General features: G+C 45.8%; 44 protein-coding genes and 1 other RNA gene. 30 read left to right on the forward strand and 15 right to left on the reverse strand.

Annotated elements, in window-relative coordinates; all coding sequences use genetic code 11:
* Positions 1–5: 5 nt before the first annotated feature.
* Together H6F98_RS29955 and H6F98_RS29960 are read left to right on the forward strand one after the other, a co-directional pair.
* Positions 6–920, forward strand: a complete 915-nt coding sequence (locus tag H6F98_RS29955; protein WP_192222388.1) for an SUMF1/EgtB/PvdO family nonheme iron enzyme — start codon at positions 6–8, stop codon at positions 918–920.
* A 96-nt stretch (positions 921–1,016) separates the two neighbouring features.
* Positions 1,017–1,826, forward strand: a complete 810-nt coding sequence (locus H6F98_RS29960) for a tetratricopeptide repeat protein (protein WP_192222389.1) — start codon at positions 1,017–1,019, stop codon at positions 1,824–1,826.
* Between the two features lie 176 nt (positions 1,827–2,002).
* On the opposite strand, the gene selD is transcribed toward H6F98_RS29960, so the two are convergent.
* Entirely contained in the window at positions 2,003–4,288 is a 2,286-nt protein-coding gene (gene selD / locus H6F98_RS29965; RefSeq protein ID WP_192222390.1) for a selenide, water dikinase SelD, read from the reverse strand.
* 222 nt (positions 4,289–4,510) lie between these two features.
* Here selD and H6F98_RS29970 point away from each other — a divergent pair, with 222 nt between their 5' ends.
* From H6F98_RS29970 to H6F98_RS29990, 5 genes are all read left to right on the forward strand, one after another.
* A complete protein-coding gene (locus H6F98_RS29970) occupies positions 4,511–5,116 on the forward strand; it encodes a glutathione binding-like protein (RefSeq protein WP_192222391.1) in 606 nt (201 codons plus the stop codon).
* Positions 5,117–5,313: 197 nt separating this feature from the next.
* Positions 5,314–7,896, forward strand: coding sequence for a CHAT domain-containing protein (locus H6F98_RS29975; protein WP_192222392.1), 2,583 nt, complete (start codon positions 5,314–5,316; stop codon positions 7,894–7,896).
* Between the two features lie 288 nt (positions 7,897–8,184).
* Positions 8,185–10,773: an S-layer family protein gene (locus H6F98_RS29980; protein ID WP_192222393.1), complete on the forward strand. Its 2,589-nt coding sequence runs from the start codon at positions 8,185–8,187 to the stop codon at positions 10,771–10,773.
* 82 nt (positions 10,774–10,855) lie between these two features.
* The gene (locus H6F98_RS29985) at positions 10,856–12,856 is read left to right on the forward strand and encodes a CHASE2 domain-containing protein (protein WP_242058768.1); all 2,001 of its coding nucleotides are present in this window, start codon (positions 10,856–10,858) and stop codon (positions 12,854–12,856) included.
* A gap of 141 nt (positions 12,857–12,997) precedes the next feature.
* The gene (locus tag H6F98_RS29990) at positions 12,998–13,189 is read left to right on the forward strand and encodes a hypothetical protein (protein WP_192222394.1); all 192 of its coding nucleotides are present in this window, start codon (positions 12,998–13,000) and stop codon (positions 13,187–13,189) included.
* 236 nt (positions 13,190–13,425) lie between these two features.
* Here H6F98_RS29990 and H6F98_RS34550 read toward each other — a convergent pair whose 3' ends face one another.
* The 6 genes from H6F98_RS34550 to nuoB form a co-directional block, all read right to left on the reverse strand.
* Positions 13,426–14,172, reverse strand: coding sequence for a DUF6629 family protein (locus H6F98_RS34550; protein WP_192222395.1), 747 nt, complete (start codon positions 14,170–14,172; stop codon positions 13,426–13,428).
* Positions 14,173–14,188: 16 nt separating this feature from the next.
* The gene (locus tag H6F98_RS30000; protein ID WP_192222396.1) at positions 14,189–14,353 is read right to left on the reverse strand and encodes a hypothetical protein; all 165 of its coding nucleotides are present in this window, start codon (positions 14,351–14,353) and stop codon (positions 14,189–14,191) included.
* A gap of 11 nt (positions 14,354–14,364) precedes the next feature.
* Complete coding sequence (locus H6F98_RS34725; protein ID WP_396814027.1) at positions 14,365–14,412, reverse strand: hypothetical protein; 48 nt, start codon at positions 14,410–14,412, stop codon at positions 14,365–14,367.
* Positions 14,413–14,597: 185 nt separating this feature from the next.
* Entirely contained in the window at positions 14,598–15,401 is an 804-nt protein-coding gene (locus H6F98_RS30005; RefSeq protein WP_192222397.1) for a cyanophycinase, read from the reverse strand.
* A 495-nt stretch (positions 15,402–15,896) separates the two neighbouring features.
* Positions 15,897–17,072, reverse strand: coding sequence for a hypothetical protein (locus tag H6F98_RS30010; protein WP_192222398.1), 1,176 nt, complete (start codon positions 17,070–17,072; stop codon positions 15,897–15,899).
* 461 nt (positions 17,073–17,533) lie between these two features.
* Positions 17,534–18,253, reverse strand: a complete 720-nt coding sequence (nuoB, locus tag H6F98_RS30015) for an NADH-quinone oxidoreductase subunit NuoB (RefSeq protein ID WP_192222399.1) — start codon at positions 18,251–18,253, stop codon at positions 17,534–17,536.
* A 66-nt stretch (positions 18,254–18,319) separates the two neighbouring features.
* Here nuoB and H6F98_RS34285 point away from each other — a divergent pair, with 66 nt between their 5' ends.
* The gene (locus tag H6F98_RS34285) at positions 18,320–18,445 is read left to right on the forward strand and encodes a hypothetical protein (RefSeq protein ID WP_277927629.1); all 126 of its coding nucleotides are present in this window, start codon (positions 18,320–18,322) and stop codon (positions 18,443–18,445) included.
* 27 nt (positions 18,446–18,472) lie between these two features.
* Here the strand turns inward: H6F98_RS34285 and H6F98_RS30020 are convergent, their stop codons facing one another.
* Entirely contained in the window at positions 18,473–19,501 is a 1,029-nt protein-coding gene (locus tag H6F98_RS30020) for an SDR family oxidoreductase (protein WP_192222400.1), read from the reverse strand.
* Positions 19,502–19,780: 279 nt separating this feature from the next.
* Between H6F98_RS30020 and H6F98_RS30025 the strand changes: the two genes are divergently transcribed.
* Complete coding sequence (locus tag H6F98_RS30025; RefSeq protein WP_192222401.1) at positions 19,781–20,122, forward strand: hypothetical protein; 342 nt, start codon at positions 19,781–19,783, stop codon at positions 20,120–20,122.
* Positions 20,123–20,213: 91 nt separating this feature from the next.
* Here the strand turns inward: H6F98_RS30025 and H6F98_RS30030 are convergent, their stop codons facing one another.
* The 3 genes from H6F98_RS30030 to H6F98_RS30040 all read right to left on the reverse strand — a co-directional run bounded on the left by H6F98_RS30030 (position 20,214) and on the right by H6F98_RS30040 (position 24,313).
* Positions 20,214–22,658, reverse strand: a complete 2,445-nt coding sequence (locus H6F98_RS30030; RefSeq protein ID WP_192222402.1) for a GH116 family glycosyl hydrolase — start codon at positions 22,656–22,658, stop codon at positions 20,214–20,216.
* A gap of 36 nt (positions 22,659–22,694) precedes the next feature.
* Positions 22,695–23,177 (reverse strand): Crp/Fnr family transcriptional regulator, encoded by a 483-nt coding sequence (locus H6F98_RS30035; protein ID WP_192222403.1) that lies wholly within the window; start codon positions 23,175–23,177, stop codon positions 22,695–22,697.
* A gap of 188 nt (positions 23,178–23,365) precedes the next feature.
* Complete coding sequence (locus tag H6F98_RS30040; protein WP_192222404.1) at positions 23,366–24,313, reverse strand: class I SAM-dependent methyltransferase; 948 nt, start codon at positions 24,311–24,313, stop codon at positions 23,366–23,368.
* Between the two features lie 204 nt (positions 24,314–24,517).
* On the opposite strand from H6F98_RS30040, the gene H6F98_RS30045 reads away from it, so the two are divergent.
* The 3 genes from H6F98_RS30045 to H6F98_RS30055 all read left to right on the forward strand — a co-directional run bounded on the left by H6F98_RS30045 (position 24,518) and on the right by H6F98_RS30055 (position 29,655).
* On the forward strand, positions 24,518–27,115 hold the full coding sequence (locus H6F98_RS30045; RefSeq protein WP_192222405.1) for a M1 family metallopeptidase: 2,598 nt from the start codon (positions 24,518–24,520) through the stop codon (positions 27,113–27,115).
* Between the two features lie 242 nt (positions 27,116–27,357).
* Positions 27,358–29,079: an AarF/ABC1/UbiB kinase family protein gene (locus tag H6F98_RS30050; protein ID WP_192222406.1), complete on the forward strand. Its 1,722-nt coding sequence runs from the start codon at positions 27,358–27,360 to the stop codon at positions 29,077–29,079.
* A gap of 204 nt (positions 29,080–29,283) precedes the next feature.
* Positions 29,284–29,655 (forward strand): hypothetical protein, encoded by a 372-nt coding sequence (locus tag H6F98_RS30055; protein ID WP_192222407.1) that lies wholly within the window; start codon positions 29,284–29,286, stop codon positions 29,653–29,655.
* Between the two features lie 169 nt (positions 29,656–29,824).
* On the opposite strand, the gene H6F98_RS30060 is transcribed toward H6F98_RS30055, so the two are convergent.
* Entirely contained in the window at positions 29,825–30,388 is a 564-nt protein-coding gene (locus tag H6F98_RS30060) for a Uma2 family endonuclease (RefSeq protein WP_192222408.1), read from the reverse strand.
* A 196-nt stretch (positions 30,389–30,584) separates the two neighbouring features.
* Between H6F98_RS30060 and H6F98_RS30065 the strand changes: the two genes are divergently transcribed.
* From H6F98_RS30065 to H6F98_RS30080, 4 genes are all read left to right on the forward strand, one after another.
* Complete coding sequence (locus H6F98_RS30065) at positions 30,585–31,370, forward strand: Uma2 family endonuclease (RefSeq protein ID WP_192222409.1); 786 nt, start codon at positions 30,585–30,587, stop codon at positions 31,368–31,370.
* Positions 31,371–31,438: 68 nt separating this feature from the next.
* A complete protein-coding gene (locus H6F98_RS30070; RefSeq protein WP_192222410.1) occupies positions 31,439–31,588 on the forward strand; it encodes a DUF4351 domain-containing protein in 150 nt (49 codons plus the stop codon).
* A gap of 126 nt (positions 31,589–31,714) precedes the next feature.
* Positions 31,715–34,198, forward strand: coding sequence for a tetratricopeptide repeat protein (locus H6F98_RS30075; protein ID WP_192222411.1), 2,484 nt, complete (start codon positions 31,715–31,717; stop codon positions 34,196–34,198).
* Positions 34,147–35,382, forward strand: a complete 1,236-nt coding sequence (locus H6F98_RS30080) for a CHAT domain-containing protein (RefSeq protein WP_192222412.1) — start codon at positions 34,147–34,149, stop codon at positions 35,380–35,382. Before H6F98_RS30075 ends, H6F98_RS30080 begins: the two co-directional genes overlap by 52 nt.
* Before the next feature lie 272 nt (positions 35,383–35,654).
* Here the strand turns inward: H6F98_RS30080 and typA are convergent, their stop codons facing one another.
* Positions 35,655–37,445 carry a translational GTPase TypA gene (typA, locus tag H6F98_RS30085; protein WP_192222413.1) on the reverse strand — a complete coding sequence of 597 codons (1,791 nt, stop codon included), beginning with the start codon at positions 37,443–37,445 and terminating at the stop codon, positions 35,655–35,657.
* A gap of 542 nt (positions 37,446–37,987) precedes the next feature.
* Between typA and ssrS the strand changes: the two genes are divergently transcribed.
* The 7 genes from ssrS (at position 37,988) to H6F98_RS30120 (ending at position 44,829) form a co-directional block, all read left to right on the forward strand.
* Positions 37,988–38,171, forward strand: a non-coding RNA gene (gene ssrS / locus H6F98_RS30090) — 6S RNA.
* A gap of 148 nt (positions 38,172–38,319) precedes the next feature.
* Positions 38,320–39,597 (forward strand): pitrilysin family protein, encoded by a 1,278-nt coding sequence (locus H6F98_RS30095; RefSeq protein WP_192222414.1) that lies wholly within the window; start codon positions 38,320–38,322, stop codon positions 39,595–39,597.
* A 161-nt stretch (positions 39,598–39,758) separates the two neighbouring features.
* Entirely contained in the window at positions 39,759–41,045 is a 1,287-nt protein-coding gene (locus H6F98_RS30100; RefSeq protein WP_192222415.1) for a pitrilysin family protein, read from the forward strand.
* A 12-nt stretch (positions 41,046–41,057) separates the two neighbouring features.
* Positions 41,058–41,201: a hypothetical protein gene (locus H6F98_RS30105; protein ID WP_192222416.1), complete on the forward strand. Its 144-nt coding sequence runs from the start codon at positions 41,058–41,060 to the stop codon at positions 41,199–41,201.
* Between the two features lie 83 nt (positions 41,202–41,284).
* Positions 41,285–42,025, forward strand: a complete 741-nt coding sequence (locus tag H6F98_RS30110) for a peptidoglycan-binding protein (protein ID WP_192222417.1) — start codon at positions 41,285–41,287, stop codon at positions 42,023–42,025.
* Between the two features lie 1,538 nt (positions 42,026–43,563).
* Positions 43,564–43,866 carry a hypothetical protein gene (locus H6F98_RS30115; RefSeq protein WP_192222418.1) on the forward strand — a complete coding sequence of 101 codons (303 nt, stop codon included), beginning with the start codon at positions 43,564–43,566 and terminating at the stop codon, positions 43,864–43,866.
* A 246-nt stretch (positions 43,867–44,112) separates the two neighbouring features.
* Positions 44,113–44,829, forward strand: a complete 717-nt coding sequence (locus tag H6F98_RS30120; RefSeq protein ID WP_192222419.1) for a hypothetical protein — start codon at positions 44,113–44,115, stop codon at positions 44,827–44,829.
* A gap of 130 nt (positions 44,830–44,959) precedes the next feature.
* On the opposite strand, the gene H6F98_RS30125 is transcribed toward H6F98_RS30120, so the two are convergent.
* The gene (locus H6F98_RS30125) at positions 44,960–45,844 is read right to left on the reverse strand and encodes a DMT family transporter (RefSeq protein ID WP_192222420.1); all 885 of its coding nucleotides are present in this window, start codon (positions 45,842–45,844) and stop codon (positions 44,960–44,962) included.
* 418 nt (positions 45,845–46,262) lie between these two features.
* On the opposite strand from H6F98_RS30125, the gene H6F98_RS30130 reads away from it, so the two are divergent.
* The 6 genes from H6F98_RS30130 to H6F98_RS30155 all read left to right on the forward strand — a co-directional run bounded on the left by H6F98_RS30130 (position 46,263) and on the right by H6F98_RS30155 (position 55,445).
* Positions 46,263–49,148, forward strand: coding sequence for a filamentous hemagglutinin N-terminal domain-containing protein (locus H6F98_RS30130; protein WP_192222421.1), 2,886 nt, complete (start codon positions 46,263–46,265; stop codon positions 49,146–49,148).
* A gap of 3 nt (positions 49,149–49,151) precedes the next feature.
* Entirely contained in the window at positions 49,152–51,611 is a 2,460-nt protein-coding gene (locus H6F98_RS30135; protein WP_192222422.1) for a CHAT domain-containing protein, read from the forward strand.
* A 15-nt stretch (positions 51,612–51,626) separates the two neighbouring features.
* Positions 51,627–52,202 (forward strand): DUF924 family protein, encoded by a 576-nt coding sequence (locus tag H6F98_RS30140; protein ID WP_192222423.1) that lies wholly within the window; start codon positions 51,627–51,629, stop codon positions 52,200–52,202.
* Between the two features lie 89 nt (positions 52,203–52,291).
* Positions 52,292–53,995, forward strand: a complete 1,704-nt coding sequence (locus H6F98_RS30145) for an ABC-ATPase domain-containing protein (protein ID WP_192222424.1) — start codon at positions 52,292–52,294, stop codon at positions 53,993–53,995.
* A gap of 52 nt (positions 53,996–54,047) precedes the next feature.
* Complete coding sequence (locus tag H6F98_RS30150; protein WP_192222425.1) at positions 54,048–54,731, forward strand: exonuclease; 684 nt, start codon at positions 54,048–54,050, stop codon at positions 54,729–54,731.
* A 99-nt stretch (positions 54,732–54,830) separates the two neighbouring features.
* On the forward strand, positions 54,831–55,445 hold the full coding sequence (locus H6F98_RS30155) for a hypothetical protein (protein ID WP_192222426.1): 615 nt from the start codon (positions 54,831–54,833) through the stop codon (positions 55,443–55,445).
* Positions 55,446–55,539: 94 nt separating this feature from the next.
* Here H6F98_RS30155 and H6F98_RS30160 read toward each other — a convergent pair whose 3' ends face one another.
* A complete protein-coding gene (locus H6F98_RS30160; protein WP_192222427.1) occupies positions 55,540–56,646 on the reverse strand; it encodes an FHA domain-containing protein in 1,107 nt (368 codons plus the stop codon).
* A gap of 215 nt (positions 56,647–56,861) precedes the next feature.
* Here H6F98_RS30160 and H6F98_RS30165 point away from each other — a divergent pair, with 215 nt between their 5' ends.
* The gene (locus H6F98_RS30165) at positions 56,862–57,617 is read left to right on the forward strand and encodes a fatty acid desaturase (protein WP_192222428.1); all 756 of its coding nucleotides are present in this window, start codon (positions 56,862–56,864) and stop codon (positions 57,615–57,617) included.
* Positions 57,618–57,671 lie beyond the last annotated feature (54 nt).

Here is a 57,671-nt window from a genome sequence, read left to right on the forward strand (position 1 = left end):
AGCTTATGACAGTAATCAAGAGCGACTTTTGCGCTTTAGAACAGTTAGAGCAATGGCTGAGCCTTAGCGAGGATGAGCAAGATGCTGTTGTGAGAGATTTAGAAGAGCAGCTTAGGGGAGAATATGTTCATCAATACACCTTGAGCTACACAAATCAACCCTCATTGCGTGTTCCTACCTTTAGACATTTGCCAACAGGGTTAGAGTTTAACTTTATTGTTGGTGGTCAGTTTAATATGGGCTTCTCTTCGCAAGAAGAAGCAGCCTTAAGGCGCTTAGTTAAGGGGAAAGAACTCTGCTTGGATTCTTTCGATTTTATGCGTCCTGTTCATTTAGTTCAGGTACCACCTTTTTTAATCTCCCGGTTTCCCTTGCTCAATAATTTTGCTCAAGAACATCTGGCACTATATTCTGATGATTTCATTTCTGACTTTGCTGAAAAGGAAACTGATATAGTTCCCGCTTCTTTAACAAGAGAGCGAATTGAGGTACTACTGGAGAAATTTGGTTTTCACTTACCCTCAGAAGTTCAGTGGGAATATGCCTATAGGGGTGGAACGACGACGTTATTTTACTGGGGTGATGAGATTCCAAGTGATGAGGTTTTGGAACAGAAGATTTTACTTTATGAGTTTAGTGATTCCGAAAAGTGTAAAGCGGCGGCTAATCCTTTTGGTTTAGTAGGAATGTCAGTTGGTGAGTGGTGTGAAGACTCTTATCGTCCCGACTACACCAAAGCTTCAGAAAATGAATTGCCAGGAGTTCAGGAACCACCGTATGTTGTAAGAGGTGGAGCAGCAATGGCATGGCCTTGGCAGGGCTGTGATGAGTGGATAATGTGTATGTCGGCGATTCGGGAAAAGTCAGAATTTGATTTGCCCTTGGCAGGTCGTTTTGTTAAGTCAATCAACTTGTATTAATAAAATAGTTGATGAATAATAATAGGTGATTTTTTTGATGCCTAAATTTATTTGTTATTTAATTTTCCAAACTCTAAGCTTCCTTAAGTGTCATTTATGATTCGCTGGATTCTGACTTTACTACTTTGTGTATTACTAGTTTTCTCCTCAGATGAGTCTGTATTGGCGCAGAGTCAGATGGCTGACTTGAATGAGTCTCAGATACAGCAACTGAATGAACTTAGGCAAGAAGCGTTTGCGGCGACAGAGAAGGGTAACTTTCCCACCGCTGAAGGCTACTGGACTCAGTTGATTGAGTTATTACCGGACAATCCTGTGGGTTGGAGTAATCGGGGAAATTCAAGGGTAAGTCAGAATAAGTTAGAAGACGCGATCGCAGATTTCAACAAATCTATTAAACTCGCTCCTGATGCCGCTGATCCCTACCTGAATCGTGGCACCGCACTTGAAGCACTGGGTCGTTGGGATGAGGCAATTGCTGATTACAAGCGAGTGCTGGAACTCAATCCTAATGATGCAATGGCGTATAACAACTTAGGGAATGCCAAAGCAGGGCAAGGACGATGGGAAGAAGCGATCGCAGATTACCAGAAAGCCGCTGAATTAGCCCCAAACTTTGCCTTTGCCCGTGCTAACTATGCCCTTGCTCTGTATCAAACGGGTCAGACAGAAGAAGCCATCCGCACCATGCGTAATATTATCCGAAAATACCCTCAATTTCCCGATGTCCGAGCCGCACTAACCGCCGCACTCTGGCAACAGGGACTACAAGGCGAAGCGGAAAGCAATTGGGCAGCCGTTGTTGGTTTGGATGGGCGATATAGAAATATAGATTGGGTGAAATCAGTTCGCCGTTGGCCTCCGGTGATGGTAGCGGCTTTGGAGAAGTTCCTTACCTTGAAATAGATGAGGTTGTTTTAAATAAGAATGGCACTGACTGAAGAAAAATAGTCGTTTGTAGAAAAACCCTGCTTGGGGGGCTTCCCCCCAAACCCCCCACTGGGGGACGAAGTGCCTCCCCCAGACCCCCTGTACAAACGGTGATCGGTGTGATGATTTTTCTTACGTCAGTGCCATTCGTTTTAAATAGAAGCGATCGCAATTGGCTGAATACTATCAGTTGCTTGTACCACACGACCAATGATTTGACTGTGAGGATAATCCTGTGCCTTCAGTGCCGCTAAACAGGAATCCGCTTGTTCAGAAGACACCGTTGCGAGAAGTCCACCAGATGTTTGTGGGTCAAATAGGATTGGGTACTTAGGAGAAACACTCACTTCAGATAAATTACTGATGTAAAACGATGCACGGAGGTTTTGCGGCTGAAGCGAACTGGTAATTCCTAGTTGCAACATCTCCAAAGCCCCTTCCAAAACCGGAATTGCCTCTAAATTCAACTCAACCGCAATACCTGACGCTTTCACCATTTCTAGCAGGTGTCCCAATAGCCCAAAACCTGTAACATCTGTACAGGCAGTGGCTCCATGTTTCATAAATGCGATCGCTGCTTCCTGATTCGACAGCAACATTGAGTGAACCGCCTCATCAATCCAGCGACCTTTTGCCTTCAAGCGCATATCAGCGGCAAATAAAGTACCAGTTCCCAATGCTTTGGTAAGAATCAGCACTTGACCAGGCTTCATCCCACCTTTTCGTAGTAGTTTGTCAGGTGCAGCAAGTCCATTGCAGGTAAGTCCAAAGGCTAATTCTGTCCCTTCTGTTGTGTGACCACCAATTAATGGTGCTTGCGCTTTGGACAGTACATTCATTGCCCCTGATAACATTTGATAGAGCGTTTCCTCAACCTTTTCTTCCATAGCATAAGGAACAGTCACTATAGCTAAGGCGCTTTGAGGTGTAGCTCCCATTGCAAAAATATCACTCAAACAGTGATTGGTGCTGATTTGCCCAAAGGTATAAGGGTCATTAATTAGGGAACGAAAGTAATCAATTGTCTGCACCATAACCTTGCCTGCTGGCACTTGCAGCACAGCCGCATCATCCGGTGTCCCCAATCCGATGAGAATATCGTCTCGTTTACCCCAATTTGGGGCTTCCAGTTGCAACCGTTGCAAAACCCGCTCTAGGGTAGTGCTACCAACTTTTGAGCCGCAACCAGCACAACGCATTGTGTTGGTTGTTGGTTGTTTGCCACTAATTACTGACGACTTATTAGTAAGTACTGACATTTCAGGCAAGTCACTGAAGCGGTGCATGAACTTGTGGTCGATATGGTCTTTCCATCGCCAGAGTAACGGAGATTGCCAGCCGAAGCGTCCCCAGGATGCGATCGCACTTCTATCACCAGTACCAATTAAGCCTAGGTACAACTTCTGCGGCTTATACGGTTTTAGTGGTTTTTCTAATAAGATTCGTTGCAAATTTTCAAATAGCGGCTTCCCCTGACGCACAGCAAATACTCCCGCTTTAGGACGGGGATGATTTACCATTGTCGCGATGTCACCTACTGCAAAGATGTCGGGATGAGAGAGCGATCGCAAGGTATCATCGACAAGAACAAAGCCTGCTGAGTCCGTTTTGAGTCCAGATTCCCCAATCCAATCCGGTGCAGAGGCTTGAGTTACCCAGAATGTGTAGTCGCACTCTACGACTAAACCCGATTCACACCGAATTTTTCCCGGTAGAACCTCAGATACAGGTTCCTGGAGATGTACCTGTATTCCTCGACTAATCAGAATATCTAGAAGTCGTTGGCGTACCCAGCGACTATGACCAAGCATCAGTTCAGTATGACGATGGAATAAATGGATTTGTAGAGGTATTGCTTTAGGGTTCTCTGACGGGAGTTGAGTATCTTGGAGGATTTGATGCAGACGGTGTTGCATCGTTAATGCGAGTTCCACACCTCCTGCACCACCACCAACAATACCAAGACAAATAGGTTTTTGAGAATTCTTTGTAACGTCCTCTATTAACTGATTCCACTGACTTAAAAATTGAGGAACTGGTTTGGCGGGAATGGCATATTCGGTAGCTCCTGGAACATTAATATGTGCTGGAGTGCTGCCAATGTTGATAGATAACAAATCAAAGGCAACAGGTGGGTGATTGGCACAAAGAACTTTTTTGTTTTCTAAGTCAAGACCAATAGCTTGGTCGATGTAGAGTTGAACTTGGGCAAACTGAGTGAGGCGCCGCAAGTCGATGTGGCATTCGTCAAAATCATAGAAACCAGCAACGTGACCGGGTAGCATCCCTGAATAGGGGGTATGAGAGGCTTCTGTAATCAGCGTTAAGCGAAGTCCTGGCAAGGGATTCATGGCAAACATTCTTAACGCGATCGCATGAGAATGACCGCCACCAACAAGCACTAAGTCTTTGACAAATGGATGGGTTGTCTGCTGCATTTTGTAAGCCTGTTTGTCTCATTCGTTGCTGAAATTATGGTAGCGACCTCAAGAGCAACCTGCTCTTCGGAAGATAGAGGCTTCAAAACTTTCAAGCTAGACTACCCTCTGTTATCAGTTTATGTAAGAGGCACCTTACGCTTAAGACACATAAGGAAAGAGGAAAATTACTTTCCCTTAACACTTAACACTTAACACCTGACACCTACCACCTATTTCCAAATGATTGACCTTTACACTTTCACGACACCAAACGGACGTAAGGCTTCCATCATGTTGGAGGAAGTTGAGCTGCCCTACAATGTGCATAAAATTGACATCACTAAAGGTGACCAATTTACGCCGGAATTTGTGGCAATTAATCCCAATAGCAAAATTCCTGCGATCGTTGACCAGGATGCGGGTATTACTGTTTTTGAGTCTGGGGCAATCCTGATTTATTTAGCCCGGAAAACTGGCAAACTTTTGCCGACTGAGGAGAAAGCTGAGTTTCAGGTTTTGTCTTGGCTGATGTTGCAGATGGGGAGTGTGGGCCCAATGTTAGGTCAGTTGAACCACTTTAAGAAGTTTGCACCGGACAAGATTCCTTATGCAATTGAGCGGTATGAGAAGGAAACTTTACGGATATATGGCGTCTTAGATAAACAACTGGCAGAGCGAGAATTCCTTTGTGGTGACTACTCGATTGCTGATATTGCAACTTATCCTTGGATTGCAATTCATGATATGCAGGGGCTAACTCTAGATAATCACCCCAATCTTAAGCGTTGGGTGGAGACATTAGAGCAGCGTCCGGCTGTAGAGCGTGGGATGGCGGTACCTGCTTAGGAGTTAATGGTATTGGTTTAAGTTTTTGGAAGAACCCGGAATTGGGGGGGAGACCCCCCAAACCCCCCTTCTGGGGGACGGAGTGCCTCCCCCAGACCCCCTGCACAAGGGTTTTTGGGTGGGTAGTGAGAGATAAATATAAGACTGTAGGGGCGCACGGCTGTGCGCCCACAGTATAAGTACTTGGATTCTGTAAAATGTCCCGACTTTGCCGTCGTCTGTATCGCTTCAGTTTCTTCTTATTAGTTGGGTTTGTTCTTTGCCTGACACTTAGTGTTTTGCCAGTTGGACAAACTCCTGTAATTGCTCAGTCAAATCCTGCCCAGCAGTTGGTAAGTAGTGGGATTGAGCAGTATGAGGAGGGTAAATTTAATGAGGCGATCGCACTTTTTTTACAAGCTCTTTCACAACCTCTACCTGATGCAGAACGGACAGTTGTTCACAATAATTTGGCACTCGCTTATCGGCAAGTTGGACAACTAGGGGAAGCGGCGCAACAGTGGGAGCAAGCGATTCAGTTTTATCAGCGTCAAGATGATGAAGCGTCTCGTCGTCAGTTGCCTAAGCTACTAACGGAGCAGGCACAGGCGTTTAATGATTTGGGACAGCACCGAAGGGCAATTAAGATTTTGCAGTCGGTGGTAGAACTTGCACAGCAATACCAAGACTCGCGAACCCAAGCGGCGGCGTTGGGAGCGTTGGGTAATGCTTATTGGGCGTTGGGTGACTATGAACAGGCACTCGCATCACACCAAGAGAGTTTACAAATCGCTCGTCAGTTTAACTATTCGGACTACATTACAACCTCTCTGAATTATCTAGGCAATCTCTACATCAGCCGCCAAGAGCGGTATCGCTATCAGGCTGATATCGCTGGGCGTGTGGAAGGGGATAAAACAGAAGAGGCTCGATTGATTCAATTAGCAGAACAAGATATCGCAGCGGCTCAGTCAGCGTTTGAGGAAAGCTTACGTGAGAGTCAAGCCTTAGGAAGTATCGCCCAAGTCAAGGCGTTATTGAATCTCAATAGTTTACTAGAGCAACTAGAATCAACTGATTGGGCGGGGATTGCCAAAAATCGTGAGCAGTCTTTGGGACTTGTTGAAACGTTACCCGACTCACGAGACAAAGCTTATATCTTGATTAATCTGGCTGAGAGTCTTCAACATCAAGCGTCAGTTGAGTGTGAAAATTGCCTAAATCTTGAACAAGAGTGCAGGAGTACAGGGGAACAGGAGAGAAATTTTGCTGCCTTACTTTTGGAAAGGGCACTCAACGTTGCTAGAAGCATTGGAGATCGACGGGCTGAATCGTTTGCTCTGGGTAGCTTAGGGCAGGTTAATCACTCATTAGGCAAATTGTCAATGGCGACGGAGTTGATTCGACAAGCGCAATTGGCGGCGGAGCAAGTTAATGCGGCGGATAGCCTTTATCGTTGGCAGTGGCAGGCTGGGCGTTTGTTGAAGACGGCGGGGAATACACAAGAGGCGATCGCATCTTATGAAGAATCGATCGCAACTCTCCAAAGTATTCGCACTAACCTGCTTGCCGCGAATACAGACTTACAATTTGACTTTCGCGATTCGGTTGAACCTGTCTATCGAGAGTTAATCCAACTGCGGCTGGAGAGTAAGGCATCAGACTCCAAAAATCTGGAAAAGGTGATTGATACTTTAGACTTGCTCACACTGGCGGAACTACAAAACTTCTTTGGTGACGAGTGCGTACAAGTTGCCCAGGCAGAGGCGAGTGGTGAGGTGGGTTTGCTAGAGGCGAATACAGCGATTATTTACTCGGTGATTCTTGATGACTACACTGAGATGATCTTGCGCTTGCCAAATGGACAGTTAACTAGCCATTCTGTCGCTTACTCGCAAGAGCAAATGCAGCAAGAAATTGACCAGTTGCGTCGATTACTTGAAAAACGCTCTACTAATGAATATTTAAAACCTGCTCAAAAAATCTATGAGGCTTTGATTCGTCCCTTGGAGGCAGAGTTAGCGGCAGCTAGTCCTAAAACACTTGTCTTTATTCAGGATGGGGTGTTGCGACAAGTACCGATGGCAGCGTTGCATGATGGACAGAAGTTTTTGATTGAGAAATATGCGATCGCGACAACTCCCAGTCTGACACTGACGACTCGCACAGCACTGAAGCAAGATTATTCAGATGCCCTAATTATGGGCTTAACCGTTGAGCGTCCACCTTTTAATGCCTTAATGAATGTCCGTGCTGAGGTTGATGGTGTTCAGGAAATTCTGGGCGGAACCAAGCTTCTCGATCGCGATTTCACTCTGGAAACGCTACAAGAGCAATTGCAAGAAAAAAGTTATCCTGTTGTTCACATCGCTACGCATGGCAAGTTTGGGGTAGATGCCGCAAATACCTTTTTACTAGCGTTTGACTCGCGGATTACGCTTGAGGACATTGATACAGTTTTGCGATCGCAAAGAGTCTCCGGAGGTTCGCGCCGAAGTCAACAACCTGTAGAACTTCTTACGCTAAGTGCGTGTGAAACCGCTGTTGGCGATGATCGAGCGGCTTTGGGAATTGCAGGGGTAGCAATTCGTGCGGGTGTTAAGAGTGCTGTTGCGAGTTTATGGAACATTAATGATGCTGCAACAGTGCCATTAATCGAAGAGTTTTACATCCAGCTAAAACAACCCAATGTTATGAAAGCCGAGGCATTGCAAAAGGCTCAGTTAAAAGCGATCGCTAATTTGGAATACTCTCACCCCGCTGTTTGGTCACCGTTTATCCTAATTGGCAACTGGCAATGATATTCAAGCCAATGGATAAAATCGAGTTAATAGAGAACAGTGAGTAAATTCTGTGCAGAATTCAGTTGTAGTAGAGCCGTAAGAGCCTTATAGACACAGCAACAACTTCAGGCTAGCTTTACCTACCAGTGTTGTGGAGTGAACATCTTATTGAAGTTTGTATAAAGTAAGATTTACCTTTTGTAACACTTTATACAGAGATTTCAATTTTCTGGTTCCTGCACTTTCGATAGATAGAAATTCCTACAACACAATCCAAACTAGGGGTAAGTGGTAGGGGATGTAAAGTTGGCACAGCAAACGAGGAGTTGGTGCGCTGAGCTAAAGCCGAGAAAAGAGCGAGTTAGCTGCTGTCCAGAAGTTGGTACAGTAGCGCTAGCGCCGCAAAGGTTTGCTTGGCTTGTAAACACGATAAGATTCAATCCAGTAAAAGCAAACGAGAAGTTTTTTGGCTTCATCGTTTTACTTTTTTTTGTTTTAATTTCCGAAGACAGTGCATTTGCTCAGTTGACACCTAATAGTACGTTGGGCAGCGAAAATTCTGTTGTTACTCCTGGGGTCAACATCAATAACCAACCTGCTGATCGCATCGAGGGTGGGGCATTGAGAGACACAAACCTGTTCCACAGTTTTCTAGAATTCAATCTTAATGACGGACAGCAAGTTTATTTTGCTAATCCTCCTGGAGTTGAAAACATTCTGACACGGGTAACAGGGGCTAACTCTTCAACGATTCTGGGAACTTTGGGTGTTGAGGGTACGGCTAATCTATTTTTAATTAATCCCAATGGCATTTTATTTGGACCCAATGCCCGTCTTGATGTGGGTGGTTCCTTTTTTGCCAGTACCGCTAGCAGTGTTGTTTTTGCGGATGGCACTCAGTTCAGTGCAACCAGTCCTCAAAATCCACCACTTCTCACTGTCAGTGTGCCTCTAGGACTGCAATTTGGAGCGACACCAGGTACTCTACAAGTACAAGGGTCAAGTTTAAGGGTTCAACAAGGAACAACCTTAGGGCTTGTAGGAGGAAATGTTTTACTCCAAGGTGGCAACGTTACAGCACCTAGAGGACGGATTGAGTTAGGGAGTGTTGCTGGCACCAGTTTAGTTGACTTGAATCCAACCCCTAATGGCTGGGAACTCGGTTATGCCACTGTGCCGAACTTTCAGGATATCGAGTTATCTCAGGGAGCAACGGTAGATGTCAGTGGGATTCGGGGGGGTGATATCCAAGTGCAGGCGCGAACCTTTCAGCTACGTGAGGAGTCACGCCTAACTGCATTGACGTTAGGTAGGCAAAGGGGAGGAACCGTTACCGTCAACGCCTCAGAATCAGTAGAACTGATAGGAACGGGAACTTATATCGAAGATATCGTCAAGTTCGCGACGGGAACGGTTGACCCAACAAACCTCCGCAACGGTTTGTTTACAGCCAGTTTTGATTCTGGTTCGGCTGGGGATTTGGTGATTAATACACCTTCTTTCGTTGCTCGTAATGGAGCCTTTGTTGCTACTTCTACGTTTGGAACAGGTGAGGGGGGGCATTTAACACTCAACGCTTCCGAGTCTGTTGATCTGAGTGCATCCTCCTTATTGACAGGGACGGGGGCTGGTGTTGGTGGAGATGCTGGAGATTTGACGATTAATACAGGACGGTTGTTGGCTCAAGATAACGCAACTGTAACAACGGCTAGTTTTGGGACGGGTCGAGCCGGAAACTTGACGGTTAATGCTTTGAAGTCAATTGAGTTGGTTGGCAGCGATCCGGTGCAGTTTTCACCAACCACTCGATTTTTCACTGGCTTGTTTAGTAATGCCTTGGCGGCTGGAGATGCTGGAAATGTGGAGGTGACAACGGGAGAATTATTAGTACGGGATGGGGCGGCGATCGCAGCGAGTACCGTCGGTTCTGGTCAGGGTGGAAATATTACTGTGATTGCTTCGGAGTCGGTGAAATTAACTGGCAGTTCTCCCAATGGTTCGGCTCTCAGTGCTTTAGCGGCTACGGCTGAAGCAGGTTCGACAGGTCAAGGCGGAAACCTCACGGTACAAACTGGAGAATTGATTCTGGAGAATGAGGGAAGACTCAGTGTCCGTAGTCGAGGCACTGGAGATGCAGGCAATCTGAAGGTGATTGCTGACTCGATTAGTCTGGATGAGCAAGCAAGTATTGCTGCTGCGACAACCATAGCAGGAGAAGGCGGCAATGTTAACTTAAAAACGCAGTCTTTACTACTGCGCCGCAACAGCATTGTCTCTGCTGAAGCGGGTGGTAGTGGCAATGGCGGCAACATCACGATTGATACCGATGTTCTAGCCGTCCTAGAAAACAGCCGCATCACTGCCAATGCTCTTCAGGGTGCTGGAGGTAGGATTCAAATCAATACCCAAGGATTATTTGTTGACCCAACTAGTAGAATCACCGCTAGTTCTACCTTAGGAATTAATGGTGTTGTCGATATTGATACCTCCGTTCGTGACGTAGAAGGTTCCCTAGAGCCTCTAGAAGAGGAATTTGTGAGTTCCGATCAAGTGCTGGCTGACAGTTGTTTGGCACGTCGTAGCTTTCAACCTGGAAGCTTTACTGTTACTGGTACGGGTGGGTTACCCTCAACTCCTTATGGGGCAATTAGCGATCGCTATACCGTAACTAATGTTGAGCCAATTTCAGGCAACAGCGCGACTCGTCGCGATCGCACCCAGCAAGCAGAATTTGAACAACAACGTCGAGTTCTTCCCCTCCAAGAGGCACAAGAAATCTTCGTCACAGATGACGGACGCATCATTCTCGGTACGTCCTCACAAGTCGCAACTCTAGTTAAGGCAGAAAATTTAGTCTGCTATTTTCCGGCTTCAGCTAGCCAAGTTAGGGAGTAAGAGAACGATCAGATTAAACCTATCTAGGTTTAGTATCTCGCTTGTTAGATGGAGATGAGGTTTATCAGGGTGATCTATATGAATGCAACTTACCAAGAAAGGCAGAGGGCAGAAGGAAAAGTTTTATCGTTGTCTCTTTACATTGGTAGCCGATCGTAATATGCGAACCAAGCGGCTGAGGCAGAAAATTTGGCAGCGACGACCAGTGTGGCTTGGAGCAACCAGTGTAGCCGCCGTTGTTGTTGCGCTGCGGTTAACTGGGTTGTTGCAATCTTGGGAGTGGGCAGCCCTGGATCAGTTTTTTCGTTGGCGTCCGGCTGAGCCTACCCAAAAGCGGATTTTAATTGTTGCCGTTAACGAGTCAGATATTCGTTATGTCAAGAAGTGGCCAGCAACTGATGCTTTGATTGCACAAATGATCGAGAAGCTCAAAGCCAAAAAGCCGAGAGCAATCGGTTTAGACCTCTATCGAGATTTGCCGACTCCGCCGGGTACCCAAGCTTTGGAGCAGGTTTTTAAGTCCACACCGAATCTAATTGGAATTGAAAAAAAAGTCGCAGATAGTAATAGTGAGGCTGTACCACCGCCGCAGGTTTTGAGCCAGCTAGGGCAGGTGGGAGCGAATGATGTTGTGCCAGATGCAGATGGTAAAATCCGACGTGGTTTACTATTTCTGACACCTGAATCTCAGCCAGCTTTACCAAGCTTGGGACTACAGTTAGCTTTGATTTACTTGGAGGCTCAAGGGATTACTCCAACCCCTGCCCAAAATGATTTTATGAAATTGGGTAAGACGGTATTTGTTCCTTTCGAGGCAAATGATGGTGGCTATGTTCGCGCTGATGCAGCTAGTTACCAGTTCTTGTTGAATTTTAAAGGAGCGAACCCATTTGAGAAGGTTTCCTTGAAGGATGTTTTGGAAGACCGAGTGCCTGAATCAAAGATACGCGATCGCATTGTCTTAATTGGTACAATTGCACCCAGCTTGAAAGATTTCTTCTACACTCCCTACACTCATGGTCTGCTGTCCTCGCCTGAGCAAACGGCTGGTGTTGAAATTCAAGCTCATATCACTTCAATAATCTTGAGTGCTGCTCTAGAAGGTCGTCCCTTGCTTCAAACTTGGTCAGAGCCACTAGAAGTTCTCTGGATTATTCTTTGGTCTGGTATCGGTGCTTCTTTGAGTTGGGCAGTTCGTTCTGAAGGCAATCAAAATTACTCAATTTTACGAACTGCTGTTGGTATTGTCATTGCGGCTGGAGTACTTAGCAGTAGTTCGTACCTCTTCTTTCTGGGCAACTGGTGGATACCCGTTGTCCCACCGCTCTTGGCTTTGGTTGGAGCGGCTACGGTAATCACAGGTTACATTGCCCAACTAGAGCGCCAAGACCGCGTTATGGTGATGAATCTGTTTGGGCGTCACGTCACTCCAACAATTGCCAGAACAATTTGGCGTGAGCGTCACCAGTTGATCAAAGAGGGGCGCCTCTTGGGGCGTAAGATGACCGCAACGGTACTTTTTGCAGACTTAAAAGACTTTAGTACGATTGCTGAGCAGACCGATCCAGAAACCCTAATGTCTTGGCTCAACCAATATATGGATGCGATGGCTGGACTTGTGTTAGCGCATGGGGGTGTTGTGGATAAATTTATCGGGGATGCGATTATGGCGGTTTTTGGGGTGCCGATTCAGCGAACCACACCGGAAGCAATTGCCGAAGATGCGATCGCTGCTGTGCGTTGCGCTCAAGATATGGCATCTACCCTTGGAACTCTCAATAAGCAATGGCGCATTCAAGGACTCCCCACTGCTGCCATGCGAGTAGGGATTGCAACTGGCACTGTTGTCACTGGCAGCCTTGGCAGTTCCAAAAGACTGGACTACACAACAATTGGAGACAGCGTTAATGTTGCAGCGCGGTTGGAAAGCTACAAGAAGTCCATTGATAGTGGTATTTGTCGCATTTTGATTAATAAAGAAACTCACCAATATATACAGGGGCAATTCACGACAAAGTTTATTGGTAGTGTTCGGTTAAAAGGCCGCCAGCAATTCACAGAAATTTATCAAGTTTTATTATAGTTTTCATTCCGAAGTTTAACGGCTAACGCAAAAAGACCGACAACTCGGAAAGCCGCCATCAACGGTTAGTTGCATGATCCGCCAGGGGTTTAAACCCCTGTCTCATAGCTCAAGTCCTCTTCAGAGGACTTAAAACCTTATATGTCAAGTGTTTTAGTCGGTTTGAACCGACTTGAGCTATTAGCCGGGAACTTGAGTTCCGGGTGGACTTTCCGACTCTTCGCCTTGATTGCAGGAAAAAGCGATCGCACCCAGCTATTAGCCAAAAAATTACTTCAGGGCAGGGTAGCTAAATGCGATCGCCCCATATCTATCACTACTACTTTCCCATGAAAAAACCATTTCCACACAGGTCAAAACGATCTGGGTTAAACGGCTATGCATTTCTCAGGAGGAAGACATCATGACATACTTCGTAGGGTGCGTCGCGATGCACCCTACTGACTTCGATAACCTTAAGATGAATGGCACTGACATAAGAGCCTTGAAATAAATTTCACCCCTCAAAGCGATGTCAAGCTAAAGCTTACTACATCAGCCTTTCAACCCGTTTCAACGGGTTTTAGCTTTTAGCCCGTTCGCGTTCGCGAAGCGTTCTCGAAGAGTAGCGTTCCCGTTCCCCGTAGGGGTTCCCGAAGGGTAGGGTACTTTAGTTCAGGGCTTAAGTCAGTGACATTGACCTTAAGATTGGAATCTCGAAAGATAAAATATAATCCTCCACTTAGAACAGCCGCAAAAAAGCACCAGACTGAAACGAATGTGACGTTGTAAAATAGCTCAGCTACCCCAAAAGAAACTATCCCCAATGCCCCATAGAGTTTGAGTCGCCTATCACTAGCTATCAAGAAAGGAACACTAGTCACTAGAAGATACAAGTATTTATTGAATTCATAAAATGCTATAAACCTTAAATTATAAAGTAAGTTCCCCGAAAAATGGTCTGAGGAAACTCCATGAGTAATGACAGAACCAAAGAGATAAATTCCAGTTGCAATACCAAACATAACTATTGCTAATATTACACGTCTTTTTGAGGGATTAAGCTCCAACAAATAAACAGATAGAGGACAAAGAACAGGCCATAGTCCTGTTGCAAAGAATAAAAAGCTGTAGGTTAATAGAGAATTAATTGTGTTTAAAGAGGTCTGGTCAATCGTTAACCATACTAGTCCTTCAAAAAATTGCTGAATAGCAAATAACAAAGGAAAACTCCCTAGTAGAAGCTCACGTCTTGAGCGAATTTGTGTAAGCGTCGCAATTCCTAAAGCAGATAGTGTGGCTCCTGCTGTAAAACTGGCGGTTGCGGAAAAGCACATAAAACTCTCCTGTTATTTACCCTTGATGTTCTCGCGTCCTCTGACTTAACCAAGCGGCTATATAATCTTTGACTTCTAAGGCTGAAGGAAGCTGCAATACCTCATAGGCGATCGCTTTTGCTTCACTCATCGTCAACCTTGAAATACCGACCTTAACCGCCGGAATCGCTGGGGGGTTCATACTCAACTCATCTACCCCAACCCTACCAAAATCGGTGTCGCTAAGGGGGATGAAGCCAATTCACCACAAACCCCTACCCAAATACCAGGTCAAGCTAGGGCTTACGCACAACCTCTAAGGAGTAGGGTGCGTCATGACGCACCCTACTATTACTTTTGGCAGAAGGTAAAACCCTCTGCCTTCTGCCTTTCTTGTTCAAGATGAAGTTTAAGTGCAGATTCGCTTATCCACCTGAAGAAGCAGTTTACACAATTGGTTTTCGGCTTTTCAGGTCAAAGCGATACCCATGTGGAAGAATATGAAGATTCACTCCACAAAGTGCCAAGTCTTCATCCTTCAAAATATTGCCCAAGTTGGTATGAGTGATTCCTGACACATCAACCACAGTAACAGCGCCTTCCCCAATCACTTCAAACTCGGTGCCATTTACTGCGATCGCAGTATTCTCGTCAATACCGAATCCCAAGGCAACTGGCTGCTGTGCAACGGCGGAGAGTAGGCGTCCTAAACGTCCCCGTTCAGCGAAATGCTGATCGATCACGACTCCTGGTAGGAATCCCATCCCAGGTGCCATGTCCACAATCTCAATCCGAGGATTTGTCTCCGAGTCTCCTTCAACAATCATCATGTCAGGCATCATTGCCGCGCCTGCACTGGTGCCTCCGATAACGAGTCCTTCAGACAACCGTTGATGAAGCGCCTTATGAATCTCGGTGTCCTTCAAGATGCTTGTGATGCGCGCTTGGTCTCCACCCGTAAAAAAGACACCAGTCGCTTTTGCGATCGCTTTCAATGCACTCTCATCACTTGCTGCTTCACGATCTTCTGTGTCAACAACTCGAACATCCTCTGCCCCTAGCCGCTCAAACACATTGATATAGTTATCTCCCACTTCTTTGGGTAGTCCTGTCGCCACTGTCATGATGACAATTCGCGCCTCGGTACCTCCTGCCCGTCGAGCAAACTCCCGAAGAATTATAGATTCCCCTTTTTTATCTTCCGCTCCACCGATAATCACCAACTGCCCACTGTTCTCAGTTAATGGCATTTTGTCTCCGTTTTTCGTTCAATTGATATTAATAAATATGACAAGCTCAGGGAGTTCAAGAAAAAACCATCCCAGTCAATCAAACTAGCTGCTCTTAATAAAGAGGCTAGCTGATTAAAGTCTAGGTTTGGGATGGTTCCTACCCGAAGTTCTTACAGAATAACGATTACAGTTTCCCGTTAGTTCTAGCCCAAGACGTGTTTTAATATTAAATCAAACTGTGATTAATAATACAAAATTTTTAACAAGTGTTCGCACTTAAAGGTAAAGTTCAACCTTTACCTTAGGAAGATATTCCCAAATATATAAAACACTATTATTACTTAGTGGATAGAGCCACTAGGTGTAGTAAATTCTCCTTACAAACTCCTGGGAGTTTCTAAACGGTAAAGAAAATAGCGTTTACTCTTTTAGTATCCTGCTGCCTTTCTTCACTAACGCTGAGAAACTTCCCAGGCTTCTTCAAATGTTTGCTTTCCTAAACAAACCTATGGCTTAAAAACGGAAAATAGCCGCTACTTGTGCCCCATCTGGTACTTGGTCTGGCTCGACTGCATAGACAGTTCCACCATTCAAAACCGTGTTAACCGCAGCAGCATCCAATAAATCCTCGTCACCAAGTTCCGCCTCCGAATGCAAATCAACAATGTTGCTGTCGGGATTAAAGATTCCCCACTGCTGAACGCCAACGGCAACAAACAATTGCTCAACTCGACTATAACAAGCAGCGGGAACAATCTCTTTAATGTCAGTAGAGGTTAGTCCCGTCCCTGTCAGTTCCTTATAGCGTTCGACAGCTTCTTGCTGCCCCTTTGAAAATAGAGGTTCTACAATCTCCCAGGCTTGTGCTTGTAATTCTTCTGATTTAACATGTTCAGCGTTACCCGTAATACCTTCTTCCACTAAATGTTGATAGGTATTTGCTTCTCGGTAAATAGGGAAAAGATACTCTACTCCTGCTAACACTAAAGGGGCACGTTTTCCTCGTAAGTATTTGTGCAATCCCTTATCAATAGAGTGAAAGAATTGCAGAATGCCGTCTTGCTGTTTATCCTGATCAGGGCTTCCCTGCCCATGAAAGCTCCCTGCCTGCTGAAAAGAATTGTTGGTTCCCCCTTTTGGGGTACTCATGCGTCGCTGACCATCCTTGGCAGTCTCGTCATATCCTAGAGCTTCATCAAGACTATGGGGTACATCTTTCAATTCAATTTCTTTGACATTATCGCGTGTACACCTAAGGAACCTGACCTCCTTTTGACTCAACGCTAAAACATAATATTGCTCATCACCGATCATTAAAAGAGGTAGTAATGGTTTGAGATGAAAACGGTCAGTAACAACAACTAATTCTTGGAAACTTAGTGGCAAACGATAATAGCGAAATACTCCTGAAGCCAGAAAAACTGCCAGTCCATCACTGTGTTCTTCCCCCCAAAAACTTTCATCAGAATCAACTAGTTCTTGGATTGGCTGTAGAAAGTCTGACGCTTCTTTATCGTTTAAACCACTTTCTACTATGCTACTTCTAGCCTCTTGCACCAGATCTTTGAGCCGAATAGAATTTCGTTGATGTTCTGCCGTAGCTCTCTCGATAGGCATATAAATTGATACAAACAATCCCTTGGGTTGTCCTACCAGTTCTTTAAGTTCCTCTACAGCCAATAAGCTCATTGAGTTTATCCTCTTCTAATCTTTAATTTTGTACTCAGAAGCAATGTCGTTGACAGCGAGGCTGGAAGGATGGGTGTAACTCCTTCAGCGCTGCTTTGAAGAGTACCAATCAACATTGCTCAGGCGTGAAAAGCCTATCCCTACAACTTACCTCTACAACTCAATAGACTCGTCTACCTGTGGAACGAGCCAGAATGAAAATAATTCTGTAATTAGGCATACAAAAAACTACCCTATTGTTTCGGCAAGCGAATTAATGCCTAAGTGTAGGTATCTTTTCTTACTAACAAATGAAAACTAACCTGATAGGCATCTCGATTATGCATATTTAACTAATCGGTTCTTGGGAAAAGGAAAAGGTTAAAGGGAAAACCTTTAACCTTTTTGTCATAAGCGTATATTGACAATTGAATGCGTAATCGCTTGCCTACAGTTACGCTTATTTATGTCCACCTACTGAACTATGAACTAAGCTCTTGCTTTTGAACCGTGTTGAGTGCAGCAGGAATTGGCATTCCGATTGCCTCTGTCAATTCTTTAGGTGGTTGCTGACGAGAAGGCAACGTTGCATCTTTTCCACTCACGGCAATAGGGGGAACCAGCTTCATGTTGTGGGTGGTGCTGTAGAAGCGATGTGTCTGCTGAATCTTGCCTCGCTCTTGCATAGATTCATTGGAGATCTTCTTTCGCAACTTAATAATTGCATCCATGATTGCTTCTGGGCGGGGAGGGCAGCCCGGAATGTAAACATCTACTGGCAGAATTTTATCCGCCCCTCGAATTGCTGTATAGGAATCGGCGCTGAACATCCCTCCGGTGATCATGCAAGCACCCATCGCAATGACGTACTTTGGCTCAGGCATCTGCTCGTAAAGGCGGAGTGTCGGTTGAGCCATTTTCATGTTCAGAGTCCCTGCCAAAATGATTAAGTCGGCTTGGCGCGGACTAGCACGGGGAATCAAGCCAAATCGGTCAAAGTCGAAACGTGAGCCAATCATGGCAGCAAATTCGATAAAGCAGCAAGCTGTACCGTACAACATCGGCCATAAACTTGAGAGTCGTGCCCAATTGTAAAGATCGTCTACTGTCGTCAAAATGACGTTTTCCGAAAGCTGTTGAGTGACTGAATAGGGACCAGCCGGGGACAATATTTGTTCCTTATCGAAGGATTCATTCTGCATAGGATTTTTTGTTCTCGTATACCTGAGTAGAAAAATTCTAGTTATTGCCCTAGTTGGGTTGGAGAAGTGACTGTTCTTCCTTGTAGAGAAGCAGCGATCGCATTACTAGATCTTGTTGATGGCACTCATTCCTCACAACATAGTTCTGCCAGTTTGTCCGCTCTTCTCTCCAAAGAAATGGACTGTCGTTAAGGATGCCTGTAACCCTGAATACAGGGATTACATCAACTTCCCGCTGTTGGATGCTTGGGTTGCCAACATCGCTAAGGCAACTCCTCCCAATGCTGTCGCTGCGATCGCACCCCACTTTAGCGGTGGATTCTTATCAAACCAGTCAGTAACGCTCGGTATCGTCAACTCGTCAAAATCTCCCTTAATTTTGTTGTAGCCCTCAATAGGCTCAAAGACGTTGTCTGGTGCATCTTCGGACTTCGGTTCATTAGTCCGCTGCCCTTCAAAAGCAATCAAGAGCAGTATCGCATCCACCAGTTCGGGTGAAATCCGCTGTAGCAGATCGAGTACCTTACTGACATCCCCAACTAGGAAGTCACGGGTGGGATGTTCGGCAACATAGAGGATTGCCTCAGCAACAAGGCTAGGTTGATAGTAGGGTGGTATTCCTGTTGGTTTAACACCTAGCTTGGTGCGTACCTTGTTGTAGAAGGGTGTGTTGATTACGGCTGGCTTGATGCTCGTAACACTAATCGGTAGCCCTTCGTGTTTTAGCTCAACCCGCAGTGCTTCCAAAAAGCCTTCAACACCATGCTTGGCAGCAGAGTAGGGGCTTTGCAAGGGGAGTCCTCGCCTACCTTCCATTGAGGAAATGTGAATCAGCGCCCCACGTCCCTCCCGTTTAAGATGAGGCAACGCTGCCATTGCCCCATAGGCTTGCCCATTCAGGTTGACATCAACGACACGCTTGAACTCTTCCGGTGTAGTTTGGTCGAAGCGGGCAAGGACACCAGTCGCAGCAGCATGAACCCATGTATCGAGCCGCCCGTATTCCTCAACGACTTTATCTGCGATCGCTTTTACTTGTTCAAAATCTGTAACATCAGCAGTCACAGCCACAGCCTGCCCACCTTGGCTCTGGATTTCCTTCACCAAAGAGTCTAATCCCGACTGGCTACGAGCCGCGACAACTAGTTTCGCTCCCCGTGCGGCGAACTGGAGAGCTGTTTCTCGTCCAATCCCGCTGGAAGCCCCAACTATAGTGACAACCTGTTGGTTTATTGGCTTCAGTTGCATTGTGTTCACTAAATCCTTTTGAGAAAAACGACAGTGACGAGGTTTCAGCAAAGTAGTAATTAGCCCTGAACCTATGCCTGCATAGGCTTTCAAGGGCAATTGCAATTGCTTAACAAATCGTTACTCTTATATCCTCAAAAGTAATTGCTCCTGGTTTTCCCAACGTCTATCAATAGAATGGGCTTGATCCCACGAGACACGGGCAGGGTTTTTGTAATATCATCCATTAGAGAGATGACATATTTCTGGCACTGCTAAGACCAGGCAATTTCTTGAACTATGCAAAACGAAACCCTGACCGCCCAATTAGACAAGCGAGTAATCTCTTTATGGATTGATTCTTTAGATCTTATCCATAGAGAGGCACTGACACCTTGCGAAATCGTACTTGACAACTACAAAGTGAAAAACAGCTTGGGGATGTTGTTGCAATATCGCACATTGCGAATTGAATGCTTCAGTGAAGCCTTGCGGAATGCCTTGATGATTGGGTATCGACACTATGCTGTTAAAGCCCATGCTTTAGGGTTCGATCTCTGCTTTAGCGTTAATGGTGAATGGTCAGTAGCGTATAATGGCGCGGCGATCGCTCAAAGACCGCCACATACTGAAGGGTATTGATTGAGCCATTGGATTATTGGTCAAAGGAAAGGGGTAAAAGGTAGGAAAGCCTTTACCGTTGACCATTCTCCTGTTCCCTACAATCAGTTGTTTAATCTCTGATTGTCAGATAAATTGCCCAAATTGCCATAGCTCTCAGGTAGTGACTGGCGCGGAAGGTACCTGTAGCGGTGATTGCCTCCGGGGTGCGAAATTGCAATCCATTCTCATAAACAGTGCGTACTACTGCCTCCGTTAGTCGCAAGGCTTCCTCTTTCATTTCTAGTTGCATGAGGAAAGCTGCCAGCCCAAAGTTGATGCCCGTCCAGACTTCCAGGGGATGGGTAGAATTGGGATTTTCTGGTGAACCATCGGGTCTAACCCCGTTGGCTGCGCCGATCTGAGCATCCTGGAATTTTAAAAAACAGGACTCATAAACGGTCTTAAGAGCTGACTGGGCGCATTCGATTGGCACAATATCAGGTAATCCCAGTAAACGGGCATAGAACTGACCACAGAGTTGGTCAGCCATAACGATATCTGAACCACTTTCACTATCTAGCCGATAGTATTGACCATTCCATAGCTTTTCTTGATAAAGGGGTCGAGCTTGTTTTAGCCAGTTGCGATACAAGTCGATTGTTTCTTGGATAGATTCTGGTAATGGTGCTTCTATGAGTTGGGATACAGGCGGGTAGTTATTGATGAGGATTTCACCAATTGCGATCGCAGCTTCTAGTGCTGCCAACCATAACCCGCCGCAATAGGCACTTATCCCTTTAAGCTGCCAGTCGTCAAACGTCTGATCCGGTGCGCCAGAGTTTTCGGGAATCCCATCTCCGTCTTGATCAAAAGCCTTGAGATAGGAAAGCGTTTTTACAATCGCTGACCAGCATTCCCACAAAAACTCGACATCATTTGCACCTGTGAGAACAAAATCCCGATAGACCTGCAACACAAAGTCACAAGATAAATCCTTCCACTGATTGCAATCCTGATAGCTGGTGTAATTCGTCTTTTCCCAAGGATGCTCATTCGGCGCACCAAGGTCATGAGGTGTGGCATTAGCGGATTTGCGGATGGCTGTAGCCTGGTTGTAGCCAATAATCCGGGGTGTCTCATCATTGGTTGGGATAGCACGGGCAAACGCTTCCAAAACAGCTTTATCCAGTCGCGGCCAGAGCATCAAGAGAGCAAAAGATCCATACAGTCGGACATCCAGGCTCTCGTACCAGCGATAATCGATGCATTCCAAGACAGCAAACTGACCCACAGGGTCACGGTCATCCGCTGCACTCCAAAGGGTACCACCACCAGCGAGTAGGTAGAGTTCATTAAAGAGCGCCATCTTGAACCAATTTGGCAAGTCCCCTCGGTTTAAGATCGGCTCTTGCCAAGCCTGAATCTTCTCTTTCCACAGTTCATTGTGCTTGAAGGCAGTACGGGCAACTGACCAAGCATTATTGCCAGTACGACCAAAAAAATCGGTGTAGCGTCGGTAATAGTTGATTCCTGGGGCGAACTCAGTTACTGGGAAATCCCAAGCGAGGATAAAGGGAATTTTTCGCGTTCTACCCGGACGGATTGTAAAGCGAATTGCGATCGCAGCTGCAATTTGTTCTCCTGGTGCGGCTGGGGTTTCATCTTGAAAGTCTGCCAAGCTACCATCAGAGGCAAAGGTATTCCAAACCTCAGCACCATCACCCATAGGATTCCAGCGACTGTGATAGAACACCTCTAGGCTGGGATTAGTAACAGTTGCGAAACAAAGTTGTCCTTCCCCTTCCTGAATCTCGTCGTGTAAGCGGACGCGATCAAGCAGACAGCCAACTCGGTAGTGATCGACAATCCACTCATTAAAACTACCCGTACTATCTCCCAGACGCGGCTGGTATTCGTAAACCGGGCTACCATCATCTCGTACCTGCACCTGCGGACTCTTGATCGCATTGGTAAACCAGCCCACCATATTCTGCCAGGTGAGCATGATACTGAGCGTGATTGGCGCGTCAGTGGGGTTATGTGCCGTCCACTCAAAAATTGCTACTGGATAGCTGCTTTCCTGATAGCATCCCGCCCAAATTGGAGAAAACTGTTCACAAGTCAGTTCTGTTTGAAAGACATTGTTGTAGACAAACCAACTCCGAGGATAAAGGGCATGGTAAGTTCCTGTATTTGTCCGTTGTTTGTCTAAATCACCACTGTCATGAGACGTAGGGTACCATTGCCACGAGTTAAGGGTGCCATCTTCTGGTGGTTCTGTACAGAGAGCATAAGCTTGTGCATCTGAAGACTCTTGCTGTTCAAAGACACTAAACTGACAAGCTGGGAGACTTTTAAATGTATGCTCTCCCCCATCAAGATGCCACAAGTTGAAATCCCCTCGTGGAGAACGACCAATGCAACCTGCCCCAAAACCCCCTAGCGGCATTCCATGCCAGGGACCATCATCAAGATTGCTAGCATAGCGGACGGTGTAGGGCTTCTCCCAGACTAGTCCAAGGGGACGATTCCAACTACACTCAGGGATTTTTGGGCGGAATGGTGGATTGATCATGCCCTGATTTTACGGCGTTAAGCTGGGTTGAATTACTTATCTCACCAAATTACTCCCTGCCTTCGTGAAGTCGGGTGTTGGATTTTTTGCCTCGTAAACATTCACCTTGCTATTAAGTTCCCGGATGCGGCGGGAAAGCAGACGAATAATATTGATAGCAATCCCTGGTGTCTCATCGATCGCATCATACAGTTGCAGTTGGGTTAGCATCAGACATTCGCAGTTTTCGAGAGTCGTTACTGATGCCGAACGAGGTTCAGAATCAAACAACGACATCTCTCCAACGACATCTCCTTGCTTCAGCTTCGCCAAATCGCGATCGCCAATGTGAACCCGTACCAAACCCGAAACCACAATATAAAGCGATCGCCCTTCCTGCCCTTCCGTAAAAAGCGTGTGTTCCGCAGGGAAGGATAATTCATCCATCACGGAAGCTAGACGCACCAAAAAGTCGTCCCGTAATTCTTGGAAAATCGGGACAGCCCTGACAAATAATAGACGCTCAACGCTACTTAACATCGGTTAGCGGTTAGCTCTTAGCGATTCACGCTTGAGTTATCGTAGAAACCTCAAGTTTACCGTACTGTCTTCAAACCAGATAAAACCACCCACGATCTACATAGGCAATTTATTAATTTCCTTACAGCTACACAGTTGTTTTTCTCCTAAAAAAGGCTTTGATGCCTAAACCAGAATCGTTTCTGGCGTTAACTAATTTGAGCAACCACTGTCCGATGACGAGGGGTGTTGCAAACTATTGTTGGTGGCTGGAAGCCTGCCTCTACGAGTTCTTTTTCCAGATCTAAAGCAAAATATTCATCCAGATAAGGCTCAGTGCTTTTGAGCAGTGTCAAGATGTAGGGTGGCATCTTAGCGTAGATTTCTGATTGGGGATTCATGTCCATTAGTGCGAGATAACCACCTGGACGTAGTAAACGCCGTGCCTCATGAAAGATTTGTCGGGTAGCGACTTGAGGCAGTTCGTGGAACATCAAACAAGCCGAAACTAAATCAAAAGAAGCATCGGGTAAACCCGTAGATTCAGCCGCCGCGTGTACCCAGTGGATTGGATTTTGGCTTTTAGCCAATGTCTCAGACTGATTTTGAGCGTGTTGGGAACGATAGTTGGCAACGGCTAAAAAGTAGGGTGACAAGTCCACACCCGTTAATTTTGCTTGAGGATAAGCCTCCTGAAGCGCGAGTGTACTCATCCCCACACTGCAACCTAAATCTACAATATCTTGCACAGCAACATTGAGTTGACCTTTTAGGACATCATGGTAACTCTGGCGGAGTTTAGGGTCACCTTCAGCATCAGCACCCGGCCAAATTTTCGCGTGGACAGCGTAGGCAGCAACTTCTACTTCCAACGCCGCATCCCAACTGAGATTGCCATTGTCGTAAGCGTGGAATGATCGCAAATAGTAATCTGGATAGGAAAGCTCGGTGTTTTGTACCTGGCTTAACTGAGATTCCCAGTCAAGTAAGCGCAATTCCTGCACCCGTTTTGTCCAAGGTACGCCAATTTGTTCTGCCCGTTTAATCATCATACTGCGGGCTTGGTGTTTGGCTAAGGCAGCCAAGGGCTTAATTGAGAGCAATCCATTGACAAGCCGAGAGGCTAATCTAGGAGCAGTATTTACAGCCGTCGTCATAAAAAGCTTTTTCTCACAAACTCTTGATTTAACCAGCTTTATTGTCGCAGAAGGTTAGTAGTCGAGAGCAGAGGACACTAAGAAAAACTTGCTTTAACAGACGCGCTAATCTGAAAGAATCATGCCTCGGTCTTAGGAGAGAGTTTTTACCCTACTCCTAGCTTCTGATTACTTCTCCTTAGTTTTAGTTTTACAGGTTCACGAATGTCGCAGTCCTATTTTGATTCTGAAAGTAACGGTCATAAGTCTTTTGAGTTACCTGGCGCTAGACCCCACTACAACCCCGATCGCCCAGGACAAGTTGAGCATATATTCTTAGATTTGACGCTTGACATTCCCCAGCAGAGTTTTCACGGCACCTGCACGATTACCGTTGCACCAGTACGCAGTGGCATCAAGCAGCTAGTACTCGATGCCGTTAATTTAAATATTGAATCCGTACAGGTTGACGAAACGCCCCAACCGTTTGACTATGACGGTGAACAACTGCACGTTCAGCTACTCAAAGCCACAGAAGCGGACAAAAAAATCAAGATTGCGATCGCCTATGGTGTAGAAAAACCCCAGCGTGGTCTTTACTTCATCGTTCCCAATCAGCATTACCCCAACAAACCGACCCAAGTCTGGACACAGGGCGAAGATGAAGACTCTCGCTTCTGGTTTCCTTGCTTCGACTACCCTGGTCAGTTGGCAACCTCGGAAATTCGTGTCAAAGTACCAAAGCCCCTAATCGCCATTTCCAACGGCGAACTCATCGCGACAGAAGAAGACGGCAACAACAAGATTTACCACTGGTTACAGCAGCAAGTCCATCCCACTTACTTAATGACCTTAGCTGTAGGAGACTTTGCTGAAATTCGGGATGAGTGGCAGGGCAAACCTGTCACCTACTACGTGGAAAAGGGTTATGAGGAAGATGCCCGCCGCAGCATGGGCAAAACGCCTCGAATGATTGAGTTTCTCAGTGAGAAGTTTGGCTACCCCTACCCTTTTCCCAAGTATGCTCAAGTTTGCGTTGATGACTTCATCTTTGGGGGTATGGAAAACACCTCCACAACCTTGCTAACTGACCGTTGCTTGCTGGATGAACGAGCTGCCCTGGATAATGACCGTACTGAAAGCTTAGTGGTTCATGAACTTGCCCACCAATGGTTTGGTGACTTAGTAGTAATCAAGCATTGGTCTCATGCCTGGATTAAGGAGGGCTTAGCCTCCTATTCCGAGGTATTTTGGACAGAACATGAATATGGAAAAGATGATGCAGCTTACTATCTGTTAGGGGAAGCGCGTAGCTACTTTACAGAAGATAGTTCTCGCTATCGCCGTCCAATTGTTACCCACATCTACCGAGAAGCGATCGAACTGTATGACCGACATCTTTATGAAAAAGGTGCTTGTGTTTACCACATGATTCGGGCAGAGTTAGGTGATGAGTTGTTCTGGAAAGCGATTCAAACCTTTGTTCAAGACAATGCCCATAACACGGTAGAGACAGTTGACTTGTTACGGGCGATTGAAAAAGCAACAGGTCGTAACCTTCTATTTCTCTTTGATCAGTATGTTTTCCGGGGTGGTCATCCAGATTATAAGGTTGCCTATTCTTGGGATGCCGATAGTCAATTAGCGAAAGTCACAGTTACCCAAACTCAAGCCAAAGAAGGCAAGAACGGCAGTGGTAGTGAGTTATTTGACCTGAAGATTCCTATCGCCTTTGGCTTTGCTGAAAATGACAACCAACAACCAACTCCTACTTTTAAAACATTCAGTGTAAGGGTTCATGAACGGGAACAGAGTTTCTACTTTCCCTTAGAGAAAAAACCTCAGTTCATCAGCTTTGATTTTGAGAACAACTACCTAAAAACAGTTTCCCTAGAGTATCCAGCCCCAGAACTAAAAGCCCAGCTACAATTTGACCCCGATCCAATCTCTCGCATCTATGCAGCAAAGGCATTGGCGAAGAAAGGCGGATTGGAAGCGGTAAAAGCCCTATCAGAGGCTTTGAAGGCTGATGCTTTCTGGGGTGTCCGGGTGGAAGTAGCGAAACAACTGGCGCAGGTGAAACTTGATCAGACAACGGATGCTTTGATTGCTGGGTTGAAGGATGAAGACAGCCGTGTACGTCGGTCAGTGGTGGAAGCCTTGAGTAAAATCAAGACAGCCCAAAGCTACGAGGCACTAAAACAGTTAGTAGAAAACGGGGATGCTAGTTACTACGTGGAAGCATCAGCCGCTAGTGCCCTTGGCAAAATGGTATCAGCGAACCTCAAGGATAAGGAGGATGAAGTTCTCCAGCTATTAACTCGTGTACTCCGAGAGAGGGCTGGCTGGAATGAAGTGGTGCGTGGCGGGGCGATTAGTGGCTTGAGTCAGATGAAGTCATCTCCTGTGGCGCTAGAAGTGATTCTGGAATACACTACTCCCGGTGTCTCCCAACCGCTACGTCTAGCAGCAATTCGCGCATTGGGAACAATTTCAACAGGTCAAACGCCCAGCAATACAGAGTGGATTCTGGAGCAACTTGAAGAACTCGCCGCCGAAACATTTTTCCTGACGCAAGTGTCAGTTGTTTCAGCGCTAGGGCAGATGGAGACGGTGAAGGCAATTGGGGTTTTGCGATCGCTTGCTGAACAAACTCCTGATGGACGAGTCCGCCGCATTGCTGAGGAAGCGATTCAGAAGGTGCAGAAGAACGTTGGGTCAGACCAAGCGGTTAAGCAGTTGCGCGAAGAACTCGACCTGCTGAAACAAGAGAACCAGGAACTCAAAAGCCGCATGGAGAATCTGGAAGCGAAGGCTAAGTAACTGTAGCCAAGGATAAAGCGATCAACGGTCAGCCTTCAGCCTTTAGCTTGAACTAGCGTTTTTGTTTGTGGGTGACCTAACAAGCGTCAGACTTTTAGCTAAATTGCATCTGTAGCTGAAAGCTGATAGCTGACCGCTGACAGCTTACAAGGTTAAAAATCAAGAAAGTTTGTAGTTTTATATACTATATTTAATAAAAAGATAAAAAATAAAATTTATAGTTTGAGAGGCAACTATTCAGCGTGAGTCAGCATCAACTGGTTTCTCCTGAGCCGCAGCTAAGCCAACAGCAGAGGCGTTATGACGCCAAGGCGATCGCACGGTATTATCGCTATCGACCGTGGGCAGTTATTTGGCGAGCTTTCTCGATTATTTGGTTCTTCTCTCGATTCGTTCTCAGTTTGAAGTTCGACGAATGGTTCGATCAGGCTGAACGGAACAAGTTCAAACGAGCTTCCCAACTGCGGGAGATGCTGACGCGCTTGGGACCCACCTTTATCAAGGTAGGACAAGCTCTCTCGACTCGCCCTGACTTAATTCGGAAAGATTTTCTAGACGAACTGATTAAATTACAAGACCAGCTACCACCGTATGACAATGCGATCGCTTTTTCGATCATTGAGGCAGACTTGGGATGCTCGCTCCAAGAAGCCTATAGCAAAATCTCCCCAAATCCAGTAGCTGCTGCTAGCCTTGGTCAAGTCTATCGCGCCTTTCTCCATACAGGTGAAGAAGTTGCCGTCAAAGTGCAACGCCCCAATCTCCTCCCAGTGATTACCCTAGACCTTTACTTAATGCGCTGGGCGGCTGGTTGGCTTTCTCCTTGGTTACCACTGAATTTAGGTCATGACCTGTCCCTCATCGTTGATGAGTTTGGCATCAAGTTATTTGAGGAAATCGACTACATCAACGAAGGGCACAACGCGGAGAAATTTGCCAACAACTTCCGCAATGACCCAACGGTTAAAGTGCCAAGCATTTACTGGCGCTACAGTAGTGTCCGCGTCCTTACATTGGAATGGATTAATGGTTTTAAGCTGAACGATACCAAAAGCATTCGTGAGGCTGGACTGGAGATCGACAAGATCATTGAAACCGGGGTTACAGCGGGTTTGCGTCAGCTTTTGGAGCATGGCTTTTTCCACGCTGACCCCCATCCAGGCAACTTGTTCGCTCTAGCCGATGGTCGCATGGCTTACATTGACTTCGGCATGATGGATCAGCTGGAGCAATACACCAAAGAAACCATTGCCGGTTCTGTTGTTCACCTGATTAATAAAGACTATCAAGCACTAGCTTCTAATTTTGTCAAGCTTGGTTTTTTAACACCAAACACAGACATTCGACCGATTATTCCAGCATTAGAAACGGTATTGGGAGAAGCGATAGGTGAAAGTGTTAGTAACTTCAACTTCAAGACAATTACTGATAAGTTTTCGGAGTTGATGTATGACTATCCCTTCCGCGTCCCTGCAAAGTTTGCTCTGATTATCCGTTCCTTGGTGACTCAGGAAGGCTTAGCTCTGAGTTTGAATCCCCAATTCAAAATTGTTGAGGTATCGTACCCCTACGTGGCACGGCGTCTCCTCACGGGTGAATCTCCAGAAATGCGACGGCATCTAATTGAGGTGTTGTTCAAGGATGGGAAGTTCCAGTGGGAGCGGTTGGAGAATATGATTGCGATCGCACGCTCTGACAAGAAGTTTGATTTGCTACCCACAGCTCAACTCGGTTTGCAGTATCTTCTCTCTGATGAAGGTAAGTTTTTGCGGCATCAGTTGCTCTTAGCGCTCATAGAAGATGATAGGCTGCACACAGAAGAAGTACAACGTCTCTGGAACTTGGTCAAAGATGACTTGAAACCTGGACGTTTGTTCAATGTGGCACTGAGTACTCTAAGTGAACTTTCTACCGAGGGTGTTGCGGCAATCTTACCTCTAGCAACTGCTCTTAAAATCAAGTAAGCTAATGGGCGTTTAAATTTTGTGTTGAATTTAGTCGGTTTTTATTAACTGTTGTTGGTTAACAATCAACAGCCAATAAACAACGAGTGAAGAGTAATCCTGACTTCTTTCGACACTTCACAAAATGCTCTGAGCCAAGTGCTGAGTAATTGCCGTTTGTGAGATTAAATCTGCCTGTGTCTTACTTAAAATCAGGAGTATTTTGTGTATAGCTTTCCCGAACCGCCCTATTTTTTATTAGCTTTTGGTTTATTTGCTAGTCTTACCTGTGGTCTGGCATTTGAAGCTACCCTAAAGCAGAAAGTGCAGGAATGGTCAAAAAACCGCTCCACTCGCACCCTCGCTCAAATGAAGGGGTTTCAGTTGCTTCTACCCTTCGTGGGAATTGCCTTGGGAATTTGTATATTTCTCTCTGCTGGTTTAGAGATTTTTGGTTTCCCTAGCTGGTTATCTTATTCCGTGTCCCTTCCTCTAACCGTACTCATTGCTGTCTTGGTTTGGTTACAACTCAGCAAGCTTTTAACTCAATTAGAGCGAGGTGGCTCAAAAGCATTAGACTTAGATGCATTTGAATAAAGTGTAGTTTTTCTCCTCTCGATAATGAGTGCTGAATACGCAGAAGGTAGGCTGATTTAATCAGCCTCTTCATATTCGTCCTCATTGGCAACGGCTTTTGAATGAACGAGCGGAATTTGATTAGGGTTTTTGGCTATAGTTGTGTGCTTTCTTCTACAAGTGCATAAATTCAAAGCTGCAACCAACTAAATACATCTGCTACAGAAAGTTGCCAATCTCCTAATACCTCAAGAACAGGCAGATATTCAGCATCATATTTGACATCAGGTAACTGATTTGGTTGAAAGACCATTACCGATTCATCTTCAGGTTCAATAAACCAACCTAATTTTGTTCCCTGCTTTAAACAGAAAATAATTTTATCAATTACTCGACTTGGTGATTGGTCTGGGGAAAGAATTTCAATAACCCAATCTGGGGGAATTTCAAACTTATTGGCAATCCTTCCATTCGTCTTGTGAGGAATACGCTGCCATTCAAATACTGATACATCAGGAACAATCGAGCGTCCTCCGAATGTACAGCGTAACTCTGGAAAGGCACAAGCTAACTTCTGAGATTGACCAATCTGATTAATAGCAGTTACTAAACTTCCTTGTAAGATGCTATGTTCTCCCTGAGGCATTGGCTTTTGATAGATTTGCCCATAAATATATTCACTAGCGGGTTTAGTTTCTGGTCGTTCCAAAAATTCAGCAAGTGTTAATTGGGTCGGTGATTGAATGAGTGTCATGATGCGCTTCAATTGAGCATTAAGCTTGAATCAATCTTAACGAACGGCTAGGTTTCAAGGTCACAAGCAATGCGATCGCATCTTCCAATCACTCTAAGCTAAGGTGGAATGTAAGCTAGTCGGCATTAAACTTGCCTATTGAGGTAATCCCTTGGGTATCTGACAGCTAATAAAAGATAGTTGAGGAGGTTGTGTGATGTCAGCCGAGGCAATTGGTGAGACAAAATCCGAAAGTGCGATCGCCTCTGGCGGTGCGTGGAGCATAACCCCGGATTGGGAACATCCCATGCCGCCGACTGATTTGATTTTTGATGATGGAGAACCCTTGGAATCAAACCGCCACCGTATTGCCATGAATGCGCTGATTCGCTCACTCAATCAAGCGTACCTTGAGCGCAGCGATTTCTTTGCAGGCGGCAATATGTTTATCTACTACAGCAGCACCCAAGCCAAAAATAAAGACTTTAGAGGTCCCGATTTCTTTGTAGTTTTGAATATTGATGGTAGTCACCCCCGGCAAGGCTGGGTTGTTTGGGAAGAAGAGGGACGTTATCCGGATGTCATTGTCGAGTTAATGTCAGACAGTACCGCCACTGTGGACATCACCACGAAAAAAGACCTCTACGAGCGCACATTCAAGACTCCAGATTACTTTGTCTATGACCCGTTTGACCCGGATTCCCTACAAGGCTGGCACTTAGATTTGGATGAAGGCTATCGGGAAATTACGGCTAATGAACAGGGTTGGCTGTGGTGTCAGCGGTTAGGTTTGTGGTTGGGAACTTGGCAGGGAACGATAGACAGAGAAGAAGCCGTTTGGCTGCGCTTTTACGACCAACAAGGAAATCTGGTTCCCTTACCGGAAGAAGCGGCTCAACAACAGGCTGAGGCGGCTCAACAACATGCTGATGTCGCTGAACAACGCGCTGAGGTAGCCGAAAAACAAGGTTCTCTACGGCAATTACTACGCCTACTAAGCTAACGCGCATCTAAATTTGATAATTTAGCGCCTGAAACTGTTTCCTGCCTTAGATTGCTCTGTAAAACTAGATGACGCACAGCTTATCAGTTCGTTTTGGAGAAGTGCCGCAGGATGTGGAGACTCAACTAGCAGAACTCAATGTTACTCAGTTGGAAAATTTAGTAGAGGTGGCACTAACCGTAGAATCGTTGGAGCAATTTGTCAGCCATTTATCTTGAGAGAAGTGAATGCGCGATCGCACAAAGTATCTCCCTATCAGAGCGATCGCCTCAACTTTTGCATAGCCTCCCGCTGTTGTGAGATAAACGAGTAAGCTGTACTCCAACAAGCCGGAGAACTCGCCAATGCACGACCGTCTCGGAACTCTCAGCCTTGCCGCAACTACCTTACTACTGTTGCTAACATCTCCTCTATTACAAACAGGTTACTTTGAGATTCTCTCAGCACAGGCACAAACTCTTCAAGACCGAGAAGAAGGTGATCGCTTGCTCCAAACAGGCGTTGAGCAATTTAATAAGGGTCACTTGCAAGAAGCATTGGCAATATTTCAGCAAGCCTTAGTCATTTACAGAGAAATCGGCAATCGCCATGAAGAAGGCAAAACTCTATACGATATTGGGAAGACTTATCGCGCTCTAGAGCAGTACCCACAAGCATTAGAATATTATCAGCAGTCTCTAGTCATTGCCAGAGAACTGAGCTTACATACCGTAGAAATTAGCATCCTCAATACGATTGGTAAGTTACTCAGAGAGATAGCTAACGAGTACCTGGATCAACAACATCCCAAAGCAGTTGAGTTCTATCGGCAAGCGATCAATATTTTTCGGGCTGCTGCCAATCATGAGGAAGAAGCAGAAACAGTAGTTTTGCTTGCAAAGTTGTATGAGATGTCGAGGCAATACTCTGAGGCAATTGAGGTTTATCAACAGAAGTTGGACATTGATCGTACCCTTCAGAATCGTGAGGAAGAAGCGAGTACTTTCAATAAAATTGCTAATCTTTACAGATTTCTGGGCGAACACTCTAAAGAAATCGAGATTTATCAGCGAATCTTAGCCACTATACGCAGGGTGGGCGTTTTGGATTTTAGATCGGGTTATTTCGGCAGAATGGACGAAAGCGACGTACTGATTGCTCTAGGTCGTGCTTACCATCGGCTAGGGCAGTATTCGGAAGAGATGGAGTCCTATGAGCAGGCGTTGACCGTTACTCATGCTGTGAGTGATCGCGAAAGGATGCTTGCATTGCTGAGAAGGATAGGTGAAATTTATCGACAACAGCAGCAGTACCCAGAAGCTCTTAAGGTGTATCAGCAGGCATTGGCAATTGCACAAGAGATTAGTAGAAAAAGTAGCGATCGCAGACAAGAAATCAAGGCTATCATCAATCCTTATGTAGACCCAGATATTGAAGTTGAAGCTCTAATTGATCTAAGTGTTGTTTATTATTTGCTTGGAGAAGGGCATGCAGAGAGTGACTATTATCAGCAAGCTTTGGCAGTCTCTCGCAATCTTAGTGGTTCTGAGGGAGAATTTGTCACAACTTATCGTCTAGCCAGTATTTATGATGACAGCTTGAATATCAACCCTAAGGCGATTGAGCTTTATCAACAAGCGCTGACTCTTGCTCGTACCATTAATACTGGTAGAGCAGAAATTTATCCTTTGTTGAAACTAGGTGATCTTTATCTACTTGTTGGTCCTTATCAAAAAGCTGTTGAATCCTATCAGGGAGCGATCGAAATCTATGAGACTGAGGATGTAAGTAGTAATACTAGGAAAAATATAAATATTTTAAGTGAGATAGGGAGTGCATATCACCATATGGGACAGTACGCTGAAGCCCTTCAAGCGTATCAACAGGTTCTCAAGGCTCCTAAGAACCCGTTCAGCAATGACTCTAGGAGGATTGTTACCATGAACAAGCTTGGTACTGTATATCGCGATTTAGGACAGTACCAACAGGCAATTGACTTGCATCGACAAGCACTAGCAATCGCTCAGCAGCCCTCTAATAGGTGGGATGATGTTGTTGAGGAAGTTGTTACCCTAGATAATCTGGGAATAACTTATCAAGCGTTAGAACAACACCAAACTGCAATCAAATTCCATCAGCAAGCTCTAGAAATGCTTCGTTGGGATGAAAAGAATCGTAACGAAACAGCGATCGCTTTGAACAACTTGGGCAGTGCTTATCAGTCTTTGAAGCAATACCAAAAGGCAATTGAGTCTCATCAGCAAGCACTAGCAATCTTTCAGGAAATTTCCAATCGAGGTGGAGAAGCGAGTGCATTGAATAATTTAGGGGAAGCTCACCTTTCTCAAGAGCAGTATGACAAAGCGATCGCGTTCTATCAGCAGTCTCTTGCTATTAAACAGAACATTGGTGATCGCGAAGGTGAAGGACGTGTTCTTAGCAATCTTGGTGAACTGCTAGTCAAACAAAACCAGCCAGAATTAGCGATTGTCTTCTACAAGCAAGCGGTGAATGTCAGGGAAAGTATTCGGGATAACCTTCGCCCACTCTCTGAAGAACTTCAGCAGTCCTACGCTAGCAGTCCTACGCTCAAACTGTCGCTGATACCTATCGCCAGCTTGCCGAACTCCTCCTTCAACAAGATCGGGTACTGGAAGCTCAAGAAGTCCTCGACTTGCTCAAACTCCAAGAACTTGAAGACTACCTCCGTGATGTGCGTGGCAACGAACAGACTGCTCAAGGACTGGACTTCTGGCAACCGGAACAGCAAATTATCCAACTGTACAAGCAATGGATTGTGCAAAACTCGGATTCGCCGTTTGTTAATTTTGTCAACAAACCAGACGTAACCGCACTCGTCACGCAACTCCGACGCACCGCAAGAGGACAAAATCTCAATCCAGAGCAACTGGCACGATTACAAGACAATCTGCAATCCCTCGATAATGCGGCATTACTCTATCCTCTAATTCTCGAAGACCGCGTGGAACTGGTGCTAGTCACGCCGACCAGTCTGGTACGGGAAACTGTAGCCGTGGATCGGGTAAAGTTGAATGAAGCGATCGCAAACTTCCGTTCTGACATCACCTCGCCATCTAGCAATCCGATTCCCAACGCTCAACAACTCTACCAGTGGCTCATCCAACCGATTGAAGCGGAACTCGAACAAGCACAAGTCAAAACCATCCTCTACGCCGCTGACAAACAACTGCGTTACATTCCTCTGGCTGCACTGCATGATGGTAAACAGTGGCTCGCCCAACGCTTTACCCTCAACCACATCACGGCTGCCTCATTGACCAATTTTAATGGCAAACGCGATCGCCCTTTACAAATCATCGCCGCTGCCTATAGTGACCCACAACTCAATTACCAGTTCCAGATTGGTGAAGACCAGTTTAGTTTTAATGGGCTAACCTTTGCAGGAGTTGAGGTCGAAACCATTGCCAAGGACATTCCCGGTACAACGGCATTGTTCAACAAAGACTTCAATCGTGAAAACGTTGAGCCACGCTTGGGCGAATATTCCATCATACATCTGGCAACCCATGCCGAGTTCGTCTCCGGGTTGCCGCAGGAGTCGTTCATCCTTTTTGGTAGTGGCGAACGGGTGACACTGCCAGAAATTGATGAATGGAAGTTGCCTGATGTGGATTTGGTTGTTTTAAGTGCCTGTCGCACGGCAACGAGTGGAGAATTAGGAAGCGGAGAGGAGATTTTGGGCTTTGGCTATCAGATTCAACGGACAGGGGCTGAAGCAGCAATTGCCTCGTTGTGGTACGTGAGCGATGGTGGGACACAAGGCTTGATGAATGCCTTCTATGGGGCGTTGCAGACAGGCAAAATGACAAAAGCTGAAGCTTTACGGCAAGCCCAAATTGCCCTGATCACAGGTGAATATACAGCTTTAGGCGAAGGTCGGGGGCTGGGAGTAATCGGACAAACGGAGGCTAGTTTGCCTTCTGCTGTCAGTAATCGCCTCAGTCATCCCTACTACTGGGCACCCTTCATTTTGATTGGCAATGGCTTGTAAGCTAATATGCCTTAAAGTTTCACATTCAAGAATTACTGCTTGCTCTCGTTCATATAGCAGTAGCCACGAATGTTAGGACATTAAAGGGAGAAGATCGTTCCTTAGCTAGAGGCGATTTGACCCAAAGCTGAGCGCTGAAAGCTGATTGCTGATTGCTATATTTTATTGGTCACACTCCCGCTACCCACCAAAAATTAAAAACTGACGAGGTAGCTACCCCGTCAGTCGCTATAACTTTACCACCAGTAACACAGCTACCTGGGCAAAGGGATTTATCGCTTCACCAGCTTCTTCGTCACTTTCCGCAAGCGAACCGATTGAGGTGTTACTTCCACCAATTCATCTGACCCAATATACTCCAACGCACGTTCCAAGCTCATGTCCACTGGTGTTTGCAACTGCACAAGTTCATCACCTGTCGCTGAACGGTGGTTAGTCAACTGCTTGGTTTTGCAGACATTGAGTTCGAGGTCTTGGGCGCGGTTGTGTTCTCCGATAATCATCCCCTTGTACACCTTAGTACTAGGAGTAATAAAGAAGACACCACGGTCTTCCGCGTTCTTCATCGCGTAGAAGGTCGAAACCCCTTCCTCAAAGGCAATCAAAACACCATTGCGGCGCGTTTCCACATCACCCGAAAGAGGACGATAGTCAAGGAAGCTGTGGTTCATGATGCCTTCCCCACGAGTCAGGCGCATGAATTCACCTCGGAAGCCAATTAAGCCACGCGCCGGAATCACAAACTCCAACTGGGTGCGACCATTGCCACCAACTTGCATATCTTGCATTTCGCCCTTGCGTTGACCTAGCCGTTCGATACAGCCACCGACAGCCGCTTCAGGAACATCCAGCACTAGGCATTCAAAAGGTTCACAGGGTTGACCGTTGACTTCCCGGTAGATAACTTGTGGCTGGGAAACCTGAAACTCATAGCCTTGGCGACGCATCGTTTCGATCAGGATACCCAGGTGAAGTTCACCCCGACCCGAAACGAGGAATTTATCGGGAGAGTCGGTTTCTTCAACACGCAAGGCAACGTTGGTTTCGAGTTCTCGCATTAAGCGATCGCGTATTTGTCGTGAAGTGACAAAATCACCTTCCTGACCGGCAAAGGGCGAATCATTTACCGAGAAGGTCATCTGCAATGTTGGCTCATCGACCTTAATCAACGGCAACGCTTGCGGTTCATTAGGGCACGTAATCGTCTCACCAATGTTGGCATTGGCAAACCCTGCAACAGCAACGATGTTACCCGCTGAAGCTTCTTCCATGTCAACGCGCTTTAGCCCATCAAAACCCATCAGTTTCGTGATTTTTGCCTTGACAATAGCACCTGTCTCTGTCACTAGAGCTGCTTGCTGACCGCTTTTGATGGTGCCGTTGTGGATTTTGCCAATTACAATCCGACCCACATACTCAGAATAGTCAAGGGTCGTCACTTGTAATTGCAGGGACTTAGATGGGTCTCCGACTGGTGGTGGAACATGGCGTAGAATTGCTTCAAACATTGGTTGCATATCAACGCCCTCAGCCTCCAAATCTTCTTTGGCGTAGCCTTCTAAACCTGAGGCAAAGAGATAAGGAAACTCGCACTGGTCATCATCTGCACCGAGTTCCAGGAATAGGTCGAGGACTTTATCAATTGCGCCAAAAGGGTCGGCTTGGGGACGGTCAATCTTGTTGACAACGACAATTGGGCGCAGTCCTTTCTCCAAGGCTTTTTTCAAAACGAATCGAGTCTGGGGCATTGGCCCTTCATTCGCATCGACAATCAGGATGCAGCCATCCACCATCCCTAAAACTCGCTCGACTTCACCACCGAAGTCAGCGTGACCGGGCGTGTCAACAATATTAATTAATGTTTCTTTGTAGCGAACAGCAGTATTCTTGGAAAGAATTGTGATTCCCCGCTCCCGCTCCAAATCATTGGAGTCCATAACGCAATCTGGAACGTCTTCCCCTTCGCGGAAGATGCCGGATTGTTTGAGGAGGGCATCAACAAGAGTAGTTTTGCCGTGATCGACGTGGGCGATAATAGCGACGTTGCGAATGGGAAGAGTCATAGAGGCGTCTGGGAATGGATGGCAGAGGTAAAACGCTCCGCTCAAGATTTCTTAATATTCCAATTCTAGCTTACCGTTGAGCGCGTTTGTGCATTGTGATGTTGGACAAAAAGCGATCGCGTTAGCCTTCTCAAAAAATAGCTACACACCAAAGACGGGTTGCTTCCTTCTTCTTCACGGACTATCCTTTGCCCGGATTAATTCGGGCGCTTACGATCAGTTAACAACGAAACTTACCTGCTCCCCACCAGCCAGTCAACAGATGTGGTGAACTTGACTCAATACCTAATTGTTAGAGATTGGCTCCTCAAATCATTAGATTGGTTCAGAATGAAGGGAACCTCTATTGGGGAATGATTTTATGGCAAAGGAAAAGGGCGGTCGAGAAGCTAAGAAGCCCAAAAAAGAATCTGATGGGGCAAAGAAGCAGAAGAAAGACCCGAACAGGCATGATGGAATAGGAGGCAAGGGAAGCTAGAGGCGTGCCACCTTTATTCAACCGAGTGGTCATCTGTAGATAAATAGCTACAATGGGTATACAGGTTCTACTGAGACGTTGGTGACTGCCAATACTGTTTTTTGATCTATGTCTGTTCTTAAAAGGGAATCTAGCGCTCTTGTGACAGTAGACCGGGCTTGTACCCGGAAACTTCAAACGAGGGTCTAATGGTGCCCACCTGGTTCTCCAGGTCATAAACTGAGGTAAGACGGCGTCATGGGGAATCTGTAAATGTTGAATCCTCCTGTCTTGAAGGCTGGGGGATTTTTACATAGAAATGAGACTTTTATCTGTAGACCAAAACATTCATCTTTCGATTGCTGAAGCGTTGCTATAAACTTATTTAAAATCACTCAACGATTGAGATAAAAAAAGTTGTTAACTGAGCCGCTGACTGCTTTAAAGTTTCCTGCTGATATCTTCAGACTGAGCAATGGCTTGACCGTAATTCATCAACACGTACCTGCAACCCCCGTGGTGGTAGTGGATGTTTGGGTGCGTGCAGGTGCGACCGCAGAACCTGATGAATGGTCGGGAATGGCTCATTTCTTAGAACACATGATTTTCAAAGGCACTGAACGACTACCAACAGGAGTCTTTGATTGGGTAATTGAAAGTCGCGGTGGAGTCTCAAATGCAGCAACTAGCCACGATTACGCTCACTTTTTTATTACCACAGCGGCTCAGTATTTAGAAGATACCCTGCCTCCCCTGGCCGACTTGCTCTTACACGCTTCAATCCCCGATGAAGAATTTGAGCGGGAGCGGGATGTTGTACTAGAAGAAATTCGTTCCTGTTACGATAATCCCGATTGGATAGGCTTTCAAGCTTTAGGTGAGAGTGTTTACCAGTGCCACCCTTACGGACGTTCAATCCTAGGAACAGAAGAACACTTGCTAGCGCAAACACCTCAGCAGATGCGGCACTTTCATGCGACTCACTACCAGCCGGGAAATATGACAGTGGTTGTTGTTGGTGGGGTTGATCGAGAATCCGCCTTGAATTTAGTAAACCAATCCTTTCAAGACTTTCCTCTCCCTGTTGAATGTCCCAAGTTTGAGGTAGAGGCAGAACCGCCGCTCACAGAAATCCGTCGCCAAGAGCTATATTTACCTAGATTGGAGCAAGCACGTCTATTAATGGCTTGGATTGGGCCTGGAGTAGAGCAATTACGGGATGCTTACGGCTTAGATTTACTCTCGGTGCTGCTAGCGGATGGACGGTCTTCTCGATTGGTGCGCGAGTTACGGGAAGAGCAGCAATTGGTGCAAAATATTAGTAGCAGTTTCTCTCTACAGCGAGATTCAAGTTTATTTACAATCAGTGCGTGCTTAGAGCCACAGTATTTGGAACAAGTAGAAGAATTAATTTGCGATCGCTTATTGCAATTGCAGAATACACCAGTCTCACAAGCCGAACTCAGCCGTTGTCAACGCCAGTTGTGTAACGACTATACCTTTTCTACAGAAGCCGCAGGTCAGCTTGCTGGTTTATATGGTTACTACAACACAATTGCGAGAGCAGAAGTAGCCGTCACTTATCCGCATCAGATTCAAAGACTTAAAGCATCAGACTTAATGAACTTAGCGCAGCAATATCTTTCCCCTGGGCACTACGCCGTTACCGTCGTTAAACCAATGGTAGGGGAATAATGAAGCATTATGCGTTATCAGTAAAGAGTGATCTATTGAAAAATCTTTGAACTCCGGTACTCAAGAGCGTCCCTCGCAGACGTTCTAATTAGTGGCTTCTGGCTCACAACGCCTAGACTTTGCTCAACTGTTGATTTTTAACTCATAACGATTAACAACTCATGCCTCAAAATGTGACCGCTTTGCCACAGCAGATAATCCATCGTACAGTTTTAGATAATGGCATTGTTGTAATTGTTGTCGAAAATTCAGCAGCAGATATTATTGCGAGTCGCCTATTTATTCGAGCGGGTAGTCAGTGGGAGCCAAGGGAAAAAGCAGGACTATCTCATCTACTCTCAACTGTAATTACCAAAGGAACCGCGCAGCTTTCATCCTTGGAAATCGCCGAACGAATTGAGTCAGTGGGGGCAAATCTCAGCGCTGATGCGTCTACCGATTATTTTTTACTATCTCTGAAGACCGTTTCTGCTGATTGGTCTGAGATATTGCAGCTAGCTGGACAGATGTTGCGATCGCCTAGTTTCCCAGAAGCTGAGGTAGAACTAGAAAGGCATCTCACACTTCAGGATATTCGTTCTCAAAAAGAACAACCCTTTAGTATCGCCTTTGAACAGTTGCGGCAGGTCATGTATCAAGACCATCCCTATGCTGTTTCAATTCTAGGCACAGAAGCCACCGCCTCTCGTCTGAATCGTGCTGACTTGGAGTTACATCATCAGACCTATTTCCGACCTGACAACATGGTGATTAGCATCGCTGGTCGTGTAACACCAGAACAGGCAGTCGAACAGGTTAAGCAAGTATTTGGGGATTGGCAATCTCCCGCAACCCCTTTGCCAATACAACCCTTACCCTCAATTGTGTCCCAACCCAGCCAAGTCGTGACACCGCAAGAAACGCAGCAGTCAATCGTGATGTTGGGTTATCTCGCTTCTCCTGTACAAGCTCAAGACTATGCTGCACTGAAACTGCTGAATACTTACCTGGGTAATGGTCTTTCCAGCCGTTTGTTTGTTGAACTACGGGAGAAAAGAGGTTTAGCCTACGATGTCTCAGCCTTTTACCCAACGCGCCAGTCGGCTTCTACCTTCGTTGTCTACATGGGTACGGCACCGGAAAATACAGAAACGGCTCTTGTTGGTTTAAGCACTGAGGTAGAACGTCTTTGCTCTACCCCACTAAGTCCTGATGAACTGCAAACTGCGAAAAATAAGCTGCTTGGTCAATACGCTTTAGGTAAGCAAACTAATGCACAGCTTGCCCAAACGTATGGTTGGTACGAGACATTAGGTTTAGGGATTGAGTTTGATACTCAGTTTCAGCAAGATGTTGCCAACGTTACTCCTGAAATGGCTCAAGCTGTTGCTAGACTCTACTTCCTTGAACCGTATGTCTCTGTAGTTGGACCCGCTGAGGCAATCAATAAGCTGATGGCTGATAGCTGACCGTTAACGGCTATGAAAGGGGATTCATTCCCTTTATCCGGGATTGTGGCGTTGGATGCTGCCCTAGATTTGCTTGATGATGTAGGAACTGAGGGAACTTGTAGCGATCGCCTTAGGGAAACTCTGATGAGTAAAACAAAAGCTGGTATAGAATAGGTCAAACTTCCTTCTGCCATCTGATCAGGATGACCGCAGCAAGTGAGAGAATCGTTTTGGAGTGAGGTAGAGGATTGGCGGCAATGGGTAAAAGCCTAATGCTAGGTATCACTAATGCTAGCTGTGTCGTCCAGGGGGGGGTTTTCTGTTTGCTTGCGCTCAACTTTGGAAAACCAACTGTTGCTGTTGAAATCAATTCAGTTATCCCAATGGTGGCGCAAGCCACATCGGCAACTACTGTCAACCGCCCAACTCTTCAACTCGGTAGTGAAGGGGCGGCTGTGTCTGAACTTCAAGCTGCTCTCAAGCTTTTAGGCTATTACACCGATACCGTTGATGGTGTCTATCGAGAAAGTACGGCAAGCGCTGTTTCTTACTTTCAACAAGCCGCTGGCTTAAATGCCGATGGCATCGCAGGACCTGCAACTTGGAGTCGTCTCTTTCCCAGTATCTCTTCAGTACAGCAGACTCCTGCAACATCCTCTTCAACTACGCCAGCCTCTGGGTTTCCAGTTCCCTCATCCCTCCAAACCACAAATACTCGCCCCAGCACCATACCGACAACGGGGCAGGTTAGCCAAGTAGGACAAATCCCAGCACCCATTGCAACGAATGTTACTTTGCCAATTCTCCGGGAGGGTATGCAAGGACCAGCTGTAGTCCAGCTACAACAGCGGTTGAAAGCTCTAGGCTTTTTAGGAGGAACCATCGATGGTGTCTTTGGAACAGCAACTCAATCTGCTGTGATCGCCGCTCAACAGAACTTCCAGCTTGAACCTGATGGAGTTGTGGGTTCTGCGACTTGGAGAGCACTGCTGCGTTAAGGATTTCTCCTCAGGGAGAAGCGGCGACAATAGGTGTTCTAGATTTAGAGATTTCTATAAAAAGAAAGCCCTCTTGAGGCAGTAAAGAGGGCTGGCTTCTACACTCATCCTTAGAGCTTAATGATGTAGTGTGAATAATTTGTGAACTGGGGTATAAATATTTCCTACCAGATTGGATTCACTCGTGAGACTACTCACACGTAGGGGAACGCTTTAACATAGCAGTCGCTAAGGCGATTAGGCTCTCGCTCTCATACTGAAACCAGGACTCGTCAATATGCATCCCTTCTGCCCTCTGCCTTTTGCTATACAAGCGCGGTAGAGCAATTCTCTAAGTCTCACGGCCTGAAGATAATGTCGCAGACTACAGGATAATAGAAAAATACCCTCCCAAACCTTTTATTGAGAGAGTATTTACGGCAGTGCCTATACAAATAAAAGCGTATTGACTCAGTGTGAATAATTTGTGAATGGGTGGCGATCGCTTACCACTTCTTCAAAACAAAGCCCAGCAGATCAACAGCTGGGTTTTTTAGTATGCTTTTGACTGATAGCTATTTGCGCTCTTCACACACTTAGTATTGCCAGGAATTTTCACAATTTTCTCTCATGATGGGACAGTATTTTTTCTGGCTCACCCATTTCCCCTTACCTTAATAGTGACGCTAATCAACACGTCCTGATACCAAGCTGCGGTCAAACGTAGTACTTTCTCTTTCTCCCTATCTCCCCATTGCTGGGTCTACTATCTTTGAATGCAACTCGGTATGAGCCAACGCTACCGTTTAGTTTTGCACTGATCTACTTCTATTGAGGGAGGCGCAGCAGCGATTACCTGCTCTACGATGATTCCTAAGCTATACCCAGTACTCGCGACATCTTCAACAAAGCGAATGCGCTTGTAAAGTAGTAGCCCATGTTACAGGGAGTCTTGATACACAAAAAAGCACCCTCTTGGTGACAACTACAGAGGGCGCGTTGAACTTCTAAGCTAATAACAGCATAATACTCACTAAGTTGTGAATAATTTGTGAATTGCCATAACCGCTTCAGGGTAATTTTCATAGGTTACTAGAGCCAGGGAAAAAGAGTGAGTCCTGAAACGAGCAATACCAAGGAAGATGCTTCACTTCGTGATCGCTTTTTAAGCCACAGTTCGCCTCAAGCATAGACTTTAGACGAGAACTAGTAACATCCGAAAATTGAAGAGATTAAATTAAGGTCTTGAATCAAGGGTAACTTCTTTTAAGACCAGACTCTCTATAAGCTTGTCAATAACTATGAATAAAAGCGTTTTCTCTACTTCCTACTTCTCGCTTCTAAGAGGGTCATCAATAACCTCAATCTTTCGGTGTAGGGAAGAATCTTTTTCTAGATAGAGCGGTTCATCTTCTTAAAGCGGATATCTTTAGCTATACAGGACATAAGACTCAAGCTAATTATTAAAGAGGATTGAAAAAGCAGTTTACTCACAGATTTAAGCGAAACATCTGCGTCCTGACCTGTATTAGCGTTCCATTCAAACAAGGTCTAATCAGATGAATACCGATAAAACTCAGATGGTTCAAAATACTAATGAGCGTGTAGGCAGGCTTAATAAGCTTGCTTACCGTGATGGTTATTTGCATGGTATGGAACAAGAACGTCAAAGTCAGGAAGAAATGCGTGTCAATCAGAGCATCCGCGACAACAATAACGCGGCTAGTGGCTTGCTGCTAGGCATTGTAATTACTGCACTTGCTGGACTGCTAGGCGGAGCTATATTTTTACTAACGCATCAAAATCAGCCGTCAATGGTACCCGTAAATACAGCTCCGGCACCTATCAATAGCCAGTCTTAAAGTCTTAGAAAAGCAATAGGCGCTAACCAGCAGGTAAGTTTTTTAGCGACTCAATAAGGACAGCGAAACCCACTTCAATTAGATGCTCTAAGCTACTTCTCTAAATCCATATAGTTAGTGCTTTAAAGTTCGTTCTACTGTTTAAAGAAGTGCATCACATTTGATTAAGTCTTGGCTTCAATTATCAGGAAGTCTCTAACAATTCATCTTCTTCAATAGCTAGTTAATCACTTTTTAGGAACAAAAATGGACAACCTACAAAATCGTACAACCAACAATCCCAGTAGCCATCCCAAAACTGGACAAAATCTCAACACGAACGTTAAAGCGCCTACTCCTGGTGCTGTATCCTCCTATAGAGATGGCTACGTCCATGGTCGTGCTTCCGAGCGTAGCCTTGAACAACAACGCCAGGAAGAGCGGGATGAAAAAACAGCGGCGCGTGGTTTAGTAATAGGCATTGCTCTCACCTCTCTGGTAGGTTTGGTTGTTGGTAGCCTGTTCTTTCTAAACCAGCAACAAGATTCACAAACACCTGTACTTGTGCCTGCACCCAGTGCGCCTCAAGAACCGATCCGAGAAACAACCATTATTGAAAGAACTCAAGAAGTTCCGGTTATTAACCAGGAACCACCAGCAGCACCTCAAGAAACCCAGCCTGATATCCAAATAACTATTCCAACTCCTGAACAACAGCAAAGCCCAGCTCAACAAAATACAACGCCTGAAGTCGCACCACCTAGTGCTACACAGCAGAACGCAGCACCTCAAGCTTCACCAACGCTGCCTCAAAACTCGTCTCCCAGTAGCACTTCTACAACGAATCAAGCCTCGCCCACCGAAACCGAAAACCAGATTACCACTGGCACTTCTACAACAACACAACCGAACACGGCAAATCAGGCGTCACCAGAACAAAGTCAAAGCCAGTCTCAATCTGGTACTTCTGGTTCACCTCAATAAAACAGTGAAACACTTGCTCGTAGTAGTGCTAACCAAACGGTGAAACTATGGGATGTCAGCATTGGTGATTTGTAGAGATGCAATGCATTGTCATTGCGTCTCTTGCAATCGCGTTGGGCAAGAGAGAAAATTAGGTCGGTTTTTCAGCACGTCTGCCAGTATTGACTAGCACAACTCCTGAAAGAACTATAGCGCCACCAATTAGCGAGAGAATAGTTGGCACCTCAGCCAGCCAAACCCAAGCAATGAAAATCGCTAACACTGGCACCACATAGATTAGTGTTGCAGCACGGGAAGCAGGAATCTGTGCCAGGACATAAGCCCAAGTCGCATAAGCGATCGCACTAGGAAACACTCCTAAGTAGATTACGGCAATCGTTGCATTAATGGGCGCTGTCGGTAAGGCTCGCAGCAAGCTGGGGAGGAAAGGTGTCAAAAATAGTGTTCCTGCCCAAATGCTATAGGTGGTGAGTTGGAGAGGGCTGTACTTTTTGAGATAAGGTTTTTGTAGAATCATCCAACCACTATTAGACACAGCCGAGAGCAGAATAAGCAAAGCCCCAAAGTCCAAGCTAAATCCCTTAGCTTCTCCCCCTGTAATCACTACGGCTCCAGTAAAACTGACAGCAATTCCAATCCACCGCCGAAAACTCAGCCGTTCTCCCAAAAAAGCGATCGCAAGAAGTGCTGTAAACACAGGAGTTGTGTTCACTAGCAAACTCGCTGCACCTGCTGTTACCGTGAGTTGTCCATAGTTCAGTAATAGGTGATAGGCGGTAATTCCCAAAAATCCAATAATCGCGATCGCACCCAAGTCTTGTTTCTTGGGCAAAGGCATCCGAGTAATTACAGCGTACACAGCAAGCACAACTGAGGCAACCAAGAACCGCATGAGAGCAATTTGTCCCGGCGTATAAGCTGATAAACTGGCGCGAATACCAGCAAACGCCGAAGCCCAGCATACAAGAGTAACAGCGGCTGCAACTAACGTGCGCTTGTCAAGCTGTGTTTTCATTTCTTTTCAATCAAACAGATAGCGGCTTTCTTCAAATCGGGCGGTGAGTTACAAAATTCTTTGATAGGCGCTCATCGCTACAGCGTCACAACCTTTACCCGATTTTTCTAAACCTACAGTTAAATTGGGTTGTTGCTCTTCCTCCCATTGAGTGAGCTATCTAATAAACATCCTTGAGATACAATTTTCTAGAACTGTCTTAGTTCCCTTTTTAAGGGTGTTGTTTTTTTAGATATCAGTTAAATAAATTTTCTATAGTTTCCGGATTGAACCTTGTAAGTTTGTACTACTAGTCAAATCGGGATGCGATGACTACTTTATTAGTAATCTGTATCATTTTTAAAGCTTTAATTAAGATTAAAAAAATACAAGCATATTAAAACTTGTTTTACCATTAAATGTTGTTGAAGGAGAGTGTATGGAACGATCTACAAAAAGCAATAGTAGACTACTCACACGAGTTCTCCAGACGATTCCCTTAGGGACGGCTTTGTTTATTGCGATCGCTCCCCAGCCATTACAGGCGCAACCTATAGAAGCAGCAGATGGTACTGGCACTTTGGTTAACGCTAATGACAACCAATTTGACATCACAGGCGGTAGCCAATCAGGAGCAAATTTATTCCACAGCTTTCAGCAGTTTGGTCTTAACGATGGGCAGATTGCTAACTTTATCTCTAACCCAACTATCCAAAATATCCTCAGTCGCGTTGTTGGTGGCAATCCTTCTGTAATTGATGGCTTAATCCAAGTCACAAACGGCAACTCTGATCTTTACTTGATGAACCCATCAGGGATAATCTTTGGCGGTGGTGCCAGTCTGAATGTCCCTGCATCCTTTACAGCTACGACTGCGACGGGGATTAGACTTGGCGATAACTGGTTTAGTGCTTCAGGTACCAATAACTATACCTCGCTATTAGGTAGTCCCACAGGGTTCGCCTTCAGAGCCAGTGAGCCTGGGAGTGAATCAGGTTTAATTGTTAATCTTGGAAACCTGAATGTAGAGCAGGGAAACTTAACTTTACTAGGCGGCACTATCCTCAACACAGGAGATCTCTCAACACCAAATGGTCAAATTACAGTAACAGCCGTTCCTAACGAGAACCTCGTGAGGATTACTCAGGAAGGACAATTGTTGAGTCTGGAGATTGAGCCACTTGGGGCAGGTACTCAACCTAACGACTGGACTTTACCGATTCTCTCTTTACCCGAACTACTAACTGGCGATGAAACAGATGATACTCAAGGAATTTTTGTTGAGGGTGATGGCACAGTAGAACTGTATAGCTATAGCTCTTTTTCCTATGTACTGACAGTTAACGCAGACGGTTCTGTAGAAGTGGCAGATTCTAGTTTGGTGTCAGCTGGTCAAAGCGGTACAGTTCTTATGTCTGGCACTGAGATTGCTGGAGAGAATTTGAGCTTACAAGCTCAGGGTGACTTGGTGATTGGCAATAGCCAACTAGTCTCAAGCGAAAACCTACAGCTACTGGCACAGGATACAGTGCAAGTAGAGAGTACTCAATCTGAGATCTTTATCGCTCAATCTGAAGGAGATCTATCGATTCAAGGTAATAATGGCATCACTATCCAAGCTCCTGAGCAATGGTTTCAAAGTGGCGAGAATTTAAGCCTAATTAGTGATGGTGTAATTACAGCTAATATCAACTTTGCTAGTGGTGGTGATTTTTCAACTCTCAACTTGTTAGACGAACCTGCCGACTTCGAGTTCACGGCAGCTAGTTCAACAGGTATCATCAGCTCACAAGGAGATGTCAGCTTTGGTGATTACGAGGGGGTAGCCCTTAAAGTTGAAGCACAAGGAAGCATTACTGGGGGAAATATCAGGATTACAGGAGCTAATACTGCCCTGCTTGGTAATGATGATCTGACTACACCGACTGTGGCGACAGATCCAGATGTTTCCATTTTAGCAAGTAGCCCAGCCTTGATTTTGCGAGCAGGTGTTACTGAACTCGAAAACCTGCTAAATACTCCTCAGCTAGGTATACCTGATTTAGGAACCGATTTCATATCTACTGGAGAACCGTCAGCACTAGGAAGCATTACAGTCGGAAATATTGATACCTCTGTTGGAGAAGATGGTGGACCTGTAATTATGTCTGCCACAGGCGATATCATCACTGGCAACATCAATACTTCTGACCCAAGCAATTTTGATAACCCTAACCCTATTGTTAACGGCTCCGTAAACTTATCTGCTACAGGCAACATCAACACGGGACAAATTGTGACTATAGAGGGTAGCCTGGGTTCTTCTGGTAGTAATGATAATGGAAGTTCTGTAACTCTATTCTCTACAGAAGGCAATATTGTCATAGATTCAATCTTTACAGGAAGGGGTGGAGTTGACATTACAGCCTACGGTCTTTTTCAAGCGACAGGTGGGCGTCAGAACGACGATTCCTTCCGCGAAAATGTGAACTTGAGTGAAAATCCTGATTTACTCAATTTTCTGGTTGAGAAAACAGGACGCACAGCAGAGTCATTGCTAGATGATCCGGGTTCAGTGCAGGTGTTTACTCCTAGTTCGATTCCAGTCAGTATCTTCGCTATGAATGGTAGCGATACAACGATTACCATTCGCCATGGAGGATCCTCTGAACCGAGTAGCGATCGCATTAGTATTCAGGGTGGAGATGCACAATTTGTTGTCGGTCCTAATGTTATCCCTGGGAGCGGTGATGCATTTATTCCTGCATTTGGAGGTGTTGTTGATGATGCAGATTATCCTTACACTAGCCTGAGGAGAAATGAAACCTACTCACTGCGTACAATCCCAGATGGTGTGAGTGGGACTGCCGGAGCAATCATTATCGGTAATACAGATGCCTCTATTACTACGTCTCTTCGAGATATCCCATTCAACCCAATTGATGATGGTGATGGTGGTACCCCAATTGATGATGGCGATGGTGGCATCATTGGCGATGGCGATGGCGGTACCCCAATTGATGATGGTGACGGCGGACTAATTAGCGACGGCGATGGCGGCACCCCAATTGATAACGGCGATAGTGGAATCATCAGTGATAATGATGGCGGCAGTGACACGGATGACTTGGATACTGATAGTGTTCAAGCTTCCGCCCAAATCTTAGAGCAGCAAACTCGCTCATCCCGGCAACAAAACTTATGCCAACGGCTTCAGGAGAACTCACAGGCGCTAACTGAAGACGAGCAGCTTGAGGCAGAGGAATGCAAGGAACTAGAGTTGATTCAAAGGCAAAACTCTGACCCAAGCCTCCTGCGTATCGAGTTACAACTGCCACCAGAATAAGTGATGCAACCCTCAAGAACGATTGGTTTCGCGGCATTTGTCACGCTCTTTGTCACCGTTTCATTATTCTTAGCTGTTCGCTCCACTGTAGTATTCTCAGCATCACCGACATCAGCCCAAACGCCAGAAGACCCGCGCCAAGCGCAAGCTGAACAACTATACCAACAGGGTATTAAGCAGTATCAGCAGGGTCAACTTGAAGCAGCTATTGAGTCCTGGCAAAAAGCTCTCCCTATCTACCAGCAACTCCAGAACCGTCAGCGAACGAGGGCTGTAGTCGGTACTCTAGGAGCGACTTACCTGATGTTAGGAGATAGTCAGAAGGCAATTGAGTTCTCCGAGCAGTTTTTGACCCTTGCTAAAGAAATGGGCGATCGCTCCAGTATTGGACAAGCCCTTGGCAATCTCGGTATGGCATACAAAGGCATAGGTGAATATGTCAAAGCCATTGAATTTCATCAGGAAGCCCTAGCGATTATGCGGGAACTCAAAAACCGTCAGGGAGAAGGACGGGTTCTCGGAAATTTAGGTAGTGCTTTTGAAGGCTTGGGAGACTATGAAAAAGCGATCGCCTCCTATCAAGAAAGTTTGACAATTTCGCGAGAAATCAATGACCGCTTAGGAGAAGGCACAGCACTAGGAAAGCTAGGAGCGATGTACGCTAACTTGGGTGAGTACGACAAAGCCCTTGAATCTTACAAGGAGAGCTTGAGTGTAGTACAAGCAATTGGTGATGCCCTTGGAGAGGGTTACACTCTCCGAAATCTGGGAATTGCCCAGCAAGTTCAGGGCGACTTGACCCAAGCCATTGAATCCTTCACGAAAGCCTTGTCCATTGCACAGGACATTGGCGATCGCAAGTTAGAGGCGGAAACTCTTGGAAGCTTAGGACTAGCTTATGAAGACAAACGGGATTTCAGCCAAGCAATTGAACATCAACAGCAGAGTTTAGCGATCACACAAGCAATTGGCGATCGCCGATTGGAGGGAGTCGCTCTCAATAACTTGGGACACGCTCTATTCAACTCTGGCAATCTCAAGGAAGCTGAGAACAAACTACGAGACGCTGTGAAAGTCTTAGAATCTCTCCGTCCTGGATTGACTGATGCTAATAACGTATCTATTTTTGATACTCAAGTTCTTACCTACAACCTGCTGCAACAAATCCTCATTGCTCAAGATAAATTTGAAGCCGCCTTAGAGATTTCGGAGCAGGGAAGAGCGCGTGCTTTTGTGGAATTGCTGGCAAAGCGTCTATCTCCAGAAGCGGCTCTAGAATCAGCAAAGTCTAAGCCACCAACTATTGAGCAAATTCAAGAAATCGCTAAAACACAACAAGCAACACTGGTCGAATATTCGATTGTTCCTGATGAAGCATTCAAGGTTCAAGGTAAGCTTCGAGGTGAACCATCTGAACTGTTGATTTGGGTCGTTCAGCCAACTGGAAAAGTAACATTTCGTCGAGTTGACCTCAAGTTCTTACGACAATCGCAAAAACAGGCAGCAGATAATGCTCTAACAGCCTTAGATGAACTCGTTAACACTAGCAGAATATTGCAAGGTCCTCGGCTTCGCCGTGGAGAGGCGGCAAGAAAGCAACTGCATCAACTACTAATTGAACCAATTGCTGAATTTCTCCCGACACATCCTGAAGCGCGTGTCATTTTCATCCCCCAAGAATCCCTGTTTTTATTACCCTTTGCAGCACTACAAAATGCTTCGGGTCAATACCTAATTGAGAAGCATACAATCTTGACCGCTCCAGCCATTCAGGTACTGGATTTAACACACCAACAACGGCAACGCTTAGAGACACAATACAAGGAACCGCTTCAAGGAAAGGAGGTTTTAGTTGTAGGCAATCCCACAATGCCAACACTCAAGTTTGGGGAAACGGTTGAGCAATTGACACCATTGCCAGGTTCTGAAGAGGAAGCCAATGCGATCGCATCCTTATTAAACACCAAGCCACTCATCGGCAACCAAGCGACTAAAGTCAATATTGTGCAACAACTGCCCAAAATGCGTGTTGTTCACCTAGCAACACATGGGTTACTTGATGACATTAAAGAATTAGGTGTACCTGGTGCGATCGCGCTTGCTCCCTCAGAGAATGACGATGGCTTCCTCACGGCTGGAGAAATCTTAAACTTAAAGCTCAATGCGGAGTTAGTTGTCCTTAGTGGCTGTCACACGGGACAGGGAAAGATTACAGGTGATGGTGTCCTTGGGCTATCTCGTTCTTTAATTACCTCTGGGGTGCCAAGTGCGATCGTCTCTCTGTGGGCGGTGCCTGATACTGCCACGGCTTTATTAATGACCGAGTTTTATCGTCAGCTTGCCCTCAATACTGATAAAGCCCAAGCCTTACGAAGCGCGATGCTCACAACGATGAAACAATATCCCCAACCCATAAACTGGGCAGCATTTACACTAATTGGTGAAGCAAGTGGGAGCGGTTGATATTAGGAGGGGTTGATGTTGCAAGCCGAGGCAATTCTAGAGTTTTGGTTTGGTAAGCCGGATGAGGCAGATTATGGAAAGTCCCGGAAAGTTTGGTTTACCAAAAACCCAGAGTTTGATGATGAAGTGCGATCGCGTTTTCTCAACGTTCATAACCAAGCTGCAGCAGGTAAACTAAACGACTGGAATGCCACACCTCAAGGGTGTCTCGCGCTGATTATCCTGCTCGATCAGTTTCCTCGGAATATGTTTCGTGGTCAACCACAAGCCTTTGCTACTGACCCACAAGCTCTTGCTTACGCACGACACGCAGTTACTCAAGGCTTTGACAAAGAGCTGCCTAAACTGCAACGCTGGTTTGTCTATCTACCTTTTGAACACAGTGAGAATCTTGCAGATCAGCATCGGTGCGTTGAGTTGTGCGAACAACTCGGTGATGAACCTGAAATGCGTGAGGCAGTTGATTATGCTTACCGCCACCTGAGAGTAATTGAGCGCTTTGGGCGCTTCCCCCATCGCAACCGGATTCTTGGTCGAGAGACAACTCCAGAAGAAGCGGAATTTCTCAAGCAACCGGGTTCATCGTTTTAAGTTGAGAGACATTTCGGTGAGTTTGCTGATAGTCTGGTTTTTTGTCAGTAGTCAGTTGTCCCTTTCCCATTGCCAATAACCAATGACTCATGACGAATCGAGAGAATCTGTGCCAACTACTCCTGCAACTTGAGGGTCGTAGTTACAAAGCTTATCGAGATATCAAAGGACGTTACCAGTTTCCTGATTTCACTCTAATTATTGACCGTGTTCAGGGTGACCCTTTCGCCACTCCTAGTCAAGTACGAGTACAGCTACCGCAATCGGTTGCGGGTTTTCCTCCTCAGCTTTATCAAACCCCATCTCGTGAAGTTGCCTTACGAGATTACCTAACTCGTTCGTTTTACCATACTGCACAGGACATCAGTGGTCGTCGGGGTACGGGTAATAGTGGACTAATTGCGATCGCTCGTGTCGGACAATCTGTACTTGAGCGTACCACCGCGTTTATTTCGGATGAATTAGTAGAAGTGCGCTTCATTGTTGGCTTACCAGCACATGGGCGAAGTATTGTAGGGCGGCAGGCAGCCCAAATGCTGTGCGATGATATTCCCCAGATTGTTGACCAAGCTACCAAGTATCGATCACTAGATGCAACCGCAATTCTGCATCATGTCGAAACGGTTGAAGATGCAGACTGGTTGCGTCAGCAATTGGATGAGCGAGGATTGGTGGCGTTCATTCCTGATGGTGCAATTTTGCCTCGGCGTAGTGGTGTTGATGAACAACCTTTGCTCAATGATGCAGTAGCATTCCAATCCCCGGAGAAGTTGAGAGTCGAGTTCACTTGTCCGAATCGGGGTTTGATTACTGGTATGGGGATTCCTGCGGGTATCACTCTAATTGTTGGTGGTGGTTATCATGGCAAGTCTACTCTACTTAGAGCGATTGAATTAGGAGTCTACAACCATATTCCTAATGATGGGCGAGAACTGGTTGTTACTCAGCCAGCAGCAGTGAAGATTCGTGCTGAAGATGGACGCAGTATTGCGAGTGTCGATATTTCACCCTTTATTAACCAGTTACCTCAAGGTCGATCTACTCGTGAATTTTCGACAACCAATGTCAGTGGTAGTACTTCCCAAGCGGCAAATATCATGGAGGCACTGGAAGTTGGGACACGGTTACTGTTGGTAGATGAAGATACGGCAGCAACTAACTTTATGATTCGCGATCGCAGAATGCAGCAGTTGATTGCTAAAGACAAAGAACCGATCACACCGTTCATCGACAAAGTGCGACAACTATATAACGACTACGGTGTTTCGACAATTTTGGTCATGGGTGGGAGTGGCGATTACTTTGATGTAGCGGATACTGTGATTGCGATGGAAAACTTCCAACCTAGCGATGTTACTGAGAAGGCTAAAGTGATCGCTAAAGCTAACAGTACAGAACGCACTCCCGAAGGCGGCGAACAGTTTGGGCAAATTACGCCGCGTGTACTGTTACCAGAGAGTATCGACCCTAGTCGCGGTCAACGGGATGTAAAGTTGAAAGTCCGAGATGTAGACGAAGTAGTATTTGGTACCCAGGAGATTGACTTATCGGCAGTAGAGCAGATTGTGGAGACAGGGCAATTAAGGGCGATCGCAGAAGCTATAGTGTATGCTAAGCGGCACTATGTTAATGGGCATAGCACGTTGCCAGAAATTCTTGATCGCGTCATGGTAGATATTGAGCGACAGGGATTAGATATACTAACTCACTTCCCTCAAGGAGACTTAGTACTATTCCGCCGCTTTGAGCTTGCGGCTGCACTCAATCGCTTACGAACTCTGAAAGTGCGGTAAGCTGCCCTTTTAACTTCCAATCAGTTAATTGAATAGGGAATACACTAAATCAATGCGTTCCGATACTCAACTCCTCCCTCACCTCAGCGCTAAACAGGTGCGAGAGAATGGCAAGCAATATTACGTTGATGCCCAAGGTGCAAAGCTCCCAAGCGTTACAACCATTCTTAATGCCACTAAGCCACAAGAGGATAGAGACAGATTATTCAATTGGCAACAACGAGTTGGAGTAGCTGAAGCCAAGCAAATTTCGGGGGCGGCTTCGCGACGGGGTACAGGAACGCATAAGCAAATTCAACGCTATCTCGAAGGCAAAGATTCTCCTTGTCCTGATGCTATTCAACCCTACTGGCAAAGCATAGAACCAATTTTGCAAGATATCAGCCATGTCAGGTTGATAGAAGGTACTGTTTTTAACTATGACTTAGGCTATGCAGGAAGAGTAGACTGTGTTGCTAGCTTTAGGAATATTCCCTGTATCTGTGAGTGGAAAACGGCGGACAAACCTAAAGGTTCAGTAGAGCGTTTGTACGATTATCCTCTGCAAATTGCTGCTTATTGTAGTGCTGTAAATCATTATTACCAAGACTATGATATTAAGCTGGAGCATACGATGCTTGCTGTAGCAATTCCAGGACTACCTGCTGAATTGTTCTGGTTTGAACCTGAAGTGATGCAGACTTTCTTGCAGCAATGGGAGGAGCGAGTTGCGGCATTTTGGAAGCGTAGAAGTTAACTAATACCACACAAGTAAAGTGTTATTTTTTTTCTGATTATTATTTATTTTTCTTTTTAACAAATAACAAATAACAAATAACAAATAACAAAAACTACCATGTCCAGAGCCAATATCATTCAGCCAGATCAGTCCTACACTTTTGCTGACTACTTCAAACTAAACTTTGCCCCGCGAGACATCCTGGCATACTTTGATGCAACCCTTCAAAAACAGCATCTCGACTTTCCCCGCTCTGAACGCCACCTCGATCGCTTAATCGACTTGAAGCAGCGGATTGAAGAGAGCCTACCCCTGCTTACTCTCACCAGTGAAGCAGCTCGCCGGGAATTCTTGATTGCTCCTGTCCTGACAGATGTTCTGCATTATACCCAAGCAACTTTGAATGTTGAGTACCCTGTTGCGGTTAGTAATCAGTTAAAAGGTTCTCTCGATTATTTCTTGCAAACTCAGCAAACTGTACTGGTTATAGAGGCAAAAAATGAAGACTTAGAACGTGGCTTCGTGCAGTTAGCTGTCGAATTTATTGCTCTGGATCAATGGTTGGATTCAGAGCAAGCTGTCTTGCAAGGGGCTGTTTCTACCGGAACTATCTGGCAATTTGGGACTTACAATCGTCAAACCCGTCAGGTGTTTCAAGACTTAAACTTGTATCGTGTTCCGGCTGATGTCGAAGACTTGCTTCGCATCCTCGTTCATTTACTAGAGTTCTGATACCAAGTTCAAAAATGTTTGCGGCAGATGGAAAGCAGGGGAAGCAGGGGGTGCAATTTGTAGCAGTCATTCATTCAGACTAGAAAAATTGAGATTATGCTTCAAATGTCCACTCTTGTGTACCAATTTTGATGACATTTCCAGGCGTGAGCCAGAATTGTTGATTGGGAGCAAGCCGTTGTCCACCAACATAAGTACCATTGGAACTGCTCAAATCCGTTAGTTGGTATCGGACATTACCCTGTGGGTCAGTAAATTGGCTAATTAAGGCATGGTTGCGCGAACACAGAACATCATCTAGGACGAGAGTGTTGTTGGGTTCGCGTCCAATGGTGAAGGGGTTGGTTGATAAAATGGCGATCGCACCCGATACCCGATGCACCAAACGCGCTTTGGTAACTCCTCCTGTCTCCAGCACCGTCGGGGCAAGCATCGGTCTATCTCGAACTGGCAGACTTGCTTGAACAGGTTGCCCTTCAATCGCAAAAGTTGTCGCTTCTAGAGTGGCACCGAGGGCAGGTTCATTGGCGTTAGGGTCACGACCAGAAACAATATTTACCTGCTGTACAGGTGGTGGAGGGATTTCTGGACGACCCGCTTGTGCAATCTGCATTTTCAGCGTCGCTTCGTGTTCGGCTTCCTGACGGGCACTCAATCCCTCAACCTGACGAATTATTCCACGAGTTTGAGGGAAGCTGATATCGCTCACTCGCACATCTTCTAAGGCAAAGCCTAAGGCGTAGGATACTTCCGAATGGTCGAGCAAGTACTGCCGGACTTGCACTCGTCCATGAGTTGTTAATTGTTCAACACGCATCTGACCAATTGCAACTCCCAGATTATCCTTAACTGCACTTGTAAGAGCGGCAATCGGGTCGGATAACTCCAAGGCAACCCGCTTCGCATCCACGACTTGGTACATCACATTCAGGGAAACATTAACTAAGTACTGGTCGCGGGATAAAAAGTCTCCCTGAGACACAATCTCTAGGTTCCGAACCTTGGTATCTACCAAAACCAGTTGGCATTGTTCCAGGAAGGGCAGAGCAAAGCTGAAATGACGCCCCGGAATGAGGGTTCGTACTAGCCGACCATTTTTAACTAATAAACCTGTGCGACCTGCCCCAATGAAGTCCATGCTCCAGCCAGCCCAGCGTTCGGGGGTCAGTGTTTGAATCAGCGGGGAAGAATTACCAGACATTGACTATATCCACAGGAGTAATTGGACAAGTGTCTCCCTTTTAACACTAGCAAAGCTTCTCGTCGTTATTGGGCCAGTGCGATCGCGTTTACATTAGCGCTCTTCACAAAATCATTCATTTGGATACAGTCTAATGCGCCCTTAGACAGGGTTGGTTAATAAAAAGCTACAATAAGTTATAAAAGTATACACTTTGTTCTACTTAACTTAGATTTATGCGAAATGCTATCTTCCCTACAAAGGGGCTAATCCACTCACTAATTGACCCCTTTTTAGGAATCCTTATTGCTTCTACACTAATCCTCTTATGGTTAAGCAGTTTGATCGTCCTTCTTTCTATTGATGTTTCTCAGATTCCTCTGATTTGGATAGTACCTGCTGTGCTGGGAAGAGCATTTTTGCATACAGGAATATTCATTACGGCACATGACGCGATACATGGGACTATCTTTCCTCAAAATCGCCAAATCAACGATTTTATTGGCTCTCTTGCAGCAAGATTGTATGTGCTGTTGCCTTACAAAACACTTTCAGAAAAGCATCGGTTGCATCACCGCTTTCCTTCGAGTGAAAAAGACCCCGATTTTTGTGAACGAGGACAAAATAACCCGTTTTTATGGTATGTCAAGTTCATGAAAGAGTACTTAGATGGTAAACAAGCATGGGTTTTACTCATTGGCATGAGCGTCATCTTTTACTCACTGCTTTGGGGGCTACATATTCCGATGAGTAATCTCATCCTGTTCTGGCTTTTACCCCTTTTCCTCAGTTCAATTCAGTTGTTTTACTTCGGCATTTTCTTACCTCATCGCCGACCTAAAGCTGGTTATACTAATCGTCATTGTGCCAAAAGTAGCTACTATTCTATCTTCTGGTCTTTTGTAACTTGCTATCACTTTGGCTACCACTGGGAACATCATGAATATCCTAATCTTCCTTGGTATAAATTACCGTTGGCTGTGAGAAGCTAGATGAATCAAAAGAGCGATCGCACCTCACCTAAGAAGAATGGTACTGACATAAGA

The organism is Microcoleus sp. FACHB-SPT15 (genome assembly GCF_014849525.1).
Classification (GTDB): Bacteria; Cyanobacteriota; Cyanobacteriia; order Cyanobacteriales; family Coleofasciculaceae; genus Symplocastrum; species Symplocastrum torsivum.

Coding starts and splice junctions, on each gene's coding strand:
- H6F98_RS29955 (WP_192222388.1), top strand. CDS start 6: ATGACAGTAATCAAGAGCGACTTTTGCGCTTTAGAACAGTTAGAGCAA.
- H6F98_RS29960 (WP_192222389.1), top strand. CDS start 1,017: ATGATTCGCTGGATTCTGACTTTACTACTTTGTGTATTACTAGTTTTC.
- selD (WP_192222390.1), bottom strand. CDS start 4,288: ATGCAGCAGACAACCCATCCATTTGTCAAAGACTTAGTGCTTGTTGGT.
- H6F98_RS29970 (WP_192222391.1), top strand. CDS start 4,511: ATGATTGACCTTTACACTTTCACGACACCAAACGGACGTAAGGCTTCC.
- H6F98_RS29975 (WP_192222392.1), top strand. CDS start 5,314: ATGTCCCGACTTTGCCGTCGTCTGTATCGCTTCAGTTTCTTCTTATTA.
- H6F98_RS29985 (WP_242058768.1), top strand. CDS start 10,856: ATGCAACTTACCAAGAAAGGCAGAGGGCAGAAGGAAAAGTTTTATCGT.
- H6F98_RS29990 (WP_192222394.1), top strand. CDS start 12,998: ATGTCAAGTGTTTTAGTCGGTTTGAACCGACTTGAGCTATTAGCCGGG.
- H6F98_RS34550 (WP_192222395.1), bottom strand. CDS start 14,172: ATGTGCTTTTCCGCAACCGCCAGTTTTACAGCAGGAGCCACACTATCT.
- H6F98_RS30000 (WP_192222396.1), bottom strand. CDS start 14,353: ATGAACCCCCCAGCGATTCCGGCGGTTAAGGTCGGTATTTCAAGGTTG.
- H6F98_RS30005 (WP_192222397.1), bottom strand. CDS start 15,401: ATGCCATTAACTGAGAACAGTGGGCAGTTGGTGATTATCGGTGGAGCG.
- H6F98_RS30010 (WP_192222398.1), bottom strand. CDS start 17,072: ATGAGCTTATTGGCTGTAGAGGAACTTAAAGAACTGGTAGGACAACCC.
- nuoB (WP_192222399.1), bottom strand. CDS start 18,253: ATGCAGAATGAATCCTTCGATAAGGAACAAATATTGTCCCCGGCTGGT.
- H6F98_RS30020 (WP_192222400.1), bottom strand. CDS start 19,501: ATGCAACTGAAGCCAATAAACCAACAGGTTGTCACTATAGTTGGGGCT.
- H6F98_RS30025 (WP_192222401.1), top strand. CDS start 19,781: ATGCAAAACGAAACCCTGACCGCCCAATTAGACAAGCGAGTAATCTCT.
- H6F98_RS30030 (WP_192222402.1), bottom strand. CDS start 22,658: ATGATCAATCCACCATTCCGCCCAAAAATCCCTGAGTGTAGTTGGAAT.
- H6F98_RS30035 (WP_192222403.1), bottom strand. CDS start 23,177: ATGTTAAGTAGCGTTGAGCGTCTATTATTTGTCAGGGCTGTCCCGATT.
- H6F98_RS30040 (WP_192222404.1), bottom strand. CDS start 24,313: ATGACGACGGCTGTAAATACTGCTCCTAGATTAGCCTCTCGGCTTGTC.
- H6F98_RS30045 (WP_192222405.1), top strand. CDS start 24,518: ATGTCGCAGTCCTATTTTGATTCTGAAAGTAACGGTCATAAGTCTTTT.
- H6F98_RS30060 (WP_192222408.1), bottom strand. CDS start 30,388: ATGACACTCATTCAATCACCGACCCAATTAACACTTGCTGAATTTTTG.
- H6F98_RS30065 (WP_192222409.1), top strand. CDS start 30,585: ATGTCAGCCGAGGCAATTGGTGAGACAAAATCCGAAAGTGCGATCGCC.
- H6F98_RS30070 (WP_192222410.1), top strand. CDS start 31,439: ATGACGCACAGCTTATCAGTTCGTTTTGGAGAAGTGCCGCAGGATGTG.
- H6F98_RS30075 (WP_192222411.1), top strand. CDS start 31,715: ATGCACGACCGTCTCGGAACTCTCAGCCTTGCCGCAACTACCTTACTA.
- typA (WP_192222413.1), bottom strand. CDS start 37,445: ATGACTCTTCCCATTCGCAACGTCGCTATTATCGCCCACGTCGATCAC.
- H6F98_RS30100 (WP_192222415.1), top strand. CDS start 39,759: ATGCCTCAAAATGTGACCGCTTTGCCACAGCAGATAATCCATCGTACA.
- H6F98_RS30105 (WP_192222416.1), top strand. CDS start 41,058: ATGAAAGGGGATTCATTCCCTTTATCCGGGATTGTGGCGTTGGATGCT.
- H6F98_RS30110 (WP_192222417.1), top strand. CDS start 41,285: ATGGGTAAAAGCCTAATGCTAGGTATCACTAATGCTAGCTGTGTCGTC.
- H6F98_RS30115 (WP_192222418.1), top strand. CDS start 43,564: ATGAATACCGATAAAACTCAGATGGTTCAAAATACTAATGAGCGTGTA.
- H6F98_RS30120 (WP_192222419.1), top strand. CDS start 44,113: ATGGACAACCTACAAAATCGTACAACCAACAATCCCAGTAGCCATCCC.
- H6F98_RS30125 (WP_192222420.1), bottom strand. CDS start 45,844: ATGAAAACACAGCTTGACAAGCGCACGTTAGTTGCAGCCGCTGTTACT.
- H6F98_RS30130 (WP_192222421.1), top strand. CDS start 46,263: ATGGAACGATCTACAAAAAGCAATAGTAGACTACTCACACGAGTTCTC.
- H6F98_RS30135 (WP_192222422.1), top strand. CDS start 49,152: ATGCAACCCTCAAGAACGATTGGTTTCGCGGCATTTGTCACGCTCTTT.
- H6F98_RS30140 (WP_192222423.1), top strand. CDS start 51,627: ATGTTGCAAGCCGAGGCAATTCTAGAGTTTTGGTTTGGTAAGCCGGAT.
- H6F98_RS30145 (WP_192222424.1), top strand. CDS start 52,292: ATGACGAATCGAGAGAATCTGTGCCAACTACTCCTGCAACTTGAGGGT.
- H6F98_RS30150 (WP_192222425.1), top strand. CDS start 54,048: ATGCGTTCCGATACTCAACTCCTCCCTCACCTCAGCGCTAAACAGGTG.
- H6F98_RS30155 (WP_192222426.1), top strand. CDS start 54,831: ATGTCCAGAGCCAATATCATTCAGCCAGATCAGTCCTACACTTTTGCT.
- H6F98_RS30160 (WP_192222427.1), bottom strand. CDS start 56,646: ATGTCTGGTAATTCTTCCCCGCTGATTCAAACACTGACCCCCGAACGC.
- H6F98_RS30165 (WP_192222428.1), top strand. CDS start 56,862: ATGCGAAATGCTATCTTCCCTACAAAGGGGCTAATCCACTCACTAATT.